Source organism: Zoogloea sp., from assembly GCF_041908905.1.
Lineage (GTDB): Bacteria > Pseudomonadota > Gammaproteobacteria > Burkholderiales > Rhodocyclaceae > Zoogloea.
Genome location: NZ_JAYREK010000030.1, coordinates 1 through 43,877, shown reverse-complemented (window position 1 = coordinate 43,877; position 43,877 = coordinate 1). Strand labels below are relative to the sequence as shown.

General features: G+C 69.2%; 37 protein-coding genes and 1 tRNA gene. 18 read left to right on the top strand and 20 right to left on the bottom strand.

The features are described 5' to 3' along the window. Positions 1 to 534 (top strand): tyrosine-type recombinase/integrase (locus tag ACE3OU_RS14405; RefSeq protein WP_374242241.1); only part of this gene is annotated, 534 nt, incomplete at its 5' end. A gap of 59 nt (positions 535 to 593) precedes the next feature. Here the strand turns inward: ACE3OU_RS14405 and ACE3OU_RS14400 are convergent. From ACE3OU_RS14400 to ACE3OU_RS14350, 11 genes are all read right to left on the bottom strand, one after another. Next, a complete protein-coding gene (locus tag ACE3OU_RS14400) occupies positions 594 to 1,298 on the bottom strand; it encodes a hypothetical protein (protein ID WP_374242243.1) in 705 nt (234 codons plus the stop codon). A gap of 10 nt (positions 1,299 to 1,308) precedes the next feature. Beyond that, the gene (locus ACE3OU_RS14395) at positions 1,309 to 1,917 is read right to left on the bottom strand and encodes a DarT ssDNA thymidine ADP-ribosyltransferase family protein (protein ID WP_374242240.1); all 609 of its coding nucleotides are present in this window, start codon (positions 1,915 to 1,917) and stop codon (positions 1,309 to 1,311) included. A gap of 314 nt (positions 1,918 to 2,231) precedes the next feature. After that, positions 2,232 to 2,307: transfer RNA gene (locus ACE3OU_RS14390), tRNA-Phe, on the bottom strand. A gap of 84 nt (positions 2,308 to 2,391) precedes the next feature. Continuing rightward, positions 2,392 to 3,903 carry a sensor histidine kinase gene (locus ACE3OU_RS14385; RefSeq protein WP_374242239.1) on the bottom strand — a complete coding sequence of 504 codons (1,512 nt, stop codon included), beginning with the start codon at positions 3,901 to 3,903 and terminating at the stop codon, positions 2,392 to 2,394. Next, a complete protein-coding gene (locus ACE3OU_RS14380) occupies positions 3,890 to 4,564 on the bottom strand; it encodes a response regulator (RefSeq protein WP_374242238.1) in 675 nt (224 codons plus the stop codon). The genes ACE3OU_RS14385 and ACE3OU_RS14380 overlap by 14 nt, the downstream gene beginning before the upstream one ends. 426 nt (positions 4,565 to 4,990) lie before the next feature. After that, entirely contained in the window at positions 4,991 to 6,730 is a 1,740-nt protein-coding gene (locus tag ACE3OU_RS14375) for a cation acetate symporter (protein WP_374242242.1), read from the bottom strand. Continuing rightward, entirely contained in the window at positions 6,730 to 7,038 is a 309-nt protein-coding gene (locus tag ACE3OU_RS14370) for a DUF485 domain-containing protein (RefSeq protein WP_374242237.1), read from the bottom strand. Before ACE3OU_RS14370 ends, ACE3OU_RS14375 begins: the two co-directional genes overlap by 1 nt. Before the next feature lie 235 nt (positions 7,039 to 7,273). Then, positions 7,274 to 8,932, bottom strand: a complete 1,659-nt coding sequence (groL, locus tag ACE3OU_RS14365; RefSeq protein ID WP_374242236.1) for a chaperonin GroEL — start codon at positions 8,930 to 8,932, stop codon at positions 7,274 to 7,276. A 94-nt stretch (positions 8,933 to 9,026) separates the two neighbouring features. Continuing rightward, complete coding sequence (gene groES / locus ACE3OU_RS14360) at positions 9,027 to 9,317, bottom strand: co-chaperone GroES (protein ID WP_298601590.1); 291 nt, start codon at positions 9,315 to 9,317, stop codon at positions 9,027 to 9,029. 195 nt (positions 9,318 to 9,512) lie between these two features. Then, positions 9,513 to 10,892 (bottom strand): L-serine ammonia-lyase, encoded by a 1,380-nt coding sequence (locus ACE3OU_RS14355; protein ID WP_374242235.1) that lies wholly within the window; start codon positions 10,890 to 10,892, stop codon positions 9,513 to 9,515. Positions 10,893 to 10,895: 3 nt separating this feature from the next. After that, positions 10,896 to 11,969 (bottom strand): serine endopeptidase, encoded by a 1,074-nt coding sequence (locus ACE3OU_RS14350; RefSeq protein WP_374242234.1) that lies wholly within the window; start codon positions 11,967 to 11,969, stop codon positions 10,896 to 10,898. Positions 11,970 to 12,456: 487 nt separating this feature from the next. Here ACE3OU_RS14350 and ACE3OU_RS14345 point away from each other — a divergent pair, with 487 nt between their 5' ends. The 11 genes from ACE3OU_RS14345 (at position 12,457) to ACE3OU_RS14295 (ending at position 24,836) form a co-directional block, all read left to right on the top strand. Next, on the top strand, positions 12,457 to 13,665 hold the full coding sequence (locus ACE3OU_RS14345) for a hypothetical protein (RefSeq protein WP_374242233.1): 1,209 nt from the start codon (positions 12,457 to 12,459) through the stop codon (positions 13,663 to 13,665). After that, complete coding sequence (locus tag ACE3OU_RS14340; protein WP_374242232.1) at positions 13,662 to 14,201, top strand: ATP/GTP-binding protein; 540 nt, start codon at positions 13,662 to 13,664, stop codon at positions 14,199 to 14,201. The genes ACE3OU_RS14345 and ACE3OU_RS14340 overlap by 4 nt, the downstream gene beginning before the upstream one ends. Before the next feature lie 155 nt (positions 14,202 to 14,356). Beyond that, positions 14,357 to 15,625, top strand: a complete 1,269-nt coding sequence (locus ACE3OU_RS14335; protein ID WP_374242231.1) for a TolC family protein — start codon at positions 14,357 to 14,359, stop codon at positions 15,623 to 15,625. Then, on the top strand, positions 15,622 to 16,779 hold the full coding sequence (locus ACE3OU_RS14330) for an efflux RND transporter periplasmic adaptor subunit (protein ID WP_374242230.1): 1,158 nt from the start codon (positions 15,622 to 15,624) through the stop codon (positions 16,777 to 16,779). The genes ACE3OU_RS14335 and ACE3OU_RS14330 overlap by 4 nt, the downstream gene beginning before the upstream one ends. Before the next feature lie 13 nt (positions 16,780 to 16,792). After that, positions 16,793 to 19,897, top strand: coding sequence for an efflux RND transporter permease subunit (locus tag ACE3OU_RS14325; RefSeq protein ID WP_374242229.1), 3,105 nt, complete (start codon positions 16,793 to 16,795; stop codon positions 19,895 to 19,897). A 19-nt stretch (positions 19,898 to 19,916) separates the two neighbouring features. After that, positions 19,917 to 20,603, top strand: a complete 687-nt coding sequence (locus tag ACE3OU_RS14320; protein ID WP_374242228.1) for a response regulator transcription factor — start codon at positions 19,917 to 19,919, stop codon at positions 20,601 to 20,603. Further along, a complete protein-coding gene (locus tag ACE3OU_RS14315; protein WP_374242227.1) occupies positions 20,584 to 21,954 on the top strand; it encodes a sensor histidine kinase in 1,371 nt (456 codons plus the stop codon). The genes ACE3OU_RS14320 and ACE3OU_RS14315 overlap by 20 nt, the downstream gene beginning before the upstream one ends. Positions 21,955 to 22,069: 115 nt before the next feature. Next, positions 22,070 to 22,243, top strand: coding sequence for a LiaI-LiaF-like domain-containing protein (locus ACE3OU_RS14310; RefSeq protein ID WP_374242226.1), 174 nt, complete (start codon positions 22,070 to 22,072; stop codon positions 22,241 to 22,243). Positions 22,244 to 22,251: 8 nt separating this feature from the next. Further along, positions 22,252 to 22,857: a hypothetical protein gene (locus ACE3OU_RS14305; RefSeq protein WP_374242225.1), complete on the top strand. Its 606-nt coding sequence runs from the start codon at positions 22,252 to 22,254 to the stop codon at positions 22,855 to 22,857. An 84-nt stretch (positions 22,858 to 22,941) separates the two neighbouring features. Beyond that, the gene (locus tag ACE3OU_RS14300; protein ID WP_374242224.1) at positions 22,942 to 23,742 is read left to right on the top strand and encodes a TIGR00266 family protein; all 801 of its coding nucleotides are present in this window, start codon (positions 22,942 to 22,944) and stop codon (positions 23,740 to 23,742) included. Beyond that, complete coding sequence (locus ACE3OU_RS14295; protein WP_374242223.1) at positions 23,739 to 24,836, top strand: M48 family metallopeptidase; 1,098 nt, start codon at positions 23,739 to 23,741, stop codon at positions 24,834 to 24,836. The genes ACE3OU_RS14300 and ACE3OU_RS14295 overlap by 4 nt, the downstream gene beginning before the upstream one ends. Before the next feature lie 157 nt (positions 24,837 to 24,993). On the opposite strand, the gene ACE3OU_RS14290 is transcribed toward ACE3OU_RS14295, so the two are convergent. Then, positions 24,994 to 26,808: a bifunctional UDP-sugar hydrolase/5'-nucleotidase gene (locus tag ACE3OU_RS14290; RefSeq protein ID WP_374242222.1), complete on the bottom strand. Its 1,815-nt coding sequence runs from the start codon at positions 26,806 to 26,808 to the stop codon at positions 24,994 to 24,996. Positions 26,809 to 27,060: 252 nt separating this feature from the next. Here ACE3OU_RS14290 and ACE3OU_RS14285 point away from each other — a divergent pair, with 252 nt between their 5' ends. Beyond that, positions 27,061 to 28,173: an HNH endonuclease gene (locus tag ACE3OU_RS14285; protein WP_374242221.1), complete on the top strand. Its 1,113-nt coding sequence runs from the start codon at positions 27,061 to 27,063 to the stop codon at positions 28,171 to 28,173. Between the two features lie 7 nt (positions 28,174 to 28,180). Here ACE3OU_RS14285 and ACE3OU_RS14280 read toward each other — a convergent pair whose 3' ends face one another. Beyond that, complete coding sequence (locus tag ACE3OU_RS14280; RefSeq protein WP_374242220.1) at positions 28,181 to 30,196, bottom strand: FeoB small GTPase domain-containing protein; 2,016 nt, start codon at positions 30,194 to 30,196, stop codon at positions 28,181 to 28,183. A 177-nt stretch (positions 30,197 to 30,373) separates the two neighbouring features. Further along, on the bottom strand, positions 30,374 to 31,018 hold the full coding sequence (locus ACE3OU_RS14275) for a response regulator (protein WP_374242219.1): 645 nt from the start codon (positions 31,016 to 31,018) through the stop codon (positions 30,374 to 30,376). Positions 31,019 to 31,130: 112 nt separating this feature from the next. Between ACE3OU_RS14275 and ACE3OU_RS14270 the strand changes: the two genes are divergently transcribed. The 5 genes from ACE3OU_RS14270 (at position 31,131) to ACE3OU_RS14250 (ending at position 37,527) form a co-directional block, all read left to right on the top strand. After that, positions 31,131 to 33,182, top strand: a complete 2,052-nt coding sequence (locus ACE3OU_RS14270) for a TonB-dependent receptor plug domain-containing protein (RefSeq protein WP_374242218.1) — start codon at positions 31,131 to 31,133, stop codon at positions 33,180 to 33,182. Positions 33,183 to 33,188: 6 nt separating this feature from the next. After that, on the top strand, positions 33,189 to 34,112 hold the full coding sequence (locus tag ACE3OU_RS14265) for an ABC transporter substrate-binding protein (RefSeq protein WP_374242217.1): 924 nt from the start codon (positions 33,189 to 33,191) through the stop codon (positions 34,110 to 34,112). Beyond that, positions 34,109 to 35,992, top strand: a complete 1,884-nt coding sequence (locus ACE3OU_RS14260; RefSeq protein WP_374242216.1) for an ATP-binding protein — start codon at positions 34,109 to 34,111, stop codon at positions 35,990 to 35,992. The genes ACE3OU_RS14265 and ACE3OU_RS14260 overlap by 4 nt, the downstream gene beginning before the upstream one ends. A 63-nt stretch (positions 35,993 to 36,055) precedes the next feature. Then, on the top strand, positions 36,056 to 36,475 hold the full coding sequence (locus ACE3OU_RS14255) for a PhaM family polyhydroxyalkanoate granule multifunctional regulatory protein (RefSeq protein WP_374242215.1): 420 nt from the start codon (positions 36,056 to 36,058) through the stop codon (positions 36,473 to 36,475). A 146-nt stretch (positions 36,476 to 36,621) separates the two neighbouring features. After that, entirely contained in the window at positions 36,622 to 37,527 is a 906-nt protein-coding gene (locus ACE3OU_RS14250; RefSeq protein ID WP_374242214.1) for a LysR substrate-binding domain-containing protein, read from the top strand. A 16-nt stretch (positions 37,528 to 37,543) separates the two neighbouring features. Here ACE3OU_RS14250 and ACE3OU_RS14245 read toward each other — a convergent pair whose 3' ends face one another. The 6 genes from ACE3OU_RS14245 to ACE3OU_RS14220 all read right to left on the bottom strand — a co-directional run bounded on the left by ACE3OU_RS14245 (position 37,544) and on the right by ACE3OU_RS14220 (position 43,680). Beyond that, positions 37,544 to 38,206 (bottom strand): trimeric intracellular cation channel family protein, encoded by a 663-nt coding sequence (locus tag ACE3OU_RS14245; RefSeq protein ID WP_374242213.1) that lies wholly within the window; start codon positions 38,204 to 38,206, stop codon positions 37,544 to 37,546. Positions 38,207 to 38,268: 62 nt separating this feature from the next. After that, positions 38,269 to 39,426, bottom strand: coding sequence for a M20 aminoacylase family protein (locus ACE3OU_RS14240; RefSeq protein ID WP_374242212.1), 1,158 nt, complete (start codon positions 39,424 to 39,426; stop codon positions 38,269 to 38,271). A gap of 98 nt (positions 39,427 to 39,524) precedes the next feature. Beyond that, positions 39,525 to 40,994: an MFS transporter gene (locus tag ACE3OU_RS14235; RefSeq protein WP_374242211.1), complete on the bottom strand. Its 1,470-nt coding sequence runs from the start codon at positions 40,992 to 40,994 to the stop codon at positions 39,525 to 39,527. A gap of 382 nt (positions 40,995 to 41,376) precedes the next feature. Then, complete coding sequence (locus ACE3OU_RS14230; protein ID WP_374242210.1) at positions 41,377 to 42,285, bottom strand: AEC family transporter; 909 nt, start codon at positions 42,283 to 42,285, stop codon at positions 41,377 to 41,379. Positions 42,286 to 42,367: 82 nt separating this feature from the next. Then, complete coding sequence (locus ACE3OU_RS14225) at positions 42,368 to 43,117, bottom strand: anti-sigma factor domain-containing protein (protein WP_374242209.1); 750 nt, start codon at positions 43,115 to 43,117, stop codon at positions 42,368 to 42,370. After that, the gene (locus tag ACE3OU_RS14220) at positions 43,114 to 43,680 is read right to left on the bottom strand and encodes a sigma-70 family RNA polymerase sigma factor (RefSeq protein WP_374242208.1); all 567 of its coding nucleotides are present in this window, start codon (positions 43,678 to 43,680) and stop codon (positions 43,114 to 43,116) included. Before ACE3OU_RS14220 ends, ACE3OU_RS14225 begins: the two co-directional genes overlap by 4 nt. Positions 43,681 to 43,877: the final 197 nt, after the last annotated feature.

Sequence of the window (43,877 nt, the reverse complement as noted above, 5' to 3'; positions counted from 1 at the left end):
TCCGGCGGCAACAACCGCGCTACCGCTCTGTCTTTGAAGTCTTGTCCGTATCGCGCCAAGTCGTTCTCTCATCATCGCCCCCGAATTCAGGATTCTATCGAGGTGGCAACTATTCTGACGCGGGGGGCCGGCCAGCGGCCCGCTGACGTGCTCAAGCTGACCCGCGCCGACATCCGGGACGGCGCGCTGCACCTCAAGCAGAACAAGACAGGAAAAAAGCTCGCCATCGAGATCACCGGGGAGCTTGCCCAAGTGATAGACCGGATCACCAGCCGGCCGGCGAAGATCAAGGGCGCCTGGCTGATTCAGGACGAGAGCGGCCAACCTCTCACCTACTGGATGCTGCGGAATCGGTTTGACGAGGCCAGGGAAGCCGCTGGCGCGACTTTTCAGTTTCGGGACATCCGCGCTAAGGCTGCAACCGATACTGGTGATCTAGGACATGCTCAAAAACTGCTAGGACACGCAAAACGGGACATGACCGAGCACTATACGCGCAGCAGAAAGGGCGAGCGGGTAAGGCCGCTTAGATAGCGCCCTCCATAGTGTACGAAACGGCTCGTCCATGCCATCTATTGGGCCCGAAGCCTCTTTTAAAGCAATCTACGCTGCGTCACAGTATCCTCATGAGCATTGCTGACCTCTCCCGTGGCAATAACTGAAAGATACTTCTTCTGATCCTTTAGGACCTTATCCGTCAGCAAACCCCGCTCATGTAGCGACACATAAAGCGCAGCAGCATACGCTTGACAGTTAATTGACCGATCGGGATTAAACGCGATATCCGAAAATGCGCTATACGTCAAAACCTGCTCAGCAAGCTCTGGGCGTTTGTGAAGAGCATTAATGTACAGCCAGTCGTAAAATGCGGTTTTTGGCTCCAAATCCCAATCCATCCCGTAAAAACGGAACTTAACTAAGCGCCCGTGCTGAAGAAGGCGCGCATCTCGTTTAGCATCGATTGACCGCGCCTCTAGCAAATCCGTAAAAGGACCACCATGCTCAAAGACTTTGCTTGCCTGGTAGGCGCACTCAAGACTGAACTCTCGCTCATGCTTGAGCGTCTTAATCATCAAATTAAATGCACTAAGGCTTACACCTAAATCAGAAGGCGATTTGCTGGAGATTTCGAGCACTTTATCGACGCCGAGTTGGACTCGGGCGGCTGCATGTAGAGATGCAATGGATTTTTGAGACTGACTCTTGGCCATCCCTGGGAACCACTGAAAATCTACATGGTGAGTCCACACAAGCAACTTGCCACTAAGCGAAGGCGTAAAAATTGGTCTTGAGGCCATTTGGTTATGATTACCTCCAATGGATGTAGTCATGCCGATAGCTAAAAAAGCGTGGGATATACTTCACAGCCACGCTCGGGTAACGCTCTAGCAACTCATTCTTGAGGGCTATCGTCGAAACGATTACTCCCAAAATATACTCTCTAGGAACCCCTTCGAGCATGAGCACCTCTGCCTGCGGGTTCGTTGGGTAGCTATCCTGGATACCAAGGACTGCTCTAGTTAGGACACCCCAGTCAGCAAACAAATTTTTTAGCGCCGCCAACGTTTGGCGCTGCTCTAATGGTATCGCCGTAACAGTAGCGGAAGCTGCGTTCGTTGCACAGAATGCACAAGGCAGCGACCACAGCACCTTACGACTAACAGCAAGAACAACCCACTCTACATCCGGGGTTTCCTGACGAAGCCTGTAGAACATTTTGTAATTCGGATGCTCGACAGACAGACAGACAGCACGCGTTCCATCTAGGCGATATTGGTCGTTGAAGCGGACATTATCGTCACCAATCAACATATCGCGCGGCAAAAGCCCTCGCCGGAGAATGGAGTCTAGATTGCTTACCTGGGTAAAGTGCGTCAAAAGAGTGATGCCACGCACTGCAACGTACTCTTCGATCATGCACGTCATTTCCACTCCGTTTCACTGCATCATGGGATCATCGCACCTTTCGTAGTGAAGCAATACATCGATATTGGAATAACATCGACCTGCCCCACAGAAAACACCACTCAGCTACTGCTACGAGCAAGGAACGTTGGCGAGAAGCAACAAGCGCGGATCGTAGAATCGGTAGCCATACAAAAGGCCTGATTACGGATTCTAGCGGAAACTGCACTTTATTCCCGCATCATTATCCCGCACATTTTGTAGAAAACAGCTTGAAAATGTAGAAAAGCCGCTTCACGCAAACATGCGTGAAGCGGCTTAAAATCTGGTGGCCAGTCGCGGAATCGAACCACGGACACGCGGATTTTCAATCCGCTGCTCTACCAACTGAGCTAACTGGCCTTCGAGAGCACGCATAATAGGCTACCCCTTAAAGCGTGTCAACAAGAATCGTAATCTTTTTTGCGCTCCCCTGCCCGGCGGGGTTCAGGTGGGCGGAAACTGCCGGGACGAGGGACGGGAGAGGGCGATCTCCAGGCGGGAGGCTTCGGGTTCCTGGACGGCGCGGGTGCGGGGGAAGACGACCTGGGCGATGGTGCCCTTGCCGCTGGGGTTGGGGTTGAGGCTGACCTTGGCGCGGTGGAGTTCGGCGATCTCGCGCACGATGGGCAGGCCGAGGCCGGAGCCGCTCTCGGTGCTGCCCAGGACGCGGTAGAAGCGCTCGAAGACGCGCTCCCGGTCGGCTTCGGGTACGCCGATACCGGTATCCTCGACCTCGACGATGGCATGGTCGGTGGCGATGGTGCGCACGGTGACGCAACCGCCCTCCGGGGTGTACTTGATGGCGTTGTCGATGAGGTTCTTGAGGAGCTCGGCGAGGAGCACCGGGTTGCCGTCGATGATCAGCGGCTCGTCGGTGGTTTCGAGGCCGAAGTCGATGTTCTTCTGGCGGGCGCGGGGCACGAAGTCGCTGAGCATGGTGCGCAGCAGGCTTTCGAGGTCGACCCGCTCGACGGCGTAGATCTTTTCGTAGCTGGCCTCGGCGCGGGCCAGGGACAGCAGCTGGTTGATGAGGTGGCTGGCGCGCTCGGCGCTCTCGGAGATCTGCCGGAGGGAGCGGTGCACCTGCTCCGGGTCGGTTTCCATCAGCGCGAGGTCGGTCTGCATGCGCAGGCCGGTGAGCGGGGTGCGCATCTGGTGGGCGGCGTCGGCGATGAAGCGCTGCTGGGCCTGCAGGTTTTCTTCGAGGCGGGCCATCATGTCGTTGAAGGCGATGATGAGCGGCCGCACCTCCTCGGGCACGCCCGAGACCGAGATGGGCGACAGGTCGGACGGCCGGCGGCGGCGGATGTAGCTCTGCAGGTGGTTGAGGGGCGCGATGCCGCGGGACAGGCCGAGCCACACCAGGATCACCGCGATCGGGATGATCGCGAACTGGGGCAGCAGCACGCCGGTAACGACCCGCGAGGCCAGAGTGCTGCGCTTGTTGCGGGTCTCGGCCACCTGCAGCAGCACGAAGCGGCCGTGGGCGCCGCCCGGCGGCAGGAGAAACTGATAGGCGACGCGGACGTCCTCGCCGGCGATCTGCTCGTCGCGGAACATCACGAGGTCGGGCTCGACGCTGTCGGGGGCGGTGATCGGCGGGATGTCCTTGTCGCCGGCGAGAAGCTCGCCCTTCAGGCCGATCACCTGGTAATACACGGTGTCGTCCTCGTCGGCGCGCAGGATCAGGCGGGCCGGCGCCGGAAAGTTGAGCCGGGCCTTGTCGGCGTCGAGCTGCACCAGCCGGGCGATGGCCCGCACGTTCACCGCCAGGGCCTGGTCGTAGGGCTGGTTGGCGATGCTGTTGGCGACGTTGTGGGTGACGATGATGGAGATCGGCCACAGGAACAGCAGCGGCGCGAGCATCCAGTCGAGGATCTCGCCGAAGAGCGAGTTGAAGGCCTTGCCGTCGGCGCCGGGCGCGTCCGGCGCGCCGCCTCGCCTACGCGGCCACATCCGGCTTTTCCAGGCAGTAGCCCAGGCCCCGCACGGTGACGATCTGCACGCCGCTGCGTTCGAGCTTCTTGCGCAGGCGGTGCACGTACACCTCGATGGCGTTGTTGGACACTTCCTCGCCCCAGCCGCACAGGTGGTCCACCAGCTGCTCCTTGCTCACCAGCCGCCCGGCACGCAGCAGCAGGACTTCCAGCAGGCCGATCTCGCGGGCCGACAGCTCGACCACCTGGCCGTCGATCTTGACCACGCGGTCGGCCTGGTCGTAGGAGAGCCTGGCGAACTCGATGCAGCGGGCCTGGCCGGTGCCGCGGCGGGTGAGCGCCCGCACGCGGGCTTCGAGCTCGGGCAGCGCGAAGGGCTTGGTGAGGTAGTCGTCGGCGCCGGCGTCGAGGCCGCGGACGCGATCCTCGATGCCGTCCTGGGCGGTGAGGATCAGCACCGGCAGCGCGCACTTGCGGGCCCGCAGGCGGCGCAGCACCTCGATGCCCGACAGCTTGGGCAGGCCGAGGTCAAGGATCAGCAGGTCGAAGCTCTGGCCGAGCAGCGCGGCGTCGGCGTCGGCGCCGTTGGGGACGTGGTCGACGGCATAGCCGGCCTTCTTGAGCGCCCGGCACAGCCCGTCGGCGATGATCAGATCGTCCTCGGCCAGCAGTATCCGCATGGTTTATTCACCCGAAGCAGCAGCGTAAGTTTTGAGTAAGCGGAGGCCAGCACACTGGAATCGCTGTTCTCCTTTACTCGGTCTTGGAGGCGCTCGCGCCTCGGGGGATTGGGCCGCCCGACGGGCCTCTCCCCCGCCGTTTTTTTGGCGCGGCGGGCGACCGGCAACACATTGCCGGGCCAGCCCGGAATCACCCGCTGCCAACCAATCCCCGTTACGCCTGCGTTACGCCCCGGCAACAACCAAAAAACCCGGCCACAAGAGTCGGGCGCGGGCCGTGAACGCTCGCCGTCAAATGCGTTCGAGTCTAGCACAGCCCCGCACGCCCCACGCCGCGACACCCGTTTACGCACAAAACCCCGGTCAGCCAGAGGCTGCCGGGGTTTTGCCTGGGCCGGGTCGTGGGACCCGGCGGCCGGAAGAGGCTTAGTGGCCGGAGGCGCCGGCGGCACCGATGCCGGTTTCGGACCGGATCAGCTGGGCGGCGAAGTCGGCACGTTCCTGCTGGGCGTTCGCGCTGCGGTCGAGCAGCGAGAAGATCCAGATCCCCACGAAACCGATGGTCATGGAGAACAGGGCCGGCGAGGTATAGGGGAAGATCGCGTCCTTGTTGCCGAGCACGTCGACCCACACCGACTTGGACAGCACGGTCATGACGACGGCGCTGAGCAGGCCGAGGAAGCCGCCGATGACCGCGCCCTTGGTGGTGCAGTCCTTCCACAGCACGCTCATGAAGAGCACCGGGAAGTTGGCGGAGGCGGCGATGGCGAAGGCCAGGGACACCATGAAGGCGATGTTCTGCTTTTCGAAGGCGATACCCAGAACAACCGCGATGATACCCAGCACGATGGTGGTGATGCGGGACACGCGCAGCTCGGCGGCGGAGTCGGCATTGCCCTTCTTGAACACCGTGGCGTAGAGGTCGTGGGACACGGCCGACGCACCGGACAGGGTCAGACCCGCAACCACGGCCAGGATGGTGGCGAAGGCAACCGCGGAGATGAAGCCGAGGAAGACGTTGCCGCCGACGGCGTTGGCCAGGTGGATGGCCGCCATGTTGCCGCCACCCTTCAGGGCGCCCTTGGCATCCAGGAACTCGGGGTTGGTCAGCACGAAGGTGATGGCGCCAAAGCCGATGATGAAGGTCAGGATGTAGAAGTAGCCGATCCAGACGGTGGCCCAGCCCACGGACTTGCGCGCTTCCTTGGCATCCGGCACGGTGAAGAAGCGCATCAGGATGTGCGGGAGGCCGGCGGTGCCGAACATCAGCGCCATGCCGAAGGAGATCGCGGAGATCGGATCCTTCACGAAGGAGCCCGGCGCCATGATGGAGTCACCCTTCTTGGCGGCTTCGACGGCCACTTCGACGCCCTTGGCGGCGGCGGCTTCGATCAGCTTGGCGTCCTTGGCGGCGAGGGCGGTCTTGATCTCGACAGCCTTGGCGAACATCGCCTCGGGGCTGAAGCCGAACTTGATCAGCACCATGAAGGCCATGAAGGAGGCGCCACACAGCAGCAGTACGGCCTTGATGATCTGCACCCAGGTGGTGGCGGTCATGCCACCGAAGAGCACGTAGACCATCATCAGCGCGCCGACGATCACCACCGCCATCCAGTACTCGAGGCCGAACAGCAGCTTGATGAGCTGACCGGCGCCGACCATCTGGGCGATGAGGTAGAAGGCCACGACGACCAGGGTACCCGAGGCCGCGAAGGCGCGGATCGGGGTCTGCTGGAAGCGGTAGCCGGCCACGTCGGCAAAGGTGAACTTGCCGAGGTTGCGGAGGCGCTCGGCCATCAGGAAGGTGATGATCGGCCAGCCGACGAGGAAGCCGATCGCATAGATCAGGCCGTCGTAACCGTTGGCCATCACCGCGGCCGAGATACCGAGGAAGGACGCGGCGGACATGTAGTCGCCGGCGATCGCCAGGCCGTTCTGGAAGCCGGTGATGCCACCGCCGGCGGTGTAGAAGTCGGCGGCCGACTTGGTCTTGGAGGCGGCCCACTTGGTGATGAACATCGTGCCGGCAACGAAGATGCCGAACATGATGATCGCAGTCCAGTTGGTGGCCTGCTTCTCGGCCTGGCCGAGGTCGGCGCCGGCGGCCAGCGCCACGCCGGAGGCCAGCACGGCCAGGAGGCCGAGGAAGAGCTTGGAAGTGCGCATCACTTGGTGGCCTCCTTGATGACTTGTTCCTTCAGCGCGTCGAACTCGGTGTTGGCGCGACGGATGTAGATGCCGGTGATCACGACGGTGAAGATGATCACGCCGAGGCCGATGGGGATCCCGTAGGATGTGACACCCGCGCCGGTCTTCTGGGCGAGGAACTCCTTGTTGAAGGCGATCAGCACGATGTAGCCGTAGTAAACGGCCAGCATGATGATGGTCATCATCCAGCTGTACGAATTGCGCTTTGAGACCAGCTCCTGGTATTTCGGATTTGCCCGGATGCGGTCGCCGAGGTCGTCTCTCATATATGTCTCCTCCTCTTCGAATGAACCTAACAAGGAACCGGCAGGCTCCTTTAAGGGTGAGTGCAAGTTACCGGGGCAGTCTTACGGTGAACTTACGTTTGAATCACGGCCACGGCCGCGCCTCCACGACGGCGAAACAAACCACCACACAAGCGGCGCCCAAAACAAAAAACCCCGCACAAAGCGGGGTTTTTTGTTGGCAGGAAGCCTCCCGGAAGAGGCCTCAGGCAGGGAATTACATGCCCATGCCCATGCCGCCCATGCCACCCATGCCGCCCATGCCGCCCATGTCGGGCATGCCGCCGGCAGCCTTTTCTTCGACGACTTCGGCAACCATGCAGTCGGTGGTCAGCATCAGGCCGGCCACGGAGGCGGCGTTCTGCAGCGCGGTGCGGGTGACCTTGGTCGGGTCGAGAACGCCCATTTCGACCATGTCGCCGTAGACATCGGAAGCGGCGTTGTAGCCGAAGTTGCCGGAGCCTTCGACGACCTTGTTCACCACCACGGAGGCTTCGGCGCCGGCGTTGGCGACGATCTCGCGCAGGGGCTGCTCCATGGCGCGCAGCACGATCTTGATGCCGGCGTCCTGGTCGTGGTTGTCACCCTTCAGGCCGGTCAGGTTGGCGCGGGCACGCAGCAGGGCCACGCCGCCGCCCGGGACGATGCCTTCTTCAACGGCAGCGCGGGTGGCGTGCAGGGCGTCTTCGACGCGGGCCTTCTTTTCCTTCATCTCGACTTCGGTGGCGGCGCCAACCTTGATGACGGCAACGCCGCCAGCCAGCTTGGCAACGCGCTCCTGCAGCTTCTCGCGGTCGTAGTCGGAGGTGGCTTCCTCGATCTGGACGCGGATCTGCTTGACGCGGGCTTCGATGCGCTCGGCAACGCCGGCGCCGTCGATGATGGTGGTGTTTTCCTTGCCCACTTCGATGCGCTTGGCCTGGCCGAGGTCGTCCAGGGTGGCCTTCTCGAGGGTCAGGCCGACTTCTTCAGCGATCACCTGGCCGCCGGTCAGCACGGCGATGTCTTCCAGCATGGCCTTGCGACGGTCGCCGAAGCCCGGGGCCTTGACGGCGCAGGTCTTGAGGATGCCACGGATGTTGTTGACGACCAGGGTGGCCAGGGCTTCGCCATCGACGTCTTCGGCGATGATCAGCAGCGGACGGCCGGCCTTGGCGACCTGCTCGAGGACCGGCAGGAGGTCACGGATGTTGGAGATCTTCTTGTCGAAGAGCAGCACGAACGGGTTGTCGAGGATGGCAACCTGCTTGTCCGGGTTGTTGATGAAGTACGGGGACAGGTAGCCGCGGTCGAACTGCATGCCTTCGACGACGTCGAGCTCGTTGTTGAGGGACTTGCCGTCTTCAACGGTGATGACGCCTTCCTTGCCGACCTTTTCCATCGCGTTGGCGATGATTTCACCGATGGAGGCATCGCTGTTGGCGGAGATGGAGCCGACCTGGGCGATTTCCTTGTTGGTGGAGCAGGGCTTGGAGAGCTTCTTCAGCTCTTCGATGGTGGCGACGACGGCCTTGTCGATGCCGCGCTTCAGGTCCATCGGGTTCATGCCGGCGGCGACGAACTTCATGCCTTCGCGGACGATGGACTGGGCCAGCACGGTGGCGGTGGTGGTGCCGTCACCGGCGATGTCGGAGGTCTTGGAGGCAACTTCCTTGACCATCTGGGCGCCCATGTTGGCGAACTTGTCCTTCAGCTCGATTTCCTTGGCCACGGACACGCCGTCCTTTGTCACGGTCGGGGCGCCGAAGGAGCGCTCGAGCACCACGTTGCGGCCCTTCGGGCCCAGGGTCACCTTGACCGCGTCGGCCAGGATGTTGATGCCTTCGACCATGCGGGAACGGGCGGAATCACCGAACTTGACTTCTTTAGCTGCCATTTATCAATCCTCAGTAGTGTCTTTTACGTGCTTCGGGCCTGAGCCCGACGGGCGCTGCAGGGGCCGGGGCCACGCTGCAGCCGGGGTGCGGGGCTCAGGCCTCGAGCACGCCCATGATGTCTTCTTCACGCATGACCAGGACTTCCTGGCCATCGACCTTGACGGTCTGGCCGGCGTACTTGCCGAACAGAACACGATCGCCGACCTTCACATCCATCTTGCGGACGTCGCCGTTGTCGAGCACCTTGCCGTTGCCGACAGCCAGCACTTCGCCCTGATCGGGCTTCTCGCCGGCAGAGTCGGGGATGACGATACCGCTGGAGGTGGTGCGCTCGGCTTCAACGCGCTTGACGATCACGCGATCATGCAAGGGACGGATTTTCATGTAGCAATCTCCTACTGGTTTCGTTCCGGGCCACAGGCCCACGGTAAAAACATTTAGCCAACAAGTGTTTGGCGACTTGCACGGCGAGCTTGTTAGCACTCACCTGCGTCGAGTGCTAATAATAGGGGCGGGCCCAGTGCATTTCAAGAGAGGCACGGCGGATTTTTTTGGGGTGGCCCACCCGCCCCGGCGATGTCAGCACTCGGTGACGTTCACCGCCAGCCCGCCGCGGGCGGTCTCCTTGTACTTGAGCTTCATGTCGGCGCCGGTGTCGCGCATCGTCTTGATGACCTTGTCGAGGGACACGAAATGCCGGCCGTCGCCGCGCAGGGCCATCCGCGCGGCGTTGATGGCCTTGATCGAACCCATCGCGTTGCGCTCGATGCACGGCACCTGCACCAGCCCGCCGACCGGGTCGCAGGTGAGGCCGAGGTTGTGCTCCATGCCGATCTCGGCAGCGTTCTCGACCTGCTCGGGGGTGCCGCCGAGCACCTCGGCCAGCGCCCCGGCCGCCATCGAGCAGGCGACACCGACCTCGCCCTGGCAGCCGACCTCGGCCCCGGAGATCGAGGCGTTCTCCTTGTAGAGGATGCCGATCGCGCCGGCGGTGAGCAGGAAGCGCACCACGCCCTCCTCGTTCGCCCCGGCGCAGAAGCGGGCGTAGTAATGCAGCACCGCCGGGACGATGCCGGCGGCGCCGTTGGTCGGCGCGGTGACGACGCGCCCCCCGCTGGCGTTCTCTTCGTTGACCGCCAGCGCGTAGAGGTTCACCCAGTCGAGCACGGTGAGCGGGTCGCGCAGCGCGGCCTCCGGCGTGCCGGCGAGGGTGCGGTACAGCTCGGCGGCCCGGCGCCGCACGTGCAGGCCGCCGGGCATCACGCCCTCGTGCCCGCAGCCGCGACGCACGCAGGCCTGCATGACCGTCCAGATCTCGAGCAGGCCGGCCCGGGTCTCGGCGTCGCTGCGCCAGGCGCGCTCGTTCTCGAGCATCAGACGGCTGATCGAAAGCCCCCCTTCCCGGCAGCGGGCGAGGAGCTCCGCCGCGCTGTGGAAGGGGTGGGCCAGCGGCGTGGTGTCGGCGACCAGGCGGTCGGCGCCAGCCGTCTCCTCGTCGACGACGAAGCCACCGCCAACCGAGTAATACACCCGGGCGCACAGCGGCGCGCCGGCCGCGTCGAAGGCGCTGAAACGCATCCCGTTGGGGTGGTAGGGCAACGACTGGCGACGGTGCATCACCAGATGCTCGCGCTCGACGAAGGGCACCGGGTGCTCGCCGGCGAGGCGGATGCGATGCTCGCTGCGGATGCGCGCGAGCTGGGCGTCGATCCGCTCAGGGTCGACCCGGTCCGGCGCCTCGCCTTCGAGGCCGAGCAGCACCGCCTTGTCGCTGCCGTGGCCCTTGCCGGTGGCGCCGAGGGAGCCGAACAGCTCGGCCTTCACCCCGGTCACGCGGCCGAGCAGCCCCTCGTCACGGAGGCCGGACACGAAGAGCAGGGCCGCCCGCATCGGCCCGACGGTGTGGGACGACGAGGGGCCGATGCCGATCTTGAACAGATCGAAGACGCTGATTGCCATGATTCACGCACCTGGAGGATGAGGGGAGGCGCCAGGGCCCGACGTGGCCGCCGACGTGCCGCAGGCGTGGCAGAAGCGCGAGAAGGCGCTCTTGCGCGCCGTGCACTGGCGACAGTGGTCGAACAGGCAGATGCCGCAGTGAGGGCAGTAGTCGATGGCCGTGTTGCCGAGCTCCACCGCCCGCTCGCAGCCCGGGCAGACGCCCTTCGCAAGCCGCGCCAGCGCCACGTCGTAGGCCAGCTCCTGGCGGCGCTCGGCGTCGGGGCGAGCCTCGGCGAGTTTCTGCCTTTCGAGGTAGCGGTTGAGGGCCAGGATAGCCTGCCGGCCAACCACCACGGTCACGACGATCCCCACCACATGGCGCACGTAGCCACCGTAATCGGGCAGGTAAGGCACGAGTTCGACGAAGAAGGTGAACAGCGCGAAGAACACGAAGCCCCACACGAAGGGCCACCAGGTGCTCCTGCGCTGCCGGGCGAACAGCCAGCCCGCCGCGGCGAGCAGCGGCAGGGTCAGGGCCAGCCGGTACAGGAACACCCGCAGCTCCTGCCGGCGCAGGCCTTCGTCCAGCCTGCCGGCCGCCTCGGCTTCGAGCGTCTGCAGCGTGCGGCGGGCGCGCTCCTCGGCCTGCCGTGCATCGAGGGCGGCCTGCTGCTGGGCTTCCACCGCGGCCAGCGCCCGGCGCTCGGCGGCCTTGAGGGCATCCAGCGCCGCGCTGCGGCGGATCAGCTCGGCGTCCTGCTCCGGCTGCCGGGTCGCCTGCCGGGCGGCCAGCCAGTTGGCATAGGTCTCGCGGGCGCTGGCGGCGTCGGCACGCTGGGCGTTGAGCTTGAGGCGGGCCTGGTCCAGCGCCTCGTCGGCCGCCTGCCGGGCCTGGCGGGCCTGCTCGATGGCCGCGCGGGCCTGCCGGGCCGCCGGTTGGTCGATGAAGTCCTCGAGGCCGAGGCGCTGCTCCACCTGGGGCAGGTTGCGCACGACGGTGCCGCCCAGCCCGATCAGGAAACCGGCAAACGCCACCGCCACCAGCCACAGGCCGGAGCGGAACCACTTCTCGGACAGCCTCAAGGCCTTGTTCATGACGCATCCTCGCGGGGGCAGGGCTTTCATTATCCAGAAAACCGCCGCCGACCGCCTCTGGGCGCCCACGTCGACGCGCCCCGGCGGATGCCCCTCGCCCCTGCCCGCCCCCCATCGGCGGCAGGCTGCGCGACAGCACTTTCCTGCAGCGCCCGACGGGGCCGCTCCAGAAGCCCGGCAAATACCATCAGCATTTGTCAAAAAATGTCTAAATTCACATAAATCATCAAAGTTTCCGCTGCCAACGGCGCGTAGCCCTCTAGAATCACGCCTGAATAATTTGCGGCACAGTCGGCGCATGGACGGCTCGAATCCGGTGAGATCCGGGCATGCAGGCACCGCCGTCGCCACGCAGGGCGCACGGCACCGAACCACGGCACCCGACGCGTCGTGCCGGCTTGTGCCCCGAGCCGTGCTCTTGCCGCGCGGCCCCGACCGACGGCCCGATAGGCAAGCCCAGCCCCGAGCTTTCGGGAGAAAGTCCCTGATGACCGCCCAGCCTTCCCTTCGTCTCTGCCACTCGGGCCTGGACAGGCGCGCGCTGCACGCCTTCGAGCTGTTCCTCGCGCGCGTTGGCCCGGGCAGCTGCCAGCTCAGCAGCGAAGAAGCCGCCGACGTCGCCTTCATCGACCTGGACAGCGACCTCGGCCCCTACCTGTTCGAAGGCCACCGCCTGCTCTACCCGTCGCGCCCGCTGATCGTCAGCGCCCACCGGCCGCCGCTGGGCAACGACCCGCTGACCATCGAAGTGGCCAAGCCGATCGGGCTGTCGGCCTTCTCGTCCGCCCTCGAACAGGTTCGCCTGCTGCTCTCCCGCGCCGGCGCCCCCGCCGCCACGCCGGCCAGCCCGCGGGCCGAAGCGGCCGGCAGCGCGCCCCCGCCCGCCCTCGGCAGCCGCCAGCCCAGCGCCGACCCGGTCAGCCTGATGCGGCAGATCGAGGAGCGGATGTCCACCTTTTATGTGGGTTCGATGCCCGACGTGGACCTCGACGACCTCGCCGCCCGCAGCGCGATCTACTACACCCCGGAGCACTTCCTGCAGGGCGTCATCGCCCGGGCCATCGCCCACGCCCGCGAGATCCAGCGCCCGGTGCGCGTCGACGACGCCAACGGCACCGCGCTCTACCTCGACCCCCAGGGCGGCCGCGCCTACCCGGTGCGCAGCGCCAACGCCCTGCGCGCCCTGGCCCAGCTCCCCACCCGCGGCATGGTCAGCCTCAGCCGGGTCGAAGTCCGTGACACCGGGGCCCTCGCGACCCTCGACGGGCGCCCCCTCGAGGCCCTCACCTGGGACGTCGCCCTGTGGGCCTCCCGCGGCCGGATTCCCGTCGGCACCCACCTCGACCACCCGGTGCGCCTGCTCGCCTGGCCCAACCTGACCCGCCTGGCCGTGCCCCCCGAGGCGATGCGCATCGCCGGCCTGTGGTCGAAGGGCGGCATCAGCCTGCGCGACACCGTGCGCCTGCTGGGGGTCCCCCAGCGTTACGTGTTCGCCTTCTACAGCGCCTGCCTGGCCCTGGGGCATGTGGAACAGCTCCGGACGCCCGGGGCGGTGGCGGTGGCCCGCCACGGCGCCGCCGCGGTCGCGGTAGCGGCCACGGCCGAAGCCGAGGCGCCCCCGCTGCGGGGCCTCTTCAAGCGCATCCTCGGCAAGCTGCTGGGGGCCCGCGTCGGCGAGGCTGCCACCCCGGGATGAGCCACTACAAGATCATTTTTGCCGGCCCGGTCGGTGCCGGCAAGACCACCGCCGTGGCCGCCGCCAGCGACATCCCACCGGTGCGCACCGACACCGCCGCCTCCGACGAGGTGCGCGACATCAAGCCCCGGACCACCGTCGCCCTCGACTACGGCGCGATGAAGCTCGGCGACGGCAGCACCATCCACCTGTACGGCACCCCCGGCCAGGAGCGCTTCGACTTCATGTGGGAGATCCTCACCGAGGGCGGCATCGCGCTGCTGCTGCTGATCGACAACTCCCGGGGCGAGCCGCTCAAGCAGCTGCGCTTCTACCTCGGCGCCTTCAGCGGCTTCATCCGCAAGACCGCCGTCGCGGTGGGCGTCACCCACATGGACGTCCCGGGCGGCCCCCGCCTCGCCGACTACCAGGCCGAACTCGACCGGGCCGGCCAGCCCGGCGTGCCGGTCTTCGAGGTGGACGCCCGCAACCGGCGGGACGTGTGCCTGCTCATCGAGGCGGTCCTCAGCGTCATCGACCCCGTCGCGCGGGCCTGAGCCCCGCCCTCCTGCCGCCTCGCGCCGCCGCCTCGGAGCCTCCCCGGGGCGCTGACGACACCTCGCAAACCTGCAAGCTTCATGCAAGGAATCCGACAGAGACTTGCAAGGCAGCGAGCCTAGACTGGCCCGGCCTCATCCTCCGAGCCTCCGGCATGCCGCCCCGCCTCCGTACCCTGCCCGCCCTTCTGCTCACAGCCCTGCTACCCCTTGGCAGTCTCGCCCAGAGCAGCGCCCCCGAAGCCCTCGACCTCCCCGCCGCCGAGCGCATCCTCCTGGACGCCAACCCGGCCATCCTGCAGGCGCGTGCCGGCCAGGCCGCCGCCCGGGCCGGGATCGACATCGCCGGGGCCCGCCCCAACCCGCAGCTCACCCTGGGCTCGACCAGCACCGACCCCGGCCGCCCCGGCTCGCGGGGCTTCTGGAACAGCTGGACCGACAATGTCGTGCGCATCGACCAGCTGGTCGAGCGCGGCGACAAGCGCGACCTGCGCCTCGCCGCCGCCGACCGCAACCTGTCGGCCAGCAGCGCCGACCTCGCCAACACGATCCGCCTGGCCCGCATCGACCTCGCCAACGCCTGGCTCGACCTGCGCGCCGCCCGCGAGATCCGCCGCATCGCCGACGAGAACGCCGCCCTCGCCCGCCGCGCCGCCGACGCCGCCGAGCTGCGCGGCAAGGCCGGCGACCTGGCCGGCGTGGACGTGGCCCGCTTCGCCGCCGACGCCGCCCGGGTGGCCAACGACGCCCTGCAGGCCGAGCTGGCCCTGTCCCGCGCCCGCATCGCCCTGGCCCAGCTGCTGGGCAACCGGGTACCGGCCGCCCGGCTCGACACCACCGACGACTGGCCCGCCGCCGAGTCCCCGCCGCCCCCCGCCGCCGAAGGCGCCGAGCGCGCCGACCTGCTCGCCGCCCGCAAGCGCGTCGAGCAGGCGGATGCCCTGCGCAACCTGGCTCGTGCCCAGCGCACCCGCGACGTCTCGGTGGGTGTCCAGTACGAGCATGCGGCAGCGAACGCCAACAACGCCTACTCGACCGCCTCCTATGGTCTCAGCGTCTCGGTGCCGCTCTTCCTCGGCTACGACTACCGCGGCGACATCGCCCGCAGCGAGGCCGACTACACCGCCGCCGAGCAGCAGCTCGTCGCCACCCGCAGCGCGATCGACAGCGAGCAGTCCCGGCTGCGGGCCGAGCTCGACGCCAGCCAGTCCCGCTATACCCGCCTGCGCGACGTGGTGTTGCCGGCCGCCGAAAAGGCCGCCCGCGGCGCCGACGTGGCGATCCAGAAGGGCGGCATGAGCCTCACCGACTACCTCGACACCCAGCGCAGCCTGCGCGCCGCCCGCATCGAAACCATCCAGGCCCGCGCCGACCTCGCCCGCGCTGGTCTGCTGCTGCGCCTGGCAGGAGACACTCAACCATGAAGCGCACCCCCATCGCCGTTGCCCTGATCGTCGCCGCCCTCGCCGGCGGCGCCTGGTACCTGCTGCAGCGTCCCGCCCCCGAGGCCGCCAGCGAAGCCGTCGTCCAGAAACCCTCCGCCGAACCTGGCGTGCTGCGCTTCCCCACCGCCGCGCCGCAGCTCTCCCAGCTCAAGGTGGAGCGCGCCGAGCTGGCCCCCGTGCCGATGGACGAGCCCCTCGCCGCCCGGGTGAGCTACGACGAGAACGCCACCGCCCGGCTGTTCGCGCCGGTCGCCGGCCGCGCGGTGGACATCCGCGCCAACGTGGGCGACAGCGTCAAGGCCGGCGCCGTGCTGGCGGTGCTCGACGCCCCCGAGCTCGGCACCGCCGCCGCCGACCTGGCCAAGGCCCGCGCCGACGCCCAGTTCAAGAAGGCCGCCCTCGACCGCGTGAAGAGCCTGTTCGCCGCGGAGGTGGTGCCCCGCCGCGAGTTCGAGGCCGCCCAGGCCGACTGGCAGCAGGCCCAGGCCGAAGCCGAGCGCGCCCGCCTGCGCCTCGCCAACCTCGCCCCCGGTGGCGGCGCCGACCCGGGCAGCCAGCGCTACGTGCTGCGCGCACCCCTGGCGGGCGTGGTCGCCGCCCGCAACATCAACCCGGCGATGGAAGTCCGCCCCGACGCCAGCGAGCCGCTGTTCGTGGTCACCGACATGAGCCGCCTGTCGGTACTGGTGGACGTGCCCGAGCGCGACCTGTCGGTGGTCACCGTCGGCAAGACCGCCCGGGTCGAGGTCTCGGCCTATCCCGAGCGCAGCTTCGAGGGCAAGGTGATCCGCGTCGCCCCGACCCTCGACCCGCAGACCCGCCGTGTGCAGGCCCGCGTGACGGTGGACAACCACGACAACCTGCTCAAGCCCGAGATGTACGCCCGCGTCGCGATCCTCGCCGACGCCAAGGAAGAGGTGCCCCGCGTGCCGATCGGCGCGCTACTGGTGGAAGGCGTGAAGAACTACATCTTCGTCGAGCGCGACACCGGCGTGTTCGAGAAGCGCGAGGTCACCCTCGCCTCCCAGACCCGCAACCACGCCTACGTGTGGACCGGGCTCAAGGCCGGCGAGAAGGTCGTCAGCGTCGGCGCCCTGCTGCTGTCCGCCGAGCTGGCGAGCAGCTCGCGCTGAAGGGCCGGCCACCATGTTCGACACCCTGATCACCCTCGCCCTGCGCCAGCGGGTCTTCGTCATCCTCGCCGCGCTGCTGGTGCTGGGCTACGGCGTCTATGCGGTCAACCAGATCTCCATCGAGGCCTTCCCCGACGTCCAGGACGTGCAGGTCCAGGTAGTCACCCAGGCCCCGGGCCAGGCGCCCGAGGAGGTCGAGCGCATCATCTCGCTGCCCATCGAGCGCGAGATGAGCGGCGTGCCGGGCATGACCCAGCTGCGCTCGGTGTCGATCACCGGCCTGTCGGTGGTGACTCTCACCTTCAACGAGAAGACGGCCGACTACTTCGCCCGCCAGCAGGTGCTCGAACGTCTCCAGCAGGTCAGCCTGCCCCCCGGCTCCCAGCCGACCCTGGCGCCCCTCACCACCGCCGTCGGCGAGATCTACCGCTACGTGCTCGAAGCCCCGCCCACCGCCAGCCGGGAGGACATCCGCGCGGTGCAGGACTGGACCATCCGCCCGGCCCTGCGCATGGTGCCGGGCATCGCCGAGGTGGTCAGCTTCGGCGGCGCGATCCGCGAGGTGCAGGTGCGCATCGACCCCGACCGGCTGCGCCGTTACGCGGTCAGCCTCAGCGACGTGAGCCAGGCCCTCGCCGCCGCCAGCGGCAACGGCAGCGGCGGGCTGATGCGCCGGGGCGACGAGGCCCTGGTGGTGCGCACCCTGGGCCTCTTCCAGAGCCTCGACGACGTGCGCGACGTGGTGGTGGTGGCCCGCGACGGCAAGCCGGTGCGCGTCTCCGACGTGGCAGAGGTGGACAACGGCTTCCGCCCCCGCAGCGGCATCGTCGGCTTCGACAGGCACGACGACGTGGTCGAGGGCATCGTGCAGATGACCAAGGGCGGCAACGCCGCCAAGATCGTCGAGGCCCTCAAGCTCAAGGTGGACGACGTGAACGCCCACCTCCCCGAGGGCTACCGCATCCGCCCGATCTACCAGCGCACCGAACTCATCGGCCACACCGTGGCCACCGTCGGCGAGAACCTGCTGGTGGGCGCCGTGCTGGTCACCGCGATCCTGCTGGTCTTCCTGCGCAACCTGCGGGCGGCCATCATCGTGGCGGCGATCATCCCGCTGTCGCTGCTGTTCGCCTTCATCCTGATGCACGCGATGGGGGTGTCGGCCAACCTGATCTCGCTGGGCGCGGTGGACTTCGGGGTGATCATCGACAGCGCGGTGGTGATGGTGGAGGCGCTGATGGTGCGCCTGGCCGGCGACGCCCACGCCGAGCACCACGGCATCGCCTCGCCGGTGGGCCGCCGCCTGCACGCCCTCAAGCAGACCTGTGTCGAGCTGGGCTCTCCGATCATGTTCTCGAAGGCCATCATCATCGTCGCCTTCCTGCCGATCTTCACCTTCCAGCGAGTCGAGGGGCGGATCTTCACGCCGGTGGCGCTGACCCTCTCCTTCGCGCTGCTGGGCGGCCTGATCCTCACCCTCACCCTGGTGCCCACCCTGCTCTCCTACGCCCTCAACAAGCAGGACATGGCCGAGAAGGAGAGCCCCTGGCTGCACCGCCTGCAGCTACGCTACCGGGACCTGCTGATCACGCTGCAGGCCCGCCGGCGCCTCACCGTGATGGCCTCCGGCGCCTGCCTGGCGGTGGCCCTGGCGCTGGCCCCGCTGCTCGGCTCGGAGTTCCTGCCCAAGCTCGATGAGGGCAACATCTGGCTCACCATCAGCCTGCCCCAGTCGTCGGGCCTCGGCAACACCAAGAGCATCGAGCAGAAAGTGCGCGCCACCCTGCTCGAATACCCCGAGGTGAAGGCCGTGATCACCCACGTCGGCCGCCCCGACGACGGCACCGACCCAAAGGGCCCCAACAACATCGAGATCCTGGTGGACCTCAAGCCCCATGACGAATGGCGCTTCGCCAGCAAGGACGCCCTGGTGGACAGCATGTCGGGCAAGCTGGCGGCCATCCCCGGCCTGCCCACCAATTTCTCGCAGGTGATCCAGGACAGCGTCGAGGAATCCCTCTCCGGCGCCAAGGGCGAGATCGCCGTGAAGGTCTTCGGGCCGAGCCTCGACGTGCTCGAGGCCAAGGGCCGCCAGATCGCCACCGTGCTCAACCGCATCCAGGGCGCCGCCGACGTGGCCGCGCTGCCGGTGGGCGGGCAGAGCGAGGTGGACATCCGCCTGCGCCGCGACGTGCTGGCCCGCTACGACATCAACGTGACCGACGTGAACGCGATGATCCAGACCGCCCTCGGCGGCAGCGCGGTCAATGTGTACTACGACGCCGACCGCCGCTACGACGTGACGCTGCGCTTCGACGCCCGCTTCCGCGACCAGGTGGACGACATCGCCCACCTGCCGGTGGCCCTGCCCGACGGCCGCAACACCATCCCGCTGGGCGACCTGGCCGACGTGGAGCTGCGCCAGGGCGCCTCGCGCATCCAGCGCGAGGCCGGCAGCCGCAACGTGATCGTCAAGGCCAACCTGCGCGGCCGCGACCAGGGCAGCTTCGTCGCCGAGGCCCAGCAGAAGGTGGCCGCCGAGGTCAGCCTGCCGGCGGGCTACAGCATCACCTGGGGCGGCCAGTTCGAGAACCAGCAGCGGGCCATGTCCCGCCTCAAGCTGATCGTCCCGATCACCGCCGCGCTGATCTTCTCGCTGCTGTTCTGGGCCTTCCGCGACATCCGCCCGGCCGTGCTGGTGCTCTCGATGGTGCCCTTCACGCTAATCGGCGGCTTTGCCGGGCTGGCCTTCGCCGGCCTGCACCTGTCGGTGTCGGCGGCGGTGGGCTTCATCGCGGTGGCCGGCATCTCGGTGCAGAACGGGGTGATCATGGTCGAGCAGGTCATCGAGATTGCCCGCCGCGGCGCCACCCGCTCCGAGGCCATCCTCGATGGCGCGATGCTGCGCCTGCGCCCGATCGTGATGACCGCCCTGATGGCCGGCCTCGGCCTGCTGCCGGCGGCCCTGTCCCACGGCATCGGCTCGGAAACCCAGCGCCCCTTCGCGGTCGTGATCGTCGGCGGCATCGTCAGCGCCACCCTGTTCACCCTGCTGCTGCTGCCCGTGCTGCTATCCTACGGCGGCGCCAAAGAGCCCCAAAAGGGCGAAGCCCCCTGACGTCCCACGGCCCACACCCATGCGCATCCTCATCGTCGAAGACGACCCGCTCCTCGCCGACGGCGTCGCCCAGCTGCTGCGCGGCGCCGGCTACACCGCCGACTACGTCGGCAGCGCCGAGCAGGCCGAGAGCGCCCTCGCCGCCGAGAAGTTCGACCTGCTGGTGCTCGACATCGGGCTGCCGGGCATGGACGGGCTGGAGCTGCTGTCGCGCCTGCGGGCCCGCCACAACCCCATCGGCGTGCTGATGCTCACCGCCCGCGACGCCCTCAACGAGCGGGTGCGCGGCCTCAACCTGGGCGCCGACGACTACCTCACCAAGCCCTTCGCCGCCGTCGAACTGCTCGCCCGGGTGGGCGCCCTGGCCCGCCGCAGCCGCGGCCAGAGCAGCCTGCGCCGCGAATTCGGCCCCCTCTCCATCGACGACGAGGCCCACCGGGCCTGGCTGCACGGCCAGCCCCTCGACCTGCCCCAGCGGGAATGGGCGATCCTCGGCTTCCTCCTCGACAACCCCGAGAAGGTGCTCAGCAAGGAGCGCATCGTCGCCGCCGTGTGCAGCTGGGACCAGGACATGAGCGTGAACGCCGTCGAGGTGTATGTGTCGCGCCTGCGCACCAAGCTCGAGCCGGCGGGCATCCGCATCCGTACCATACGCGGTCTCGGCTACATGCTCGAAGACCTGCCCCATGACGCGAAGCCTGCGTAAGTCCCTCCTCCTCTGGCTGCTGCTGCCCACCGCGCTGGCCCTGATCACCTTCCTGCCGCTGGCCTACCACCTGGTGCACCGGCCCGCGATGGAGGCCCTCGACCAGGCCCTGGCCGACGCCAGCCTGGCCCTCATCCCCCACCTCGAGGTGGACGAACTCGGCGAGCCGCGCTTCGTCTTCCCGGCCGCCGCCGAGCAGGTGCTGCGCACCGACCGGGTGGACGCCATCTACTACCTCGTCCTCGGCCCCGCCGGACGCTTCATCGCCGGTGACATCGGGCTGCCCCACGAGCCCCCCGCCGAGCAGGAGATGCACGGCGACCGGGTCAGCTTCGACGCCCACTTCCGCAACCAGCGGGTGCGGGTGGTGGCCATCCATCGGGACATCTCCAACTCGCCCTTCGTCTTCGTCACCGCCGAGACCACCCGCAAGCGCAACCAGCTGGCCGTCGACCTGGCCGTGGCGCTGATCCTGCCGCTGATCTTCTTCGCCGGCGCCACCGGCTTCACCATCTGGCACGGCATCCGCCACGCGCTGCAGCCCGTCGAGGGCATCCGCCGCGCGCTGCACGGCATGGAACACCTCGCCATGCAGCCCCTCGACACCCTGTCGGCACCGCTCGAGATCCGCCCGCTGGTGAGCGAGTTCAACGCCGTGCTCGACCGCCTCGAACAGGCCGCCGAAGCCCAGCAGCGCTTCGTCGCCAACGCCGCCCACCAGCTGCGCACGCCGCTGGCCGGGATCCGCACCCAGCTCGAGCTGCTGCTGCGCAGCCCCGACGCCGCCGACCGGGAGGCCCGCACCCGCCACTGCGTCGGCGCCCTCGAACGCCTCGGCCACCTGATCAACCAGATGCTGGTGCTGCTGTCGGCCGAACCCGGCGGCCGCCACGCCGGCCTCGCCGAACCCATCGACGTCCGCGACGTCATCCGCGAGTGCAGCCCCGACTGGATCCGCCTCGCCGAGAGCCGCGGCCTCGACCTGGGCTTCGAGCTGGACGCCGCCCGGGTCACCGGCGACCGCCTGCTGCTCGGCGAGATGATCGCCAACCTGGTGGTCAACGCCCTCAACTACACGCCGGCCCCCGGCGAAGTCACGGTGCGCTGCCGCAGCGCCGAGGGCTGCAGCCTGATCGAGGTCGAGGACAACGGCCCCGGCATCCCGCCCGCGGCCCGCCAGCAGGTCTTCGAGCGCTTCTTCCGCCTCCCCGACGCCGGCCAGCCCGGCAGCGGCCTCGGCCTCGCCATCGTCCGCGAGATCGCCCACGGCTTCCAGGGCGAAGTCGAGGTCCTCGACCCGCCGGGTGGGCGCGGTGCGCTGCTGCGGGTCACGCTGCCGGGCGGCGGCTGAGGCCAGCCCTCATGCCAGGCGCGGCGGAACCACCCGGCGGCCCCGGCCAAGGGGGCCTGCTTATGAGGCCGGCATCCGGGTTATGATCGCCGCCATCGCCCCCAATGGAGCCCCCATGAAAGGCCACTTCGCCGCCATCGCGCTGATCCTCTTCGGCGGCCTCGCGCTGGCCGTCAATCTCGAGCTCGTCGAGATCGACCTCGCCCGCCTCGCCCGCACCTGGTGGCCAGTCCTGCCGATCGCCCTCGGCATCGCGCTGTTCCTCACCCCCGGCGACCGCCAGCGCTGAGGCCCCCGATGAAACTGCTGCTGCCTTCCCTGTGCGCCGTCACGCTGGCGGCCTGCTCCACCACCCCGCCCGCCCTGCCGGAGGCCGGAAGCGCGCCGCGGGGCCTCGACACCCAGCTCGCCGAAGCCACGGTGGCACCCCTCACCGACCTGAACATCGTCCGCGCCGAGATCCCGAAGGTGCTGCAGGCCGCCAGGGCCACCCCCTATGCGCCGCCGGCCGACCTGTCGTGCGCAGCCCTCGCGACCGAGATCCGGGCCCTTGACGCCGTGCTTGGCGCCGATCTGGACAGCGCCGAAACCCGTGACAACCCCAGCCTCCTCGAACGCGGCGGCGACGCCGCCAGCAACGCCGTGGTCGGCGCGGTGCGCGACACGACGGAAGGCGTCGTGCCCTTCCGCGGCTGGGTGCGCAAGCTCAGCGGCGCCGAACGCTACGCCCGCAAGGTGTCCGCCTCGATTGCCGCGGGCGCCGTCCGCCGCGCCTACCTCAAGGGCCTCGGGCAGGCCGCCGGCTGCGCCGTGCCCGCCGCCCCCCGGAGCCCCCGGGCCACGTCCGCCGGGCAACCCGACCAGCCCCCTCTCCCGTCCGCCGCGGGCGAACGCGTACCTTGAACCCTCACCCCGCGCCCCCATCTGAGGGCGGCGCGGGTGTTCATCCCCCGCTACCCGTTTCCCCACTTTCCAGGAGCACCCGCCATGGCCATGGACGTCGTCGACTACGAGATCTTCGGTTCTGAAATGCAGTACGTGGAGGTCGAGCTCGACCCCGGCGAGGCCGCCATCGGCGAAGCCGGCGTGATGATGTACATGCAGGACGGCATCCAGATGGACACCATCTTCGGCGACGGCTCGGCCCAGCAGAGCGGCTTCTTCGGCAAGCTGATGGGCGCCGGCAAGCGCCTGCTCACCGGCGAGAGCCTGTTCACCACCGTCTATCACAACGAAGGCAGCGGCAAGCGCCGGGTCGCCTTCGCGGCGCCCTACCCGGGCAAGATCGTGCCGGTGGACCTGTCGTCGGTCGGCGGCACCCTGATCTGCCAGAAGGACTCCTTCCTCGCCGCCGCCAAGGGCGTCTCGCTGGGCATCGCCTTCCAGAAGAAGATCGGCGTCGGCCTGTTCGGCGGCGAAGGCTTCATCATGCAGAAGCTCGACGGCGACGGGATGGCCTTCATCCACGCCGGCGGCACCCTGCTCGAGAAAACCCTCGCCCCCGGCGAGACCCTGCGCGTGGATACCGGCTGCGTGGTGGCCTTCCAGCCCAGCGTCGATTTCGACATCCAGTACGCCGGCAAGATCAAGACCGCCCTGTTCGGCGGCGAGGGCCTGTTCTTCGCGACCCTCAGCGGCCCGGGCAAGGTTTGGCTGCAGTCGCTGCCCCTGTCGCGGATGGCCGACCGCATCGTGATGGCCTCCCGCGCCGCCGGCGGTGGCGGCAAGGAGGGCGGCTCGGCGCTGGCCGGCTTCGGCCTGGGCTCCCTGCTCGGCGACGACGAGTGAGCCAGCCCCCCGCCACCCCGCCCATCCCGGCCCGCGTCTTCCCGGCCGGCGGCGACGCCCACGGCCACCCCGCCCGCCTGGAACTGGCCGGCGGCGTGCTGCAGGTGCTGCTCGAAGACGGCCCGGCCCGCCAGGTGCCGCTGGCCGGCCTGCGGGCGGCGACCCGCGGCTTCAACCACAGCCAGTGGGCCATCGCCTGGGCCGCCGAGGGCGGCGAGCACATGCTGATCGTCGACGAGGCGGCCGTCAGCCCGCTGCGGGCGCTGGCCCCGGCACTGTTTGCCGGCGGCGAGGACGCCCGGCGCCGCGGCAGCCGGCGCTTCGTGGTCGGCATCGCGCTGCTGGCGCTGGTGCCGCTGCTGGTGGCAGTGGCGCTGCTGTCCTCCCTCGACCACCTCACCGACCGGGTCGTGGAGCGCATCCCGCCCGGCGTCGAGAAGCAGATCGGCGCCGCCGTGCTGGCGCGCACGCGGCTGGAGAGCCGGCTGATCGACCAGGGGCCGGCCTTCGAGGCCGTGCAGGCCATCGGCCGGCGCCTCGCCCGCCCCGGCGAGCCCCTCGAATTCCACCTCGCCGAGCGGCCCGAGATCAACGCCTTCGCCGCGCCGGGCGGCGTGGTGGTGGTGAACAGCGGGCTGCTCGCGCAGGCCGCCTCGGCAGAGGAGGTGGCCGGCGTGCTGGCCCACGAGATCGCCCACGTGGAGCTCCGCCACAGCCTGCGCCAGATCGTCCGCTCGGCCGGGCTGCGGGTGATCTTCGGCGCCCTGGCCGGCGACTACGACGCCCTCGGCGGCTGGGCCGCCCAGCTGGGCGAGCTCAAGTTCTCCCGCGACGCCGAGCGCGAGGCCGACCGGCGCGGCCTGGAACGCCTGGCCGAGGCCCGCATCGACCCGGCCGGCATGCTGCGCTTCTTCGAGACCCTCGAAAAGACCGAAGCCGGCGCCCCGGCCGCCAAAGTGCCGGCGGTGCTGTCCACCCACCCGGCAACCAAAGAGCGCATCGCCTGGCTGCGCGAGGCCACCGCCACGGCCGGCGGGGGCCCACTCGAACCCATCGCCATCGACTGGCGCGCCGTGGCCGGCAGCCTGCGCTAGGCCCCGGCGACACGCCACGACGCACACCGGGAGCCTCCCGGGCCGGCCGCTGCCGGGGGCGGTGCCCGGGTCACCGGCCGGGCCCTCTCAAGGCAACGCAGGGACACCCCAGGTTTCCTTGCCCCCCACCGGAAGCAGAGCCCGGCCCCGGGGACGCTCAAGGCGTCTCGACGTAGCTCTGGGTGCTGCGCCCGGCCACCGCCGGCTTGGCCAGCGGCGAGCGGCTGCGCACGTACTGCAGGAAGGAATCCGCATAATCGAGGAAGGTGTCCTCGCGCTGGGCCGCCGGGATGGCCTTGAGGGTGTCGTACTTGTCGCCGCCCTCGGCGGTGAAATTGTTGGTGATCAGCCGGTAGCTGGCCGCCGGGTCGAGGGGCTTCCAGTTGCCGCCGGCGTCGCGCACCTCGGGGTTGCCGATACGGTTGCCGCGGGGCTGGTTCATGTCGACGCTGAAGCGCAGACCGCCGGTGTAGGGGTAGGCGCCGGAGCCGGTGCCGTTCAGCACCGAGTCGATGCCGTCCTCCAGCGCGGCCCGCACCTGGGCGCCGGTGAGCTGCAGCCGGTAGAGGGTGTTCTTGAAGGGCAGCAGGGTGTACACCTTGCCCACCGTGATGTCGCCGGCCGGGATGTCGATGCGCACGCCGCCGGCGTTCTGCAGGCTGATGTCGGCACCGCCGAAACGCTGGCCCTGCTCGAGGAAGGCGTCGGCCACCAGCTGCTGGATGTCGCCGCCCTGGGCGATCACCGTGGCGTCCTTGTTGCAGACGTCGCCGAGGCTGGAGCGGGTGACGTCGCGCTTGGTGCCGGGCACCCGGCGCACGCACAGGTTGTCGGTGGCACCCCCGGCCACCTGGGTCGACAGCGCGTCCTTGGCGGCCTTGAAGGGTGCCAGCGCCGCGGTTGCCGTGGTCGACGGGGTGGTGATGCGGAACACGCCGGAGGCCGCGAGCTGGCTGCGGAAGGCGTCGGCATCCGCCGCCGCGGCCACCACGTTGCCCACCTTGAAGGCCTCGCCCACCAGCACCTGGGGCGTGCCACTGCAGCGGGCCACCTGGCCGGCGGCGTCGAAGCTCACATCCAGCGCGCCAACGGCGTAGGCGTACTGCCAGGCCTGGGCGATGCAGACGGGGCGGCCGGCCTTGTCGGTGGCGGCGGTCGGGTAGGCGCCGGCCGGGGTGAGGCCGAAGCCCTTCATGCTGTCGGGGCCGAGCAGGGTATGGGAGTCGCCGCCGATGATCACGTCGACGCCGTCGAGCTGCGGCGCGAGGGCCTGGTCGGCGGCGTAGCCCAGGTGCGACATCAGCACGATCTTGTTCACGCCGCGGGCGCGCAGGGCGTCGATGGCGGCCTGGGCGGCGGTGGCCTCGTCGAGGAAGCGGGTGCTGGCGTCGGGTCGGGAGGCGAAGCGGGTCTTGTCCTTGACGGTCAGCCCGACCACGCCGACCTGCTGGCCGCCGCGCTCGATGATCGCGTAGTCGGCGATCCGCGCCGCCAGCGGCGTGCCGGCGGCCGGCCTGACGTTGGCCGACAGCACCGGCGTCTTGCAGGCGCCGGCGTGCAGGTAGTCGATGAACTTGACGAGGCCCGCGTCAGCCCCGTCGAACTCATGGTTGCCCAGGGTGAAGGCGTCGAAGCAGACGGTGTTCATCATCACCGCGTCGGCCTGGCCCTCGCTCTGGGTGAAGTACAGGTCGCCGGTAATGGCATCGCCCGCGTGGAGCTTGAGCACATTGGGCTTGCCCGCCGCCAGCGCCTCGATGGCCGCGGTGACCCGCGCGAAGCCGCCCAGCTCGACGCTCACCGCCTTGCTGGCGCCAGCGGCGTCCTTCAGGGTGAGGGTGGTGGTCTCCGCGTCGAGGTGGGAGTGGTGGTCGTTGATGTGCAGGATCGTGAGGTCCAGCGGCTTGCCGCCGTCGCTGCCGCCGCAGGCGGCGAGGCTGAGGGCACACAGGGAGACGGCCAGGGCGGGCATGGTCGATCGGGTCTTGAAGGGGCGCATCGCGGTTGCCGGGTAGTTTGGATGGCCGGCAGTCTGGAGGCCCCGGGTTAAGGGTTCGTGAAAGCCCGTCGGCGGGCCGCCGCGGCGCCCACTCCGGGCTTACTCAATACAGGTATTTCCGGGCTTCGCAAAACGGCCGCGAAACCGCAGGATGGCGAGCGTCGTGTGCCTGCGGGCTGCCCACCCGCGGCCACGACGCACCCGAACACAACCTGGGTCTTCACCATGCGCTGCCTCCTCAAGCCCATTCACTGGAACCCGGCCGGCTACACCGCCCCCGCCGGCCATCCCTGCGCCAGCGGCTATCCCCACGACTACGGCTACGGTCACGAGGAATGGAACAACTCGCCGCACCTGCGCTTCGAGATCGACGGGCGCGGCCATCGCCTGCTGCACGCGCCGATGGCGGGCAAAGTGGTGCCGGAGAACACCCTGCTGATCATGTACGCCTCCCACGACCGGCGCCAGCAGATGGTCGGCATCGCCGGCGGCGCCCGCCAGCTGGGCCCGGACGACGGCGGGTTGATCGACGCGATCAGGCGGATGGTCGCCGCCCGGGCGCTGTGGCGCGAAGCCTGGGCGCAGCCGCTGGTCAGGAAATGCCACTCCAGCGAGGCCGCCTTCCGCAAACACTGGGAGGACAGCGGCGGGCTCGACGCCAACTGGATCTGCCCCGAGAGCGCCTTTCTGTGGCTCGACGAGCCGGTGGACATCGACCCGCAGGCCGTCACCGGCAAGCGCTGCCTCCAGCGCCGGTTCGGCGGCTTCACCACGATCCCGGCCGACCGCGCGGCCCATCTGCTGGATACCATCCCGCCCGGGCAGCGCAACGCCGCCTGGCACACCCTGCGCGAATCGCTGGCGGGGGAGTCCGACACGGCAGGCAGGCAGGACGTCCGCCCCACGCCGCCCCCCGACGAGACGACCCAGCAGGCCCTCATCGACGCCCGCCTGGGGCAGGAGCGCTTCCGCGCCGAGCTGCTGCGCCTCGGCCAGGGCCGCTGCGCGCTGACGGGCTGCGCCATCGAGCCGGTCCTGCGCGCCTCGCACATCCGCCCCTGGCGGGACGCGGACGACGAGAGCCGGCTGGACCCGAACAACGGCCTGCTCCTCGCGGCCCACGCCGACGCGCTGTTCGACCGCCACCTGATCAGCTTCGACGACGAAGGCCGGCTGCTCCTCGCCAATAGCCTGTCGGAGTTCGACCTCACCGCGCTGGGGCTGCGCGCCCACATGCGCATCCGGCTGCGCCCCGAACAACGTGCCTACATGGCCCACCACCGCCAGGAGTTCGAGGCCCGCAACCCGGCACCGGACAAACCCGGCCCGGGCGCCTGAGCCACCTTCAGACCACCACGCTCAGCAGGCCCAGCAGCACCCGGCACAGCAGCGCGATACCCAGCGCCACAGCCACCGACAGGCCGATCGAGAACAGCGCGTCGCGCCGGCCGATGGTCTTCAGCATCACCGCGAAGGTGGACACGCAGGGCACGTAGAAGGTCAGGAAGACCAGGAAGGTGGCGATCTGCACCCCGTCGAGGAGCGGTGCGATATCCTGGGTGCCGAGGGCCTGGTACACCATCAGCAGCGACAGCTCCTTGCGCAGCACTCCAAACAGGATCGGCACGCCGAGGGCCACCGGCAGCCCCAGCCACCAGTGGGTGACGGGCAGCAGCAGGGTGTTGATGACCTCGTCGGCGCCGAAGTGGGCGAGCAGCGCCAGCGCCACGCTGCCCAGCACCAGCAGCGGCGTGACGATGGTCAGGATGTCGCTGGTGCGCTCCCAGGTGATCGCCAGCAGGCGGCGGAAGCGCGGCAGCGCGTAGGGCGGGATGGCCTGGATCAGGCCGGGGCTGGCCTTCACGTAGCGGCGGGTGAGCAGCCGGCCGGCCACCGCGATGATCAGCATGGTGAGCAAGAAGATGCCCAGCACCCCCTCCCAGCCCAGGTACTTGCCGCCGATGGCCAGCACGATCGCCGAGCGGGCCGAACAGGGCACGAAGGTGATCAGCAGCGACGCCACGATGCGCTCGCGCCCGGCCGAGCTGGCCGCCACCGCCGACAGCGCCGGCACGTTGCAGCCCAGGCCGAGCAGGAAGGGCACCGCCACGCCGCCGTGCAGGCCGATGCGGTGGAAGCCGCGGTCCACCACGAAGGCGACCCGGTGCATGACGCCGGACTCCTCGAGGCTCACCAGCAGCAGCACCAGCGGCAGCATGTAGGGCACCACGATGCCCACCAGCCCCACCAGGCCGTCGGCCACCGCGCGCCCGACGACGCCGGCGGTGGTGGTCGGCTCCCACTGGCCGACCCAGGCGGCCAGCGGCGCCGAGGTGAGCGAGTCGAGGGTGGTGCTGACCTCGAACACCATGAACAGCACCAGCGCGAACACCGCCAGCGTGCCGATCAGGCCCCAGCGGGGGTGCAGGAAGATCCGGTCGAGGGCGCGCTTCCAGCCGCCCCGCTCGGCGGCATGGCCGAGCTGGGTGACCCGCTCGTGGAGCACCGCGGCGCGGTAGTGGCGGTCGGCGAAGAGTTCTTCGGCGAGGGGGCGCGGCAGCTGACGGGCGGCCTCGGCGCGGGCCTCCTCGATGGCCGGCACGAGCGCCGGGAAGCAGCGGACCATCTCGGCGCCGAACCAGGTGTCGCCCTTGGCCAGCTGGGTCAGCAGCAGGGTGCGGGGCACCTGGAAGGCGGCCTCCAGGGCCGGCAGGTCGAGGATCGCGTCGAGGGGCGCCAGCGCCTGGCGCAGGTGGGCGCTGGGCGACTGGGGCAAGGGGCAGGTCGCCGCCCGCAGGGTGTCGAGCGCGGTCTCGAAGAGCCCGGCGATGCCCTTGCCCATGTGGGCGACGGTGGGCACCACCGGCACGCCGAGGGCCTCGGACAGCGCCGGGATGTTGATGTAGATGCCCTTCTCGCGGGCCTCGTCGAGGCGGTTGAGGGCGATCACCAGCGGCTTGCCGAGCTCGCAGAGCTCCTGGCTGAGGGCCAGGCTGGGCTCAAGCAGGGTGGCGTCAACCACCTGGATCAGCAGGTCGGGCGCCCGGAAGCCGCCCTTGCCGGGCTGGCCGCCGAACAGCGCCATCAGCACCAGCCGGTCGGCGTCGGCCAGATCGTGGAAGGTGCGCACCGAGGGCAGGTCGACCAGGTCGGCCTGCTCGAGGCCGATGTTGATCCGGCAGGTCGAATAGGCAAGGGTGCTGCCGGCAAGGCCGCCGGAGTCGACCGCGGTGCTCGAGGCGGCCTGGAAGATGGTGCTCTTGCCGGCCCGGGGCAGGCCGACCAGGGCGATCTGCGGGCGGCGCTCGCCTCGGAGCAGCCGGCGGGGCACCGGGATGTGGGTCACCACCGCGGCGGTCATGGGCGACACGCCCCCGGACGGCCCGCTCCACGGGCGACGGCGCCCCGGGCAATCCTGCGCTCAGCACTACGCATCATTGAAAGTACCGCAGATCGTTTCTGTGCCATCGATTCTACAATAATGAGAACCATTCGCAAGACAAACCGAAAAAACGTCTTCTGGCCTGCCGGCGCCGGCTCAGACCCGGAGGCCCGCGCGGGTCATCATCAGCAGGGCCTGGGCCCGGCTGGTCACCCCCAGCGCCCTCAGGATCGCCGACACATGGACCTTGATGGTGCCCTCCGACAGGCCAAGGAGTTCGGCGATGTCCCGGTTGGACTTGCCCTGGGCCAGCAGTTCGAGCACGCGCCCCTGGGCGGCGGTGAGCTGGAAGCGCTCGACGAAGGCCTGGCTGGCGCGGCGATTGCGGGTGCCGTGGTCGGGGCCGGAGGTGGCGTCGGGGGTGAACACCCCACCGGCGAGCACGGTGCGCACGGCCTCGATGAGGGTGTTGCTGGGGCTCGCCTTCGAGACGAAGCCCGAGGCGCCGGCCTTCATGGCCCGCTGGACGGACTCGCGGTCGTCGAGAGCCGACACGACCAGCGCCGGCACGTCGGGGAAGCGCTTGGCGATGATCCCGAGCAGCGAGAAGCCGTTGATCTCGGGAAGCATGAGATCGACCACCAGCAGGTCGCAATCCGGATCGGCCTCCAGCATGGCGATCGCCTCGGTGGCGTTGCTCGCCTGCTGGCAGGAAACCCCTTCGCCCACCTGGGCCAGGGTGAGGGCCATGGCCTCCCGCACCAACACGTGGTCTTCGATAATCAGAATCCGGGTCTGCATCTCGCCAAATTGATATGGATACGCTGTATCCATCCGAGAATACCACCATAGCCTATTCAACCCCTTGCAAAACAGCGAAAATCGCGGCTCACAGGCTGCCACGGCACCCGCCATGCCGATTCTGCAACGACGCCCCTCCGCTCCTCCCGCCGTAGCCTGCGCCACCCTGCCGCTGCCGACCCGGGCCTCCCCGCCCACCGAAGCCGACCACCTCGGCGACCTGCCGGTGGTGCTGTCGGCCACCCGGCTCGCCCAGGTGCAATCCGATGCGCCGGGCGCGGTCAGCATCATCGACCGGGCCATGATCCGGGCCTCGGGGGCGCGCAACATCCATGAGCTGTTCCGCCTGGTGCCGGGCTTCCAGATGGGCATGCACACCGGCAACACGCCCCTCGTCACCTATCACGGGCTGGCCGACGAGGCGCCGCGGCGCATGCTGGTGCAGGTGGACGGCCGCTCGGTGTATTCGCCCTACTTCATCGCCGGCGTCGAGTGGAACCAGATCGGCGTGGACATCGACGACATCGAGCGGATCGAGGTCTTCCGTGGCTCCAACTCCGCCACCTACGGCAGCAACGCCTTCCTCGGCGTCGCCAACATCGTCACCCGGGCGCCCGCCGAAACCCTGGGCACCCGCGTGCGCTACCGGGCCGGCGACGGGGGCGTCAACGACATCGGCCTCAGCGCGGGCCGGCAACTCGGCGACGTGGCCATGCGCCTCACCGTGGCGCGCGACCACGACAACGGCTTTGCCGGCCTCAACGACTGGCGGAAGACGGAGCTCGCCACCCTCAACACCCACTGGACGGTGGACGGCAACAACAGCCTCCAGCTCCAGGCCGGCTGGACGGGCTCCACCCTGGGCACCGGCAAGGAGGACAACCCCACCGACCCGGAGCGCGGCAGCCGGCTATCCACCAACTTCGGCCTGCTCCGCTGGCAGCACGCCCCGGCCGCGGGCGAAGAGCTGAGCGTCAGCTATTACCACCAGGAAGAGACCGGCCGCGACAACTACACCCTGCTGGTCCCCGTCACGCCCCGCCAGTCGGGGCTGCCCTTCCCGCTGCAGCTGCCGATCGGCTTCGACTACGACTTCCACGCGGTCCGCGACGATCTGCAGATCCAGCGCATCAGCGCCCTCGCCCCGGGCCTGCGGGCAGTGGTCGGCGGTGGAATGCGGGTGGACCGCATCGCCTCGCCCCTGCGCTTCAACCGGGCCGACAGCGTGCGCAACGCCGTCAATCACGCCTTCGGCACCCTCGAATGGCATGCCAGCCCGCGCTGGCTCTTCAACGCCGGGGCGATGCTCGAGGACAACTCCCTCACCGGGCGCACCCTGGCGCCGCGGGTGTCGGCCAACTACCACCTGACCGACAGCCAGACCTGGCGCATCTCGATCAACCGCTCCCTGCGCCACCCGGTGGCCTTCGAGCAGAAGTCCAGCATGATCTTCGCCACCTCGGCCCCCGTCACCACGCCCGTGGGCACCTTCCCGGCCGGCACCCCCATCTCGCAGACCTTCCGCCCCTCACCCCACCTGCAGGCCGAGCGGATCACCACCTGGGAGCTGGGCTACCGGGCCGAGCTGCGACCGCTGAACGCCAGCCTCGACGCGCGGGTGTTCCTCGAGCAGGCCCGGGACCTCATCGAGATGAACCTCGAACCCTCCACCATCGGCCTCTTCAGGCGCAGCAACAACCGCTACTTCGCCAACAGCGGCGAGGCCGACATCCGCGGCCTCGAAATCTCAGCCCTGTGGCGCCCCGGCACCGACACCTGGCTGCAGCTCAACCACGCCGAGCTGCGCATCGACGGCCCCACGCTCAACGCCGCCGACGCCCTGCGCCGCCCCAGCGGGTGGGTCGAACACAGCGCGCCGCAGCACAGCACCACCCTGTTCGGGGCCTGGCAGATGCACCCGCGCTGGCAGCTCAGCGTCGCCAAGCACTGGATCGGGTCGATGAGCTGGTACCAGGACGCCGACCACCGGGTGAAGATGTACCGCCAGCTCGACCTGCGCCTCGCCCACCGCCTGCCACCCAGCCTGGCCCGGGGCGAGCTGGCGATCACCGCCCGCAACATCGACGGCCCGGAGGAGACCTTCGCGCCCGGCACCTCGGCCTGGGGCAGCCGCATCTTCGGCTCGCTGTCCCTGGAGCTCTGAGCACGGATGCCGCAGCTGCGCCGACTCCTCCTGTGCCTGCTCCTCGCCCTCGCCGGCGGGTGGACCGAGGCCGCCTTCGCGGCGCAGGTCCTGCTGCTCCTCTCCGAGGAGAGCAGCGCCTTCAGCGAGGCCGCCGAAGCCATCGGCGCCGAACTGCGCGGCGCCGGCCACCGGGTGCACACCCTCAGCCTGCCCCTCCGCGAGGACGGCGCCCAGCTCGCCGGCCACGCGCTGATCGTCACCCTCGGCACCCGGGCCGCCCAGACCGTGGCCGCCCACGCCCCCCGCAGCCTGGTGCTGCACACCCTGCTGCCCCGCAGCGCGTTCGACAAGCTGCCCAGCCGCGGCGACGAGGGGCGCCGCGTGTCGGCGGTCTTCATCGACCAGCCCGCCGGGCGGCAGATCGAGCTGCTCCGCATCGCCCTGCCCGAGTGGACGCGGGTGGCCTTCATCACCAGCCGCGAGAGCGCCGACCTCGGCCACCGCCTGGTGGCGAGCGCCCGCGACCGGCGCCTGCGCCCGGTGCTGGAACAGCTCAACGAGGAGAGCGAGCTCTACCCGACCCTGCAGCGGGTGCTCGCCGAGCCGGCGGTGCTGGTCGCCGTCCCCGACGCCACCCTGTTCAACAACCGCACCATCTCGAACATCCTGCTCACCGCCTACCACCTGCGCTCGCCGGTGATCGGCTTCTCGCCGGCCTACGTCAAGGCCGGGGCCCTGTTCGCCCTCTACAGCACTCCGGCGCAGATCGGCCAGCAGGCCGGCGAGACCGCCCGCGCGGGGCTGGCCAGCGGCAGCCTGCCGCCGCCCGCGGCGCCGCGCCACTTCCGGGTCGGCATCAACCGCTACGTGGCCCGCTCGATGGGCATCAACCTCGACGACGCAGCCACGCTGCAGGAGCGCCTGGAGCGCAGCGAAGGCCTTCAATGACCCGCCTCCCCCGCCTCGACATACACGCCCGGATCGCGCTGATCGCCGTGCTGCCCAGCCTCGTGCTGGCCCTGGTGCTGATCGCCTACTTCACCTCCAGCCGCCTCGCCGACATCGAGAGCGCCCACACCCAGCGCGGCAAGGCCCTCGCCCGCCAGCTCGCCGCCGCCAGCGAATATGGCGTGTTCTCGGGCAACCGGGAGAGCCTGCGCAAGCTCAGCAACGCGATGCTGCTCGAGAAGGACATCATCCGCGTCTCCATCACCAGCCCGCTCCAGGAGATCCTCGCCGACAGCAGCTCGCCCGACTACCCGCGGCGCCCCGGCGCCGCGGCGCCGCTGCGCTTCCGCGAACCGATCCAGGGCGCCGGCGTGAATATCGAGGACACCTTCCTCGGCGGCGCCGGCGAGCTGCCCCCCGACATGACCAGCGCCCGCGGCGAAGTCCTGGTCGAGATGAGCCGCGACTCCCTGCGCCTCGAAGAGCAGCGCCTGCTGCAGAACGCCTTCCTGATGGTCGGCGCGGTGCTGATCGGCAGCGTCGGCCTGGCGCTGCGGATGAGCGGCGGCATCTCCGAGCCCATCCTGCGGATCGCCGACATCGTGCACAGCTTCGGCCAGGGCAACTTCGCCGCCCGGGTGCCCATCGAGGGCGGCAAGACCCTGCGCACCCTCGCCGAGGGCGTCAACGACATGGCCGACAAGATGGAGGCCGCCCAGAGCAACCTGCAGCGCCAGATCGACGAGGCCACCCGCGAGCTCCTCGAGAAAAAGGACGAAGCCGAGCGCGCCAACCGCGCCAAGACCCGCTTCCTGGCCGCCGCCAGCCACGACCTGCGCCAGCCGATGCACGCCCTCGGGCTGTTCGTCGCCGAGCTCGGCCAGAAACCCCACGCCCCCGACACCCGCCGGCTGGTCGAGCAGATCGCCGTCTCCGCCGAAACCATGGAGAACCTGCTCGACAGCCTGCTCGACATCTCGCGTCTCGACGCGGGCGCCCTCGACCGGCAGATCAAGCCCTTCCCGCTGCAGCCCCTGCTCGAGCGGATCGAAGTGGACTACCGCCGCGAGGCCGGCCTGCGGGGCCAGCGCCTGCGCCTGCGCCCCACCTCCCTGTGGGTCAGCAGCGACCCGCTGCTGCTCGAACGCATCCTGCACAACCTCATCAGCAACGCGCTGCGCTACGCCCCCGGCGGCACCATCCTGCTGGCCTGCCGCAAACGCGGCCGCCAGGTGCGCATCGAAGTCCGCGACAACGGCCCCGGCATCGCCGCCGAGGCCCAGCAGGCCATCTTTCAGGAGTTCGTCCAGCTGGACAACCCCGAGCGCAACCGGGCCAAGGGCCTCGGGCTCGGCCTCGCCATCGTGCGCCGCCTCACCGACCTGCTGGAGCACCCCCTCTACCTCAAGTCAAGCCCCGGCCTGGGCGCCCTGTTCGCCGTCGAACTGCCCGCCGCCGCCCCCGGCACCCTGCCCGAGCACAGCCAGCCGGTGCCCGTGCAGGCCCTCGCCCGGGTCCATGTGGCGCTGGTGGACGACGACGAGCTGGCCCTCGCCAGCACCATCGGCCTGCTCGAATCCTGGGGCTGCCAGGTCGGCGCCGCCGACAACGAGGCCACCCTGCTGGCCGCCCTGCCCCCCGACGGCGACGCGCCGGACATCATCGTCTGCGACTACCAGATCTCCGGCCACGGCAACGGGCTGCAGCTCATCGAACGCCTGCGCGCGCAGTTCGGCAAGCCCATCCCGGCGGTGATCCTCAGCGGCGACACCTCGCCGGCCACCACCGCCGCGATCCAGCAGGCCGGCATTCCCCTCCTCCACAAGCCCGTCCGGCCCGCCAAGCTGCGTGCCCTGTTGCAGCGCAAAACCCAAGTCTGATGCAGGGCGGCGGCGCATCGGTTAATATGGTTTTTCGATGAACAGAACATGCGGGAGACAGCGATGAGCACCGAAAACAAGGCGCAGGACCCACTCGAATTCATGCGCAGCATGTGGAGCAAGATGGGGTTCAGCCTGCCGGGCATGGTCACCCCCACCCTCGACGTGGACGAACTCGACAAGCGCATCGCCGACATGAAAGCCGTCGAGAACTGGCTCAAGATGAACCTCAACTCCCTGCAGATGGCCACCCAGGGGCTCGAGATGCAGCGCGCCACGATCGCCACCATGCAGGCCATGAGCAAGATCGCCTCCGAAGGCGGCACCCCCGCCGAAGGCCAGGCCGCCCAGCCCAACCCCTTCGCGAGCGGCATGTGGCCCTGGAACCTCATGCAGCAGGCCACCGAGGCCAAGGCAGCCGCCACTCCGGCGCCGACCGCTCCCGCCGCGCCGGCCAAGGGCAAGCCCAAGGAAAGCAAGTAAGCCCCCCCCGTGGGCGCCGCCCCGGGCGTCCGCCCGCGCACCGCCGACGGCGGAGCCGGTTGCATGTCCCTCCGCCCGGCCGCCCGAAGGGCCTGTGCGGAGCGGCGGGCACAGCGGGGCACCCTCTTCCGGTCGTCGGGAACGCCGTGAAAAACCACCAGCTGAAAGCCCTGGTCCAGGTTGCCGAGAGCGGCTCCATCCGGGCCGCCGCGCGCACCATGAACCTGTGCCAGAGCGCCCTGACCAAGTCCCTGCGCGAGCTGGAGGAGGAGCTCGGGGTCGAGCTGATGACGCGCAGCTACAAGGGGATCGAATTCACCGACGCCGGCCAAACCCTGCTCACGCGAGCCCGGCTGGCGCTGGCACTCCTCGACAAGGCCCAGGACGAGATCGCCCTGCAACGGGGCGGCGCGGGGGTGCGCGTCAGCATTGCGGTGACGCCCCTCGTCGGTATCCGGGTGCTGCCCCAGGTGCTGGTCGAATTCGAGCGCAACCAGCCCGCGGCCCGGATCAACCTCAGCGAGGGCCTTCTCAGCACCCTGATCCCCCAGCTCATCGACGGCCGGCTGGATTTTGCCGTCGCGCTGGCCGACCCGGCCAACCTGCCCTACGAGATCGCCTTCGAGCCCATCGGCCCGGTGGCGTCCGCGGTGGCCGGCCGCCGCAACCATCCCCTGGCCGGCGCGCGAACCTGGGAGGCGCTGCACTCGGCCAAGTGGGTGCTCAACCTTTCGGCGGGCAGCCAGGGCAGCAGCCTGCTCAAATGGCTCGACCAGCAGGGGATAGGCGAGCCGGACAACACCATACGCTGCGACTCCCCCCTGCTGATGCTCGAGCTGATGCAGCGCACCGACCGGCTCAGCATCGGGCCGGCCCTGCTCTTCTCCGACCCGATGATCGGCCAGGGGATCCAGCGGATCGACGTCTCCCCGCTGCCGCCGCCCATGGAGCTGGGGCTGATCACCCTGCGCGGCATCCCCCTGTCACGGGCCGCCCGCCAGCTGGCAAGCATGATCACCCGCCACATCCGGAACAGCCCGCCGATGACCTGACGGCCGGCGCAACAAGCTACGCGTCGCGGGGCCAGGAGGGGATCTGCCAGCCATAGGCGACGGCCAGCAGGCGCAGCCCCGAGATGCAGCAGATGCCCGCCAGCGACGACAGGTGCGGCGAGACGCCGAAGTGGTTGAGCCCGATGAACAGCAGGCCGCCGATCAGGGTGCACAGGGTGTAAGGCTGGTGGTCGCGGTAAACCTTGGGGATCTCGTTGCACAGCACGTCCCGGGTCACGCCCCCGAACACCGCGGTGATCGAGCCCAGCATCAGCGCCACCACCAGCGGCATGCCGGCGACCAGCGCCACCGACACCCCCGAGATCGTGAACAGGCCCAGCCCGAGGGCGTCGGCCACCTCCATCACCTTGTCCGTCAGCCCGAGCTTGCGGCTGCGCAGCATCAGCGGCGCGGCGAGGACCATGGCGATCACCAGCCAGATGTACTCGGTGTTCTCCACCCAGAAGAAGGGGCGCCGGTCGAGCAGGACGTCCCGCGCGGTGCCCCCGGCAAAGGCGCTGACGAAGGTCACCGAGAAGACCCCGACGATGTCCATCTTCTTGCGGGTCGCCTCAATCAGGCCCGACATGGCGAAGGCGATGGTGGCGGCGATCTCGATGGTGGTGAGCAGGGTGGTCAGTTGCATGGAGACGGTGGATACGGGCAGTTGAAGCGACATCAGGCCGGAGCCGGCCTGATGTCCTGGGGGCCGGCAGGGGTGGCCTGCCGGGAGGGGGCTCCTTATGCCAGGAAACGGCGGACCAGCGCAACCCAGTAGGCGGCACCGACGGGCAGGTTGCGATCGTCGAAGTCGTACATGGGGTGGTGCACCATGGCCGTATTGCCGTTGCCGATGAAGCAGTAGGTGCCCGGCTTGTGCTGGGCATAGTAGGCGAAGTCCTCGCTGCCCATGAAGGTCGGGCCGGGCATCACGACCTGGTCCTCGCCGAGCAGCTCGCGGGCGATCGCCGCGCAGGCCTCGGTCTGCGCCGGGTTGTTCACCAGCACGGCGCCCGGTGCGCCTTCGCGGATCTCGAAGCTTACGCCAAAGGCGGCGGCCTGGGCCGCGGTGATGGCGCGGACCTTGTCGAGCACCAGCTTGCGGGTCTCGGGCTTGCTGCTGCGGATGCTCAGGCGCAGGGTGGCCGTCTGCGGGATGACGTTGCCGGCATCACCCGCCAGGAAGGCCCCGACGCTGACCACCGCCGAATCCAGCGGCGCGACGTTGCGCGACACGATGGTCTGCAGCGCCATCACCAGCGAGGCGCCGGCCACCACCGGGTCGACGCTGCGCTCCGGCATCGAGCCGTGGCTGCCGACCCCGGTCAGCACGATCTCCCAGTTATCCACCGCCGCCATCACCGGGCCCGCGGTGAAATACAGCTTGCCGCGCTCCAGGGAGGGCATGTTGTGCATGCCGAACACGGCATCCATCGGGAAACGCTCGAAGAGGCCGTCGGCGATCATCGCCGGGGCGCCGCCCATGACCTCCTCGGCCGGCTGGAAGATCAGATGCACGGTGCCGTTGAAGGGCTTCTTCTCGGCCAGGTAGCGGGCGGCGCCGAGGAGCATCGCGCTGTGCCCGTCATGGCCGCAGGTGTGCGACTTGCCGGGGATGGTGCTCTTGTGATCGCTGTCCGTCATCTCCTGCACGGCCAGGGCGTCGGTGTCGGCGCGCAGGCCGATCGCCTTCTTGCCGTCGCCCACCGTCAGCGAGGCAACCACGCCGGTCTTGCCGACGCCTTCGGTCACCGTATAACCCCAGCCACGCAGCAGGTCGGCGATGTAGCGGGCAGTGTTGTGTTCGTCGAAGGCGACTTCCGGATGACGGTGCATGTGATGCCGCCAGCTCTGCATTTGCTCCTGGTCGGCGCTCAAGGCATTCAACAGCTCGTTCATGATGGTATCCAATCCACAGTTTTTCGAATCGATCTCGGAAAAAAGCGGTCCGGGCGGGGACGCCGGGGGGTGGCAGCCCGGACCGCAAGGGAGGTGACTCAGTTTTTCCGGGGGCCCGCCTTCGGCACCGTCAGCATGATCGACAGGATCGCGACGAGGACCATGAAGACGTTGAACATCAGGGCGATCACGGCCGCCTCACGCACGGCCAGGTTGTCCTGGCGGCCGACGAAGGTGATCACGCCTTCCATCCAGGAGACGCTCTCCGGGTTGGCGCTCAGGGCGGTGAAGATCGCCGCGGAGATCGCCACGCCGAAGGCGGCGCCGAGGGACGAGGCCATCTTGTAGATGCCGGCGCCGGAACCGGCCTGGGCCGCGGGCAGGCTGGAGAGGGCCGCGTCGGTGGAGGGGGTGGCGTAGAAGGCCAGGCCGACACCGAACAGGGTGTAGCCGATCATGGCCAGCACCTTGTAGTCGGCCAGCATCAGGTTGGCCGGGGACAGCAGGACGATGGACAGCCCGGTGATGAGGCAGCCCCAGATCATCGGCTTGCGGGCACCGAAGCGCTGCAGCAGCTTCTCGCCGACCCGGATGAAGGCGATGATTGCGATCGCATAGCCGAGGGTCAGGGTACCGGCCTGCTGGGCAGTCATGTTGCCGCCACGCTGCACCAGCTGCAGGGAGACCAGCAGGGTGCCGGCGACGCCGTTGAGCAGGAAGTTGGAGATCGTGGCGCCGGTGTAGGTGGGGTTGCGGAACAGCTTGAAATCGACGAAACCCTGGGCCGCGCTCGACTCGATCCGGAAGAACAGGATGCCGAAGAAGGCCGCGACACCGGCGAGGCTCAGGATCAGCGGGCTGGTCCAGCCCAGCTTGTTACCCTGGGTCACGAGGATCTGCAGCGCAACCATTGCGATCATGAAGGTCAGCACGCCGGCGAAGTCGAACTTGTAGTCACCCTTGGTTTCGGCCTTGCTCTCGGGCGTGCCCTTGATCATCAGCAGGCCGATGACCGAGACGATGATCGACGAGAAGAAGATATAGCGCCATCCGAAGTTCTGGGCCATGAAGCCGCCGAACAGCGAGCACACGCCGGAACCGCCCCAGGAGCCGATGGACCAGAGGCTGACCGCGCGCTGGCGGGCCGGGCCGTCCCAGTAGGTCTTCACCAGCGCCAGGCTGGCCGGCATGATGCAGGCCGCCGACAGGCCCTGCAGGGCACGCCCGGTGAGCAGGAAGGCGGTGGCCAGATCGCCGGTGGGCGCCAGGCCGATCAGCAGCGAGCCCAGCATGTTGAGGAAGAAGCCGGCCTGTACCACCTTGAGGCGGCCGACACGGTCGGCGAGGCCGCCGATCACCACGATGAAGATGCCCGAGAACAGCGCCGTGATCGCCACCGCGATGTTCATCATGCTCGCATCGAGCCCGAGATCCTTCTGCATGTCGGGCGCCACGTTGAGCGTCGTCTGCGCAAACAACCAGAAGGCGATCACACCCATGATGATGCCGAACAGGAGTTTGTCGTTGCCCTGATATGGGGTGGGCCGCCCTGTTGCCGTTGCAGTCATTGCCATCTCCCGAGGATTAGCCTGTTAGAAGAACTACAAGCCCAGTCTAGTTCTTTGGAGGTATGAGCAAAGACGACATATTTCGATTGATGATGAGAAAAATAGATCACCCCCGCAGCCTGGCCCGGCGGGGGCGGGATACCTCGCCGGCAGGCCAGGCCCGCCTGCGGGTGCGGATCGGCGGGCGGGACGGGCGCAGGCGCGGCACGAACACCCGCCGATGTGGCGCGGGCGGGGAGCGCGCCGGCAGGGCATCACCCGGGGAGGTCGGGGTGACCGCGGCCGGGCGTCAGGGGCGCGAGGGAGCCCCGCAAAAGAGGCAGGCGGGGATGGCCATCGAACGCCCGGCGGACAGGCAGACCGGCGGGCGCGCCGGCGGGACTTAGGCCGGCCCCCAGCGGGTCAGCGCCGCCAGCCAGCCGGTCAGGGTCAGCGCCGCGGCCACCGTGGTCGCCGAGATCAGCCAGGCCACGCCCGGGCCGTCGCCGCCCATCCGCATCGCCAGGATGTAGGCCGACGAAGCCGTCGGCAGCGCCGCGAAGATCACCGCCGTCGCGAAGGCCACCCCGCCGAGCCCGAACAGCGTCGCCAGCGCCCACGCCGCCAGCGGCAGCACCAGCAGCTTGACCGCGCACAGGTACACCGCGCCGATCCGCCGGCCGGCCTGGGCCCCGCCGCGCAGCGCGGCCCCCACCGCCAGCAGGCCGAGGGTCACCGCGGCGTCGGCGAGGCGCTGCAGAAAGGGCACCAGCGGTTCCGGCAGCCGCGCCCCGAGCAGGTTGAAGGCCAGCCCCGCCAGGGTGGCGATGATCAGCGGGTTGCGCACCAGTTCGCGCAGCAGGCGGCCCTGCCCATGGCGCGCCAGCATGCCCACCGCCGCCATGTTGGCGAAGGGCACCATCGCGCCGCACAGGGCGCCCATCATCGCCAGGCCCGGCGCCCCGGCAAACTTGCCGGCCACCGCGATGCCGATGTAGGTGTTGAAGCGGTAGGCGCACTGGGCCCGCGAGGCGAAGCCCATCGCGTCGAGCCCCAGCAGCGGCCGCCCGGCCAGCGCCAGCAGCAGCCCGCCGGCCATGCACAGCAGGCCCACCGCCAGCAGCGGCCCCATCGCAACGAGGTCGATGCGGGCCCGCGCCAGGGCGTTGAAGAGCAGCGCCGGAAAGAACACGAAATACACCAACCGCTCGACCCCGGGCCAGAAGCCCTCCCCCAGCGCAAAGAAACGGCGCAGCAGCGCGCCGAGGGCGATCAGCGCGAAATCCGGCAGGAGGAGCAGGAAACTCTGCATGGCGGCGGCGGGCGATGAGGAAGCCCCGAGTGTGCCAGAGGGCGGGCCCCGCTTCGATCGGGGCCTTCCCCAGGGCCGCCGGCTACATCACCTTGACCGCGCGCCCGATGTAGCGGACCGGGCCGGTGGGGCGGCCGGTGGGCGAGCCGCTGCGCGGCTCCAGGGTCAGCTCGAAGAGCTGGTCGGGCTGCACCGCCGGCAGCCTGCCCGCCGGCACCCGCAGGGTCTTGCCCGGCGTGACGAGGCCCAGGGACACCGGCGCGCCCCAGCCGTCGGCCTTGGTCCAGAACTGCAGGGCCTTGTCGGGCGGCACCTCGACGGCGCCGAGGGGAATCAGCTCCACCTGGCGGGCACCCGACGCGCCGGCCTGCACCACCCAGCCCGGCGCCTTGTCGTCGGGGGCCACCAGCACCACCATGAAGCGGGTCTCGGGCGCCGGCTCGGCGAGGCGCCCGACCAGCACCGCCGCCAGCACCGTGGCCAGCGCGAAGCCGCCGGCGGTGAGGCCACGCCACAGGGCCAGGCTGTCCCAGCGCCACCCGAGCCGGCGCGGTGCCGGCCGACGGACGGGTTGGGGTGCCGGCGTGGCCAGCGCATCGAGGCTGCGCTCGATGCGGGCCCACAGCCGGGGCGACGGCGCCACCGGCTCGACCAGTCCGGTGAGCGGCAGCAGGCGCTCCTCCCAGGCCAGCACGGCGGCCTGCAGCTGCGGGTCGTGCTTCAGGCGGGCCTGGACCTCCCGCCGGCGGGCGGCCGGGAGCGTGCCCAGCACGTATTCGCCGGCCAGCTGGTGGATGTCGGGGGGCATGCCGCCGGGCTGGTTCGTGTTCATCCGATGCACTCCCGCAGGGCGGCCAGACTGCGCCGGATCCAGGCCTTGACGGTGCCCAGCGGCGCCTCCAGGCGCCGGGCGATCTCGCCGTGGGACAGACCGTCCACGTAGGCGTGGAGGATGCAGTTGCGCCGCACCGGCTCCAGTTGTTCGAGGCAGGGCCCGATGCGCCCGGCGCTGTCCCGCCAGGCAAAGGCGTCCGCCGTGTCGTGCCAGGCCTCGAGGGAGGCCCGGGCATCGAGGGCGGCAGCGGTGTCGTCGTCCATCTCCACCTCCCGCGCGCCGTCGCGCACCGCGTTGAGGGCCAGGTTGCGGGCGATGCTGTAGATCCAGCCGCGGGCCGACCCCCGCGCGGAGTCGAAGCTGGCGGCGCGGGTCCAGATGTTCACGCAGGCGTCATGGACGATGTCCTCGGCGAGGGCACGGTCGCGCACGATGCGCTGCACCACCCCGAGCAGGCGCCCGCCCTCCTGGGCGTAGAGGCGCTGCATGGCGGCCTGCTCGCCGGCAGCGCAGGCCGCCAGGGCGGCTTCGTAATCGAATTCGGGAGAGACGGACGGCATCGGTAAATCCCGGGTCGGGCGCCCCGGCCGGACGGCCGGCGGCGGCAGACCCGATTTTACCCGCCCCGGCGCTCTCAAGAAACAAAAATAGCCAGGGCGGTTTTCATGCAGCGGTCCCGATGGGGTTGATCTGGAATCCGAGCGTGGCTGCTCGGCGTTTTAGCGCGGCGATGCTGCGCTCGCGTTGTTGTTCCTCG

Excerpts from the sequence above, each read along its gene's own strand:
- ACE3OU_RS14400 (WP_374242243.1), bottom strand. The coding sequence starts at position 1,298 with ATGGCCTCAAGACCAATTTTTACGCCTTCGCTTAGTGGCAAGTTGCTT.
- ACE3OU_RS14395 (WP_374242240.1), bottom strand. The coding sequence starts at position 1,917 with ATGATCGAAGAGTACGTTGCAGTGCGTGGCATCACTCTTTTGACGCAC.
- ACE3OU_RS14385 (WP_374242239.1), bottom strand. The coding sequence starts at position 3,903 with ATGTGGCCGCGTAGGCGAGGCGGCGCGCCGGACGCGCCCGGCGCCGAC.
- ACE3OU_RS14380 (WP_374242238.1), bottom strand. The coding sequence starts at position 4,564 with ATGCGGATACTGCTGGCCGAGGACGATCTGATCATCGCCGACGGGCTG.
- ACE3OU_RS14375 (WP_374242242.1), bottom strand. The coding sequence starts at position 6,730 with ATGCGCACTTCCAAGCTCTTCCTCGGCCTCCTGGCCGTGCTGGCCTCC.
- ACE3OU_RS14370 (WP_374242237.1), bottom strand. The coding sequence starts at position 7,038 with ATGAGAGACGACCTCGGCGACCGCATCCGGGCAAATCCGAAATACCAG.
- groL (WP_374242236.1), bottom strand. The coding sequence starts at position 8,932 with ATGGCAGCTAAAGAAGTCAAGTTCGGTGATTCCGCCCGTTCCCGCATG.
- groES (WP_298601590.1), bottom strand. The coding sequence starts at position 9,317 with ATGAAAATCCGTCCCTTGCATGATCGCGTGATCGTCAAGCGCGTTGAA.
- ACE3OU_RS14355 (WP_374242235.1), bottom strand. The coding sequence starts at position 10,892 with ATGGCAATCAGCGTCTTCGATCTGTTCAAGATCGGCATCGGCCCCTCG.
- ACE3OU_RS14350 (WP_374242234.1), bottom strand. The coding sequence starts at position 11,969 with ATGAACAAGGCCTTGAGGCTGTCCGAGAAGTGGTTCCGCTCCGGCCTG.
- ACE3OU_RS14345 (WP_374242233.1), top strand. The coding sequence starts at position 12,457 with ATGACCGCCCAGCCTTCCCTTCGTCTCTGCCACTCGGGCCTGGACAGG.
- ACE3OU_RS14340 (WP_374242232.1), top strand. The coding sequence starts at position 13,662 with ATGAGCCACTACAAGATCATTTTTGCCGGCCCGGTCGGTGCCGGCAAG.
- ACE3OU_RS14335 (WP_374242231.1), top strand. The coding sequence starts at position 14,357 with ATGCCGCCCCGCCTCCGTACCCTGCCCGCCCTTCTGCTCACAGCCCTG.
- ACE3OU_RS14330 (WP_374242230.1), top strand. The coding sequence starts at position 15,622 with ATGAAGCGCACCCCCATCGCCGTTGCCCTGATCGTCGCCGCCCTCGCC.
- ACE3OU_RS14325 (WP_374242229.1), top strand. The coding sequence starts at position 16,793 with ATGTTCGACACCCTGATCACCCTCGCCCTGCGCCAGCGGGTCTTCGTC.
- ACE3OU_RS14320 (WP_374242228.1), top strand. The coding sequence starts at position 19,917 with ATGCGCATCCTCATCGTCGAAGACGACCCGCTCCTCGCCGACGGCGTC.
- ACE3OU_RS14315 (WP_374242227.1), top strand. The coding sequence starts at position 20,584 with ATGACGCGAAGCCTGCGTAAGTCCCTCCTCCTCTGGCTGCTGCTGCCC.
- ACE3OU_RS14310 (WP_374242226.1), top strand. The coding sequence starts at position 22,070 with ATGAAAGGCCACTTCGCCGCCATCGCGCTGATCCTCTTCGGCGGCCTC.
- ACE3OU_RS14305 (WP_374242225.1), top strand. The coding sequence starts at position 22,252 with ATGAAACTGCTGCTGCCTTCCCTGTGCGCCGTCACGCTGGCGGCCTGC.
- ACE3OU_RS14300 (WP_374242224.1), top strand. The coding sequence starts at position 22,942 with ATGGCCATGGACGTCGTCGACTACGAGATCTTCGGTTCTGAAATGCAG.
- ACE3OU_RS14290 (WP_374242222.1), bottom strand. The coding sequence starts at position 26,808 with ATGCCCGCCCTGGCCGTCTCCCTGTGTGCCCTCAGCCTCGCCGCCTGC.
- ACE3OU_RS14285 (WP_374242221.1), top strand. The coding sequence starts at position 27,061 with ATGCGCTGCCTCCTCAAGCCCATTCACTGGAACCCGGCCGGCTACACC.
- ACE3OU_RS14280 (WP_374242220.1), bottom strand. The coding sequence starts at position 30,196 with ATGACCGCCGCGGTGGTGACCCACATCCCGGTGCCCCGCCGGCTGCTC.
- ACE3OU_RS14275 (WP_374242219.1), bottom strand. The coding sequence starts at position 31,018 with ATGCAGACCCGGATTCTGATTATCGAAGACCACGTGTTGGTGCGGGAG.
- ACE3OU_RS14270 (WP_374242218.1), top strand. The coding sequence starts at position 31,131 with ATGCCGATTCTGCAACGACGCCCCTCCGCTCCTCCCGCCGTAGCCTGC.
- ACE3OU_RS14265 (WP_374242217.1), top strand. The coding sequence starts at position 33,189 with ATGCCGCAGCTGCGCCGACTCCTCCTGTGCCTGCTCCTCGCCCTCGCC.
- ACE3OU_RS14260 (WP_374242216.1), top strand. The coding sequence starts at position 34,109 with ATGACCCGCCTCCCCCGCCTCGACATACACGCCCGGATCGCGCTGATC.
- ACE3OU_RS14255 (WP_374242215.1), top strand. The coding sequence starts at position 36,056 with ATGAGCACCGAAAACAAGGCGCAGGACCCACTCGAATTCATGCGCAGC.
- ACE3OU_RS14245 (WP_374242213.1), bottom strand. The coding sequence starts at position 38,206 with ATGTCGCTTCAACTGCCCGTATCCACCGTCTCCATGCAACTGACCACC.
- ACE3OU_RS14240 (WP_374242212.1), bottom strand. The coding sequence starts at position 39,426 with ATGAACGAGCTGTTGAATGCCTTGAGCGCCGACCAGGAGCAAATGCAG.
- ACE3OU_RS14235 (WP_374242211.1), bottom strand. The coding sequence starts at position 40,994 with ATGACTGCAACGGCAACAGGGCGGCCCACCCCATATCAGGGCAACGAC.
- ACE3OU_RS14230 (WP_374242210.1), bottom strand. The coding sequence starts at position 42,285 with ATGCAGAGTTTCCTGCTCCTCCTGCCGGATTTCGCGCTGATCGCCCTC.
- ACE3OU_RS14225 (WP_374242209.1), bottom strand. The coding sequence starts at position 43,117 with ATGAACACGAACCAGCCCGGCGGCATGCCCCCCGACATCCACCAGCTG.
- ACE3OU_RS14220 (WP_374242208.1), bottom strand. The coding sequence starts at position 43,680 with ATGCCGTCCGTCTCTCCCGAATTCGATTACGAAGCCGCCCTGGCGGCC.